Here is a 57,671-nt window from a genome sequence, read left to right as displayed (position 1 = left end):
GGAACCCACCGGGGTAGAGCAGCAGATGGCCGGCCAGTGCGACGCCTTCCAAGCCGACACCCAGCCCGATGCCCAGCCCGGTCCCGCAGATCTCGCGCGCCCAGGCGCCGGTGCGCTCCGACACGATGCTCACAGCCACGACCTCCCCGCGGGTCGGATCCGGGAAGCGTCCGGCGTGGACGGGCGAGCAGGCTCGAGTCCCACGACGCGACGCGGCGGCGACCGTGCCGCACCAACCTCGTGCGGCGCCGGAGTCGCGGCCGAACGTGTGTCGAGGGCGCGCCGAGCGGGCGGCAGCACAGCGGTGGCTGCGTGACGGCTTGCGGCTCCCCGCTGCGCCTCGATGCCCCCGCCACCCTGATGGCCGCCTTGGTGGTGGATCACAGGCGGCTGACGACGGGTGGGCGTCGCCGAGGTGGGGTATGGCTCCAACGCGCAGTGAACTCGTCGATGAACGATGGATCAGGACGAACGGTGGATCATTGTGATTCTCCCCTCGCTCGGGTCTGCGAAACGGCGTCCGGCCCCGGCCGGGGATAACGTTCCGACACCGGATGCCGACACCGGATGGCAACGTCGGTCAACGCAGCAACTGCAAGGACGCAGGAGGCAAAGATGGGCGTGTCCGGCCCTATCCGCGTGGTGGTGGCGAAGCCCGGTCTCGACGGTCACGACCGTGGCGCCAAGGTGATCGCCCGTGCGTTGCGCGACGCCGGCATGGAGGTGATCTACACCGGGCTGCACCAGACCCCGGAGCAGATCGTCGACACCGCGATCCAGGAGGACGCGGACGGGATCGGCCTGTCGATCCTCTCCGGCGCGCACATGACGCTCTGCGCCAAGATCGTTGAGCTGCTCCGCGAGCGCGACGCAGCCGACATCGTGGTCTTCGGCGGCGGCATCATCCCTGACGCCGACATCCCGCAGCTCAAGGAGCTCGGCGTGGCCGAGATCTTCACCCCCGGCACGCCGACGCGCGACGTGGTGAGCTGGGTCGAGAGCAACCTGCGTGCGGGCGCCGCGGCCTGATCCTCGGGCGGCGGACCGTCCGGCTCCGGGCGCGGAAGGTCACCCGTCGAACCTGAAGGTCAGCCGGCGAGCTTGACGCCGCCCGGTTCGCGGCTGTCCGGTTCGCGGCTGCCCAGTTCGGTGAGCATCGCATTGCGGGTGCGCAACGTGCCGGCGAGCCGGGTGAAGACCTCCGCCCACGCTGCTGAACCGGTCGCGGCCAGCTCGTCGACGCGAGCGGCCGCGGCGACCGGCAACGAGCGCTCGGCGACGCCGAGCACGCCGCTGTGGCTCCACGGGTAGGCGCCGCCGTTCGCGGCCTCGGCGAGTGCGTCCAGCACCGTCGTGGACAGCAGCTCCGGCCACGGACCCGGGCAGGTGACCAGCAGCTGGAACGCGTCGGCCAACCCCTGTACGGACAGGAAACCCGCCGTCCACTCCGCCCGCTCGTCGGGCGGCAGTACGGCGACCAGGCGGGCCGGCGTGCCCGTTGCCCCATGGGCGGCGTGGACGGTGAGCAGCGCGCTCGCCCATGCGGCGTCGTGCTGGCGGACCGCGGCCCGGGCCCAGGCGTCGAACAGCTCGCGGGCCCACTCCGGGGTGGGCGAGAGCGCCAGGACCTCCTCCGGCGGGCCGATCAGCTCGGTCCAGAGACGGAGCGGGGTCGCCGCGACGATCTCGCCGAGCCAGAATGCCTGGTCACCACGGCCGGTCGGCGAACCGGCGGCTATGCCGTCTCGCTGCATCGCGGCATCGCAGCCGGTGGGCGGCTCGACGACCAGGTCCTGGCCCTGCAGGAAGACCGCCTGCCGCGCGCGCTGGGCCATCCGCCCGGCCAGAGCGGACCCAGGCAGCGTGGAGAGCAGCTCGGCCGCCGTCGCCCGGACGTTCTTGGCGCGGTCTGCGAGAGCGGCCTCCAGAAAGGCCTCGTCGTCCGGACCGAGGCCCTCCTGCAGTGCGTCCAGGAAGAGCAGCCGGTCCTCCGCACGTTCGCTGCGCCACGTCGTCCGGAGCAACGCCAGCCCGGCCGCGGGATCGCGCCTCCGGAGTCGGGTCAGGTAGGTGACACGCTCGGCGAAGAGACCCTCCTGCCAAAGGGACTGACTGTTTGTCGGATCGACTGTCGTGTCGTTGACCTCGGGGCCCTCCACGGGCACGCGCAGCACGAAGCGCCACTCGGGGTTGAGCCCGGCCAGCCAGCGCCCGACGGGACCGGCGACGGCAACGGCGTCCGGGCGGATTTCGCTCCGCTGGCGTGCGGTGTCGAGCAGTTGTGGGAGCAGTGACGAAGGCGGCGCGTAGCCGCGCAGCCGGGTGGCGGCGAGCCACTGCGGCAGCAGTTCCCCGGCTGAGCCGTCCGCCAGCAGGGACGCGAGTCGTCGTGCGGCGGCCGGAGGCAGCGGCGTGCGGGTGTCCGGTGGCGCGGCGGCCGGTATCTCGGGTGCGGGCGCCGGACGCAGACCGGCCCGGCGTGCCACGGTGAGCGCGGCGGCACGGTCGAGCAGGTCGGGCCGACTGCGGCGGTTGGTGCCGAGGAGGGCGTCCTCGACGAGGTCGGACCAGGCGGTTGCGGGAGGTGCAGGCGTCGTGGGCGTCACGTGAGGCCTTTCTGCCGGGGCGGGGTGCGGGGCAGCCGATGAACGTAGGTGAATTGCCCGCGCTCACAGCAGAAGGGATCCCTCGTCGGTCCAGGCGGTGACCGCATCGAAGCCGCGGCAGCCGCACTCGCCGAAAAGGGTGACTGGACGGCCCTGGGACGCGGCGACGAGCCGCCAGAGCGAGCCGGAGCGCAGCGGTATCGCGCCCGTGCCGTCGACCAGGCTCCAGCCCGTCTCCGTGGGCACCGGGACGACGTCCGAGACGACGACCGGCCAGCAGGTCAGCCACGGGTCGTCACCGAGCGCCGCCGCGTAGGTGTCCAGCGCGGCATCGACGGTCACGCCGGAGGGCCGCGGCGCGGCGGCGGGAGCGGCGTGGCGGGCGCCGAGGGCGGCGCGCAGCGGGCGGGCAGCCGGGTGGAAGGCCAGCTCGGCGTCGAGTGCCAGGCCGGTCGGGAGCGCCAACTCCGGCGCCACGCCTGGGCGGCCGAAGGAGAGCAGCAGCGCGGTGTGGCCCGACTCCTCACCCCGGAGCCAGAGCCGGCGCGTGGTGAGGCGCTCGTCGGCGCTGTCGCGGGAGCCGAGGACCAGCCACCGGTCGCGGACCAGCGGGCCGCGCAGTACCTCGGCGCTGTCGACGGTGAAGCCGACGCGGGAACGGACTGTCGCCGCCAGGGGTTCGGGCAACTCGCCGACCCGCTGGTAGCCCGAGGCCAGCAGGTGCAGCAGGCCGTACTCCTCCAGCAGGCGGGAGGGCCAGTCCGGTCCGGATGCCGGCAGCGCGCCCAACTCCCGTGCACGGGTGGCCAGGCCGGGGGCCTGGGCATCGACCATGCGCGCTGCGACGCCCTCCCAGAAGCGGTAGCCCTGGCCGGGCGCCTCGGCGAGCCCGGTGCCGAGCTGGTCCGTGAGGCGGGCCTGGAGCTCGGCCGTACCGACGGCAACGCGTGCCTCACGCCCGGCCCGGCGGGCGACCGCCGCGGTGTCGTCCTTTGGCGCGGACGCGGTGGCGCGCTCCGTAGCGCGCTCGGCCCGCTGCTGACGGGAGGTCAGCCAGGAGGCGGCCCACTCCGATGCTTCGGCGTCGGACAGGGCGTCGCCGGACCAGAGCAGCAACAGCGCCAGCGCGTGTTTGCAAGGGAACTTCCGGCTCGGGCAGGAGCAGTGGTAGGCGGGGCCGTCCAACGCGACCACCGTTTGGTAGGGCCGCGACCCGCTGCCCTTGCAAGCGCCCCACACGGCGGCGGCGGACGCGCCCGTGTCGGACCAGGGCTCCGCTTTGGCGAGCTTGGCGGCGGCCTTGGCCGAGGGGGCGTCAGGGGAGAGGGAGAGAACGTGATCGGTAGTCCAGCGATCGTTCATGTCCGTGACGTTAGAGCCCACCACTGACACATCGGGCTGCTGCGTAAGGCGTCGTTCACTCGTTCGGGGCGGTGGCCCGACGAATTGTCAGACCCACCGTGCAGAGTGGTTCTCGCAGGCGACGACCGGGCCGTGAATGCCCTGTCGACCTGCCGACTCTGCGTTTTCGACTGTGCTGCCGACCGTGTTTCTGACTGCGTTTCCGACCGCGTTCCGGCGGTCCGCCGACGATGCCCTGGTGCCTTCCTCCCTGAGGAGACCTATGTCCACGTCCACCACACCCTCCGTCCCCGTGCCCGACCCCGTGTCCGACCCTGTGCTCGACACCCCGGCCGAGGCTCCGGCCGTGCTCCGGCCGCATGCCGAGACGGCGTACGCGGCCGAGCTCGCGGCGCTCGCCGCCGCGGACGACCGGCCGCGTCCGGCGCGCTGGCGGCTCTCGCCCTGGGCGGTGGCCACCTACCTGCTCGGCGGCACGCTGCCGGACGGCACGGTGATCACGCCGAAGTACGTCGGTCCACGTCGGATCGTCGAGGTCGCGGTGACCACCCTCGCCACCGACCGGGCGCTGCTGCTGCTCGGTGTGCCGGGCACGGCCAAGACGTGGGTGTCCGAGCATCTGGCCGCCGCGGTCAGCGGAGACTCCACGCTGTTGGTCCAGGGCACCGCGGGCACGCCGGAGGAGGCGATCCGCTACGGCTGGAACTACGCCCGGCTGCTCGCGGAGGGCCCCAGCCGGGAGGCCCTGGTCCCGAGTCCGGTGCTGCGCGCCATGGCGGAGGGCATGACGGCCCGGGTCGAGGAGCTCACCCGCATCCCGGCCGACGTGCAGGACACGTTGATCACCATCCTCTCCGAGAAGACGCTGCCGATCCCCGAGCTGGGCGACGAGGTGCAGGCCGTCCGCGGCTTCAACCTGATCGCCACCGCCAACGACCGCGACCGCGGCGTCAACGAGCTGTCCTCCGCCCTGCGACGGCGCTTCAACACGGTGGTGCTGCCGTTGCCCGCCTCGTTCGACGACGAGGTGGACATCGTCGCCCGCCGCGTCACCGAGCTCGGCCGCTCGCTCGAACTCCCGGAGACGCCGACCGCGTTGGCCGAGATCCAGCGCGTGGTCACGGTCTTCAGGGAGCTGCGCGACGGCGTCACCGCCGACGGGCGGACCAAGCTCAAGTCCCCCTCCGGCACGCTCTCCACGGCCGAGGCCATATCCGTGGTCACCAACGGGCTCGCGCTGGCGGCGCACTTCGGTGACGGTCAACTGCGCGCGGGGGACGTGGCCGCGGGCATCCTCGGCGCGGTGGTCCGCGATCCGGCGACGGATCAGCTGATCTGGCAGGAGTACCTGGAGTCCGTCGTGCGAGAGCGCGCGGACTGGAAGGACTTCTACCGCAGCTGCCGCGACGCGGTTGCGCGCTGAGGAGGCGGCGTTGACGGAGACCGCCCTGTTGGGCATCCGCCATCACGGTCCCGGCTCGGCACGGGCCGTGGGCGCGGCGCTGGCCCAGTTCCGGCCGGACGTGGTGCTGATCGAGGGGCCGCCCGAGGCCGACGCGTTGTTGCCGCTGGCCGCAAGCAAGGAGATGACGCCGCCGGTCGCGCTGCTCGCGCACGTCGTGGACCAGCCGTCGCGGGCGGCGTTCTGGCCGTTCGCCGCGTTCTCGCCAGAGTGGGTCGCGCTGCGGCACGCCCTCGACGGCGGAATCCCGGTGCGCTTCGTCGACCTGCCGGCGGCGCACACCTTCGCCCTCGCCACCAGCGACGACGAGGACGAGAAGGATGAGAAGAACGCGAAGGACGAGAAGGCTGAGCGGGCCGAGAACGGCGATCCGGTCGAGACGTCCGTGGCGACGCTGCTCCTGGACCCGATCGCCGAACTCGCGCGCGCTGCCGGGCAGGAGGATGCCGAGCGCTGGTGGGACGACGTCGTCGAGCACACCCACCCGGCACGCATGGCCTCGTCCGGGGGCGCAGACGGAAGCACTGACGGAAGCATCGACGTGAGCGCTGACGGGAACGCCGACGCGCCGCCCGTCGACGCCCTGGCGCCGTTCCGCGCTCTCGCCGAGGCGATGGGGGAGCTGCGGGCCGGGGTTCCGGTCACGCCCGGGGACGCGCGCCGCGAGGCGCACATGCGCAAGCAGATCCGGGTCGCGGCCAAGGCCGGGCACCAGCGGATAGCCGTCGTCTGCGGCGCCTGGCACGTGCCCGCGCTCGAGCCCAAGGCGTCGACGGCCGCCGCCGACAACGCGCTGCTGCGCGGCCTGCCCAAGGTCAAGGTCGAGCTGACCTGGGTGCCGTGGACGCATCGTCGGCTCTCGCAGGCCACCGGCTACGGGGCGGGGATCGCCTCCCCGGGCTGGTACCAGCACCTGTTCGAGGCGAACGGCCAGCGGGTCGTGGAGCGTTGGCTGACCAAGGTCGCGGTGCTGCTGCGCGAGGAGGACCACGCCGTCTCCTCGGCGCACGTGATCGAGGCGGTGCGGCTGGCGGAGACCTTGGCCGTCGTCCGCGGTCGGCCGCTGGCCGGGCTGGCGGAGACGGTCGACGCGGTCCGCGCGGTGCTGTGCGACGGCTCGGACGTGCCGCTGCGGTTGATCGAGGACCGGCTGGTCGTCGGCGACGCGCTCGGCGAGGTGCCGGAGGGAGCACCAGCCGTGCCGCTGCAGCGGGACCTGACCCGGCTTCAGCGCGAGCTCCGGCTCAAACCCGAGGCCCGGGTCCGGTCCCTCGACCTGGATCTGCGGCGTGAGTTGGACGCGGCACGCAGTCGGCTGCTTCACCGGCTGACGCTGCTCGGCATCGACTGGGCGGTCCCCGCCCGTTCCCAGACCCGCTCCACCGGGACCTTCCGGGAGAGTTGGGAGCTGGCCTGGGAGCCGGAGTTGGCGGTCAAGGTCGCCGAGGCGGGCGTGTGGGGCACGACCGTCGAGGCGGCTGCCTCGGCGCGTGCCTCGGCGCAGGCGGTGGAGGCCGGTCGGCTCGGGGAGGTGACCGCGCTGGCGGAGCGCTGCCTGCTCGCCGCGCTGCCGGAGGCCCTTCCGGTGGTGCTGCGCTGCCTGGCGGACCGTGCGGCGCTCGACACCGACGTGGACCATCTTGCCGACGCCCTCCCGGCGCTGGTGCGCTCCCTGCGCTACGGCGACGTCCGGTCCACCGGAGCCGGGCTGCTGAGCGAGCTGGCGACCTCCCTGGCCGTGCGCATCTGCGTGGGGCTGCCCGCCGCGGCCACGTCGCTCGAGCCGGTGGCGGCAGCCGCGCTGGCCGACCGGATCACGGCCACCCACAGCGCGATCGGCCTGCTTGCGACGACGCTCTCGGAGACGGAACCCGCCGCCGAGCTGACCGAGCTGACCGAGTTGACTGAGCAGACCCAGGAGGCCGAGCCGACCGCGTCCACCGCGCCCACCGCGCGGCGTCAGCCAACAACACCGGACGTGTCGGAGCAGTGGGTCGCCTGCCTGCGCGGCCTGGTGCGGCGTGAGCTCGCCGCCGGAGTCGTTCGTGGCCGGGCCACCCGACTGCTGCTGGACGACGGCCGGTTGGCGGAGGACGAGACGGCCCGGCTGCTCGGGCTGGTGCTGACGCCTGGGGTCCCGCCCGCCGAGGGTGCGGCGTGGGTCGACGGCTTCCTCGCCGGCGGCGGGATGTTGCTGGTGCACGACCAGCGCCTGCTCGCGCTGCTCGACGCCTGGATCGCCGCGATCCCGGAGGACGTGTTCCCGGACGTGCTTCCGCTGCTGCGCCGCACCTTTGCCCGGCTGGAGGCCGGTGTCCGACGCAGCGTCGGCGAGCGGGTGCGTGACGGCATGTCAGGGCGCGACCGCCCGATGGACGCGCCGCTCGGCTTCGCGGTCGGGTTCGACGCCGAGCGGGCCGCGCCCGCTCTGGCCACGGTCCAGTTGATTCTGGGGACGGGGACGGGAGAGACGAAGTGACGCGGCAACAGACGACACATGACGCTCGGGGCACCGGCGATCACGGCGCTCACGAGGAGCACGGCGCTCACGAGGAGCACGGCGCTCACGAGGAGCACGGCGCTCACGAGGAGCACGACGATCACGACGAGCACGACGATCACGACGAGCGACTGCGTCGTTGGCGGCTGGCCCTCGGCGGGGACGCGGACGGGACCGGGCGGGCGCTCGCCGGGCGGGACGCCGCGATGGACCGGACCCTCGCGGCGCTCTACCAGCAGCGGCCCGAGGGCTCCGGGTCGGGCACGCGCAGCGCCGGGCTGGGCGGCTCCGCCCCGCAGGTGGCGCGCTGGCTGGGCGACATCCGCAGCTACTTCCCGACCAGCGTGGTCCAGCTGATGCAGCAGGACGCCATCGAACGCCTGGGCCTGGCCCGGTTGTTGATGGAGCCGGAGATGCTGGAGGCGGTCGAACCGGACGTGCACCTGGTCGCCACACTGATCTCGCTCGGCAAGGCGCTGCCGGAGACCACGCGGGAGACCGCCCGCGCGGTGGTCCGCAAGGTCGTCGCGGACCTCGAACGCCGGATCGCCACGCGCACCCGCTCGGTGGTCGGCGGCGCGCTGGACCGCAGCGCCCGCACCCACCGGCCACGCCACCACGACATCGACTGGAACCGCACCATCCGGGCCAACCTCGCCAACTACCTGCCGGAGCAGCGCACCGTCGTGCCCGAGCGTCTGGTCGGCTATGCGCGGGCGCAGCGGGCGGTGAAGAAGGACGTCATCCTCTGCATCGACCAGTCCGGATCGATGGCCGCCTCGGTGGTCCACTCGTCCGTCTTCGGCGCCGTGCTGGCGTCGATGCACTCGCTCAGCACCCGGCTGGTCGTCTTCGACACCTCCGTCGTCGACCTGACCGAGGAACTGGCCGACCCGGTGGACGTGCTCTTCGGCGTCCGCCTGGGCGGCGGCACGGACATCAACCGGGCGCTGGCCTACTGCCAGTCGAAGATCACCCGGCCCGCCGACACCGTGGTGGTCCTGATCAGCGACCTGTACGAGGGCGGCATCCGGACGGAGATGCTGAAGCGGGTGGCGGCGATGAAGGCCGCCGGGGTGCAGTTCATCGCGCTGCTGGCGCTCAGCGACGAGGGCGCGCCCGCCTACGACCGCGAGCACGCCGGAGCCCTGGCCGCACTCGGTGCACCGGCGTTCGCCTGCACGCCGGACCTCTTTCCGGAGGTCATGGCGGCGGCACTGCAGAAGCAGCCGCTGCCGATACCCGCCGAGTGAGCGGAAGCGGGGCTTTCACCCACATGGCTCAGCGCGGCAGAGGAAGTGCCGCCCAGACCGTCTTGCCGACCGTCTCTCCGCTCGCGCCGGGGCGGGGGACGGCGCCCCAGGCGGTGCTGAAGGTGTCGATCAGCAGCATGCCGCGTCCGGCCTCGTCGTCCTCGCCCGCGCGGGCGACCCGGGGGACGTCGCGCAGGTCCTCGTCGTCCACCTCGACGAAGAGCATCCCCCGGGCGCTCCACAGCCGGCAGTGCAGGCGTTCGCTGCTGGTGTGCCGGACGGCGTTGCCCACCAGCTCGGACATGCACAGCTCGGTGTCGGCCAGCGTGTCCGGAGCGAGTCGCCACATGGCGGCGGTGATCCGCACGAAGAACCGGGCCCGGGCGACCGACGCGGCGACGGCGGCGAAGGTGGCTGCTGCCTGGCGGTCCATGGGCCAGCTGGAACGGGCCGCGCCGAGCTCGGACGCGTGGGCTCTGTGTCCTGGACCGTCGTCGCAGCCCTCACCGCCGCCCTCGTCGCAGCCGCTGTCGAGGCCTCCGTCGCGGCTGTCTCCGCCGTCGGGGAGCGCACCCTCGGAGAGCGCACCGTCGGAGAGTGCACCGGCGGAAAGCGCGTCTGCGGCCGCGCCGGGACTGTGAGTGCTGTGCATCGGGCGTCCGCTTCTCGGGCACTTCGGACACGGGTGGCGGGAGTTCACCACGCTCTGTGATGTATCCGTTATACCTGCCGGGTTCCCGGCGCAAGGGTCCTTCCATGGATGTCCACCGAACGGCCGGAGTGAATCAGAAGCGCACACCCTGAAGGACGCCGAGCCGACGTCGGACCGGACGCCGGAACAGACGCCGGACCGACGCCGAATCGGACGCCGCGCGGAGCCGCGCCGGCGGGCAGGACCGAACAGCGGAGTCGCGCGCCGCGCCGCCCGTACCCCCGTTGTGATGGTTATCACCGGTCTGTGGAGCCTCCCAGGTGAACCCCGCACCCCGGACGGCGATAACCTGCGAGACGGACATGCCGCGTGCCACGCCGCCGTGTGCTCCCCGTAGCGAAGGCGCTGACGCCAGGACCCCTGCCAGGGCCCCCGCGCCCCCGCCCGACATCGGTCGTGTGCGGCACGCTGGGAAGACAAGCAGTCGCGATCACAAGGACGGACGCGCGTGGACCTGTTCGAATACCAGGCGAGGGACCTCTTCGCCAAGCACGGTGTACCGGTGCTGGACGGTGAAGTCATCGAGACCCCGGAGGCCGCTGCTGCGGTCGCCGAGCGCCTGGGCGGCCGCGCGGTCGTCAAGGCTCAGGTGAAGGTCGGTGGCCGTGGTAAGGCCGGCGGCGTCAAGCTCGCCGCCGACCCGGCGGACGCCGTGGAGAAGGCCAAGGCCATCCTCGGGATGGACATCAAGGGCCACACCGTCCACAAGGTGATGCTCGCCCAGACGGCGGACATCAAGGAGGAGTACTACGTCTCCTTCCTCCTCGACCGGACCAACCGGACCTTCCTGGCCATGGCCTCCGTCCAGGGCGGCGTGGAGATCGAGGTCGTCGCCGAGGAGAACCCCGAGGCGCTGGCCAAGGTCGCCGTCGACGCTGTCGAGGGTTGCACCCCGGCCAAGGCCGCCGAGATCGTCGCCGCGGCCAAGTTCCCGGCCGAGATCGCCGACCAGGTCGCCGAGGTCCTGCAGAAGCTGTGGACCGTCTTCATCGCCGAGGACGCCCTGCTGGTCGAGGTCAACCCGCTGGTCAAGACCGGCGAGGGCAAGATCATCGCGCTTGACGGCAAGGTCTCCCTGGACGAGAACGCCGGCTTCCGCCAGCCGGAGCACGAGGCGCTGGAGGACAAGGCCGCCGCCAACCCGCTCGAGGCGAAGGCCAAGGAGAAGGGCCTCAACTACGTCAAGCTCGAGGGCGAGGTCGGCATCATCGGCAACGGCGCGGGTCTCGTCATGAGCACCCTGGACGTCGTCGCCTACGCCGGTGAGAACCACGGCGGCGTCAAGCCCGCCAACTTCCTCGACATCGGCGGTGGCGCCTCCGCCGAGGTCATGGCGAACGGCCTGGAGATCATCCTGGGCGACCCGGACGTCAAGTCCGTCTTCGTCAACGTCTTCGGTGGCATCACCGCGTGCGACGCGGTCGCCAACGGCATCGTCCAGGCTCTGGAGCTGCTCTCCAGCAAGGGCGAGGCCGTCACCAAGCCGCTGGTCGTCCGCCTGGACGGCAACAACGCCGAGCTGGGTCGCAAGATCCTGACCGACGCGAACCACCCGCTCGTGCAGCAGGTGGACACCATGGACGGCGCGGCCGACAAGGCCGCTGAGCTCGCGGCTGCGAAGTAAGGGCTGGGGAACCGAGAATGGCTATCTTCCTCACCAAGGACAGCAAGGTCATCGTCCAGGGCATGACCGGCTCCGAGGGCATGAAGCACACCCGCCGCATGCTCGCCTCGGGTACCGACATCGTCGGCGGCGTGAACCCGCGCAAGGCCGGCACCACCGTTGACGTCGACGGCACCGAGGTGCCCGTCTTCGGCACCGTCAAGGAGGCCATCGCGGCCACCGGCGCCAACGTCTCCGTGATCTTCGTTCCGCCGGCGTTCACCAAGGCCGCGGTCATCGAGGCCATCGACGCCGAGATCCCGCTGGCCGTCGTGATCACCGAGGGCGTGCCGGTCCACGACACCGCCAACTTCTGGGCGTACAACAACCAGAAGGGCAACAAGACCCGCATCATCGGCCCGAACTGCCCCGGTCTGATCAGCCCCGGACTGTCCAACGCGGGCATCATCCCGGCCGACATCACCAAGGTCGGCCGCATCGGTCTGGTGTCCAAGTCCGGCACCCTGACGTACCAGATGATGTACGAGCTGTCCGACATCGGCTTCTCTTCGGCCGTCGGCATCGGTGGCGACCCGGTCATCGGCACCACCCACATCGACGCCCTTCAGGCGTTCCAGGACGACCCCGACACCGACATCATCGTGATGATCGGTGAGATCGGTGGCGACGCCGAGGAGCGCGCGGCCGCGTACATCAAGGAGCACATCACCAAGCCGGTCGTCGGCTACGTGGCGGGCTTCACCGCGCCCGAGGGCAAGACCATGGGCCACGCCGGCGCCATCGTCTCCGGCTCCTCCGGCACGGCCCAGGCGAAGAAGGAGGCCCTCGAGGCCGCCGGTGTCAAGGTCGGCAAGACGCCGTCCGAGACCGCCCGCCTGGCCCGCGAGCTGATCGGCTGAGACGGTTGACCGCCTGACCGCCTGACTGCCTGACGCACGCAACGCGCACGCGAAGCCGCCCTGCCGGAGATCCCTCCGGCAGGGCGGCTTCGCGTTGTCAGCCGTCAGTTGTCAGTGGTCAGTGGTGGGATTTCTTGGTGGAGGAGGACTTCTTCTGGTGGCCGCCGTGGCCGGAGTGCCCTGAATGACCGGGGCGGTCACAGGGAAGGGAGAAGATCCGGCAGAGAGCCGGCGTGCTGTTCTGGTCGGCGCTCGTCCCTGTGCTCGTCCCGGCGCCCGTCGTCGGCTGGGCGGTCGGGCTGGACTGCGTGGTCGGGCCGGCCTGCTTCCCCTTGGAGTTGGCGGCGTCGGCTGCCTGCTGCTTCTTCTGCTTGGCCAGGGCGGCCTCGTAGCGGGCGCGTTCGGCCCAGTCGACGGGGATCGACGGCAGCCTCTGGTGCGGCAGGTGCTTCGGCTGCGCCTGGGCCGGGGAGTAGAGGGCGAGTTGGGTGGCGTTCGGGTTGGGGTGGACGATGATCGGCCGCTCCGCCGGGTGCATCGGAGTGCCCCACAACAGCGAGGCCGCCAAGCCGCCCGCCGTCGCCAACGTCAGCACGCCGGACGCCAGGGTGAGGCCGTGGTCGTGGAGCCGGGCCCGGGTGCGGGTGACACCGGGTGCGGTCAGCGGTTCCATACCCGCACAGCCGCGTTCGGCGGTCCTGCGCAGCCGCGCGCCCAGGCGACGGCCGAAGCCGCTCTGCTCCGGGTCCGACCCCACCACGCCCGGCACGGCCTCCGCGAGCGCGCGGCGGCCCCGCGCCACGCGGCCGAAGGTGACCGGGGTGCTGCCCTCGACCTCGGCGGCGGTCTGCGCCCAGTCGAGCCCTATCACGTCGTGCAGGACCAGGGCCCGTCGCTGCGGGCGGGGCAGCCGCATCAGGGCCTTCATCAGCGCCTTGTCGGAGCCGGCCTGCTCCGGGTCCGCCTGCGCGGCCGCTTTCGGGTCCGCCTTGGGAGCGGCAGCCGGGGTGAGATGACGGTGCGGCAGGCGCAGCAGGTGCTGCATGCGCGGGCCGCCGCGGTGCCACGGCGACAGGGCCAGCTCGAAGGCCGCGGCGCGCACCCAGCCCTCCGGCGAACTGTCCAGGCTGACGATGCGCCAGTCCGTCCAGGCCTGCTGGAAGGCACGCCGGACGCAGTGCGCGGCGCGGTGCTGACTGCCGGTCAGCAGGTAGGTCTGCTGCACCAGGCGCGGCCCGGCGTCGCGGTAGAGGGCGTCGAACGTCTCGGCCGTGGGCATTGGCGTGGCCATGGGCGGGGGAGCGGGTGGCGACGTGGGTGGTGATGTGGGGGCGCTCGGCGCGGCGAGCGGCGACTTGTTCCCGTTGACCTTGCCGTTGACGGTGCCGTTGGCCTTCCCATGGCCGTTGACCTGCGGCCCTGATCCGGAGTCGACACTGCGGGTCGCGGCGGGCGGAGCGTGACCGACGGAGCCGTGCCGTCCCGGTGCACCCGGCGCAGGGGCCAGCGAGGAGAGGGTCGGTGCGGACGGCTGCTGCACAGCCGCGTTTTGTGGGGTTGTCACAAGGCTTGGGGGAGGGGGCGGCTGAGGCCGGGTCTCCGACTTCTGCTGCGCTCCGGATGCCTTCGGTGGAGCCTTTGCAGGTGCTTTGGCAGGCGCTTCGGCGGGCAGGGAGGCGGCAGCTGACGGAGCGTCGGCTCCGACCTCGGTCATCTTGTCCGGGGCCTGAGCTTTGTGCCCTGCCGCCCCTGCTGCCCCTGCCGCGGAGCGGCGGGCAGCCTGGGCCTGCTTCTTGGTGCGGCGGCGCGGTGCGGGCGCGGTCATGCGGGCACCTCGAGGATCGCTGTGGCCGGGGTGAGGCTCAGTCGCATATATGAATTGTTGGAGCAAAGAGTGACAACTGCATGTTTTGTGACAGATCGGGCGTGTCTCGGTCCCACGCTGAACCATGGCGAATTTCGACCGACCCGCTCTTCTCGCCGGCGCCGCAGCGGCCGTCGCCGGATGGGGACTGGTCGCGGTGCCCGTGTTCCTGCTGTGGGTGGTCACCCCGTACGCCGACGACAGTCTGCTTGCCGTGCCACGCCTGGCCGGAGGGCTGTGGCTGCTCGGGCACGGCGGCCCGCTCCGCTGGGAGGACCCGGTCGGGTCGGCGACGTTGGGGGTCGCGCCGCTGGCCGTCACCGCCCTGGCCGTCGTGCTCGTCCACCGCGCGGCCGCCCGTACCGGACGGATCGGCAGCGTTGTCGCCGGGTACGCGGCCGTCGGACTCCTTGTCGCCCTGCTGGGGCTCGCCGGAGCGTTGCAGAGTGAGCCGCTGCCGGACCTGCTGTGGGTGGTGCTGACGGCCCTGCCCGCCGCGATGACGGGTGCGCGGCGCCGGACCGGGGAGTGGGGGATCGCCGCAGCCTGGGCCGCGCTGCGGGCCCGAGGGCAGTGGCTCGGTATCTGGCCGGTGGTCGCACCCGAGGGCCGGTTCGCTGCCACGCAAGCCCGGATCGGTGCGCTCGCGCCCTACCGGGACCGCGTGCTGCGGGCGGGCACGGCCGGGGCGCTGGCCCTGCTGGGGAGCGGCGCGCTGGTGCTGACCGTGGCGCTGCTGGTGCACCTGAGCGCCGTCGGCGGGCTCGCCGCGCAGCTCGCGCCGGACGTGCCCGGACGGGTCGGGCTGCTGCTGCTCTGCATCGTGCTGCTGCCGAACGCCGCCGTTTGGGGGGCGTCCTGGGCACTGGGACCGGGATTCACCCTCTCGGCGCATGCTGCGGCCACCGGCACGCAGGCGCTGCCGCCGATCGCCTTCCCGCTGCTGGCGATCGTCCCCGGGCCGGGACGCTCGGTGCTCGGGTTGATCGCGTTGCTGACGCCCCTCGTCGCCGGAGCGGTGGTCGGCTGGGCGCTCGGCCGCGACTCCGCGGGTGCGCCTGCGAACTCATCGGGCGACCAGGCCGATGAGGCCTACGAGTCCGATGACGCCGACAAGTCCGACGAGGCCGACGAGACGGCCACGACAGCCGGGACGGGCCGATGGGCGCTCGCGATGACGGTGCTCTGCGCGTCGGCCTGTACCGCCGGGATCGCGGCGGCCGTGGCGCTGTGGGCCGGGGGAGCGCTGGGAGACGTCGCGCTCGCGCATGTCGGGCCGCCGGTCGGGTGGACCGCCCTTGCGGCGTTCGGCTGGACCGCGGGTGCCGGCCTGCCCGCGGCGTTCCTGCACCGTTGGTGGTCGGGCCGCGCGGAACGCGCGGCGGTACGTGCGACCGAGCGAGCCGCGCAGTCCGAGACCGGTACCGGAACCGACCTCGGGACGGAATCGAAGGACCTCGTCGCCGACCTCGTTCCCGAGGGCTGGGCCGCCTCCGGGACGGGCGAGCCGAGTCTGGCTCGCCGGTTCTGGATCAGCCGCCGTTCAGCTGGACGAGCCAGGCCGGAGGCCGGGGCGTGACCGAGGTCGCGCACTGGCTGTAGGACTGCTTGGTCGGCGCGTTCGCCTCGCAGTCGTAGTAGCTCTTGTAGTACAGCTGCACGCCGAAGACCACGGCGACCAGCGCCAGGCTGACCGCACCGGCGATCAGGCCGCCGATCGCGGCCGGGGCCTGCGGCTTGACCGGCGCCATCGGGTAGTAGCCGGAGTGGCCGACGCCCTGCCCCGCCCAGCCCGGCTGGGACGGCTGGGACGACTGGGACGGCTGCTGCGGAGCCTGCGGCGGCAGGGCGTTGCCCGCGCCGGGGGACTGGAAGATGTTCGGCGTGGTGGCGGCGCTCTGCGGCGTCTTCGCGGTGCCGCGCAGTGCGCTGACGCCCCAGTACACCGCCAGCGCGCCGAGCAGCAGCGTCAGGTACGGCACGCCGAGGATCAGGAACAGGAAGCCCCACATGCCGCTGAGCAGCGCGTAACGCGCGCGGCGCTGGACCGGGTCGGACGGGTCGAACCGGGGCGGCTGCTGCGGGTAGAAGCGTGGCAGCGGCGGTTGCTGGCCCTGGTAGCCGGGGCTCCACGGGTGCGGCGGCGGGACCTGCGCCCGCCCACGCGTCGGCGGCTGGTCCTGCGGCGGCTGGCCCTGGCCATGACCTTGGCCCTGGCCGGGCCGTCCCTGCGGCGGCTGCGCGTGTCCCGGCTGGGCCTGGGGACGGGCGTCCTCCGGCGGCGCACCCTTGTCGCCCTGCGAACCGGCACCTGTGCCGGCACCGTCGCTGGAGGCGTGTGCGTGCCCGGTGGCTGCGGGAGCGGGGAGACGCGGCTGCCAAGGACGGTCGGGCGTGCCCTCGGGCGGCGGCGCGAACGGGTCGCGCGCCTGCTCGCCGGTCGGTTTGGTGTCGCCGGTGTGGCCCATCGTCTTCGCCGCAACTCCTGCTCGCACGGTCTCCCTGTCGGAAGACACCCTCTCACTACCGGAGCATCCGTGGCGTGCGACCCCAGGATGATCCACGCCGGTGATCGTCGGCCGGGGTTCAGGCGCGCGTACAGCTGCCGGTATCGTTGCTGACGGATGGCGCGCCCAGGAGGTTCCCGTCCGGTTCGCGGGAAAGCCGCGGACACCGTTCGGCGGACGCGGATGCCGGTCACGAGATGACACCCCGCGACTGCCACCCGATGAGCTCGACGCACGCCTCGTGAACCGTGCACGACGAACCGTGTACGACTCCGGCGGCGTCAGCCCGACCTGAAGGACCGAGCAGTGGCTCTTGCGCCCGGCAGTGCACCGCTGGACTTCGCCGCACCCGCGGCGCCCGCCCGGCTTGTCGTCCTCGTCTCCGGTTCGGGTACCAATCTGCAGGCGCTGATCGACGCCGCCGCCGACCCGGCCTTCGGCGCCGTCATCGTCGCCGTGGGCGCGGACCGCGACGGCATCGCCGGTCTGGAGCGCGCCGAGAAGGCGGGCATTCCCACGTTCGTGCACCGGGTGAAGGACTACCCCGAGCGCACCGACTGGGACGAGGCGCTGACCGGGGCCACCGCCTTGCACACCCCGGACCTGGTCGTCTCCGCAGGCTTCATGAAGATCCTCGGGGGCGCGTTCATGACCCGCTTCGCGGGCCGCATCGTCAACACCCATCCCGCCCTGCTCCCCTCCTTCCCCGGCGCGCACGGCGTGCGTGAAGCGCTGGCGTACGGGGTCAAGGTCACCGGCTGCACCGTGCACCTGGTGGACGAGGGCGTGGACACCGGACCGATCATCGCCCAGGGCGTGGTCGAGGTCGCCGACTCGGACTACCTGGACGAGGGCGAGGCGCTCCACGAGCGCATCAAGGACGTCGAGCGGAAACTGCTCGTCGACGCGGTGGGACGGCTGGCCCGACTGGGCCACCGGATCGACGGACGCCGGGTGCTGATCCCGGTGCCCTCGGCCGGAGCCGCCGAATAACCACACGCGGGCACCACACCACATAAACCGCGCCGGCGGGGTGGTCATCTCGCCGGGGCATTGCAGAAGGATTCGGTAATGAGCTCAGGCAGCAACCAGCCGCAGCCCACCTCCGAGAACGTTCGTCCCATCCGTCGGGCGCTCGTCAGCGTCTACGACAAGACCGGCCTGGAAGAGCTGGCCCAGGGCCTGCACGCGGCCGGAGTCGAGCTGGTCTCCACCGGCTCGACCGCGGCGAAGATCTCCGGCGCGGGCGTGCCGGTCACCCCGGTCGAGGAACTGACCGGCTTCCCCGAGTGCCTCGACGGTCGCGTCAAGACCCTGCACCCGCGCGTCCACGCCGGCATCCTGGCCGACCTGCGCCTCGCGTCGCACCGCGCGCAGTTGGAGGAGCTGGGCGTCGCGCCGTTCGACCTGGTCATCGTGAACCTCTACCCGTTCGAGGCAACCGTCGCGTCGGGGGCCACCCCGGACGAGTGCGTCGAGCAGATCGACATCGGCGGCCCGTCGATGGTCCGCGCCGCCGCCAAGAACCACCCGTCGGTGGCCGTGGTCACCTCGCCCGCCCGCTACGCGGACGTGCTGAAGGCCGTCGCCGGAGGCGGTTTCGACCTGGCCACCCGCAAGCGTCTGGCCGGTGAGGCCTTCGCGCACACCGCCGCCTACGACGTGGCGGTGGCCTCCTGGTTCGCCGACGGCTACGCCCCGGCCGACGAGGAGCGCTTCCCGAAGTTCCTCGGCGCGACCTGGCAGCGCGAGAATGTGCTGCGCTACGGCGAGAACCCGCACCAGGCCGCCGCGCTCTACGTGGACGGCAGCGGAAAGGGCATCGCCGCCGCCGAGCAGCTGCACGGCAAGGAGATGTCGTACAACAACTACGCCGACACGGACGCCGCGATCCGTGCCGCGTTCGACCACACCGAGCCGTGCGTGGCGATCATCAAGCACGCCAACCCGTGCGGCATCGCCGTCGGCGCGGACGTCGTCGAGGCCCACGCCAAGGCGCACGCCTGCGACCCGGTCTCGGCGTTCGGCGGCGTCATCGCCGTCAACCGCCCGGTGACGGTGGCGCTGGCGGAGCAGATCGCGCCGATCTTCACCGAGGTCGTCTTCGCCCCGGACTTCGAGCCGGGCGCGGTCGAGGTGCTGGCGCGGAAGAAGAACATCCGCGTGCTGCGCGGTACCCCCGCGCTGCCGACCGTGGAGACCCGCGCGGTGACCGGTGGCGTGCTGCTGCAGCAGGCCGACCGGATCGACGCGGCCGGTGACGACCCGTCGACCTGGACCCTCGCCTGCGGCGAGGCCCTCTCCGAGGCGGAACTGGCCGAGCTGGCCTTCGCCTGGCGGGCCTGCCGGGCCGTCAAGTCCAACGCGATCCTGCTGGCCAAGGACGGCGCCTCGGTCGGCGTCGGCATGGGCCAGGTCAACCGCGTCGACTCGGCGAAGCTCGCGGTCACCCGCGCCGGCGAGCGGGCCGAGGGTTCCTTCGCCGCGTCGGACGCCTTCTTCCCGTTCCCGGACGGACTGGAGGTGCTGATCGAGGCCGGCGTCAAGGCCGTGGTCCAGCCCGGTGGTTCGGTCCGCGACGACCTGGTGGCCGAGGCCGCCAAGAAGGCCGGGATCACCATGTACCTTTCGGGTACGCGGCACTTCTTCCACTGAGCACGGCTGATGCCGTAACGGCGGCATGACGAAGGCCCGCGGCTCCTCCTCGGAGCTGCGGGCCTTCACCCGTTGCAACAGCCGTGTCAGTTGCTGGTGATGACGACGGTGTTCATGACCTTGTCGGCGAAGGTCTGCGACTTGGCGTCCCAGATCGGCCACAGGAAGCCGAGGTAGCACGCCAGGCCGTCGAGGAAGTGCGCGAGCTTGCGGACGAAGGCGGCGCCGAAGCCGACGACCTGGCCGTCGGACTCGCGGACTAGACGGATCTTCAGGAGCTTCTTGCCGGGCGTCTGGCCGGTGGTGCCTTCCTGGTGGCACAGCCACAGCGTCGCGCCCAGGCCGATGACGAAGGCCAGCAGGTAGAAGACGACGGCCAGGCCGGCGGAGCCGCCGCTGGTGGTGCCGGGGGTGTACGCGCCGGTGGTCGGGTCGACGGTGCCCGGGGTGTACGAGGTGGCGAAAGCCACCCCGGCGATGATGTAGAGGATGAACGGCACCAGACCGGCGATAAGGCCGTCGATGAAGTAAGCACCCACGCGCTGGCCCCAGTTGGCGTACTGGCCCTGCGGCGCGTAGCCCGCGTACGGGTCGGTGCCGTAGCCCTGGTAGCCCGCCTGCGGCTGCTGCTGGTAGCCGTACGCCTGCTGCTGGCCGTACGCGTCCGCCTGCGGCTGCTGCTGCTGCGGGAAGCCGTAGGCCTGCTGCTGTTGCTGCTGCGGCGCCTGCTGCTGCGGGTACCCATAGCCCGGCTGCTGCGGCTGCTGCGGCTGCTGCGGCTGCTGGCCGTAAGGGTTCTGCTGCTGCTGGCCGTAAGGGTTGTTCGGGTCGGGCGGGTAACTCATGCTCATGCCTCCGGGCAGGGAGTGGTGATGACGGTGAAACACGAAGAACGAAGAACAGTCGGCGAGATTATCGGAGTCCGGTGACACTCAGGAGGGCAGAAAGCCGTACCGGTGCAACTGCCAGAGCCAGGAGACCCCCAGCGCGGAGAAGATGACGATGTTTTTCTTCCGCGCGGGCAGACGCCACCACCATGCTCCACCGCCGAGTGGCGCGAAGAGCAGGCCCAGGCCGATCAGCACGGTGACCGGATTGGCCGCCACTGCCGCCACCGGATGCCCGGCGCCCAATTCCATGAACACCGTGGTGCTGCCGCAGACCGGGCACGGTATGCCGGTGAACCGGCGGAACGGGCAGAGCACGCCGGGGTCGTGCGTCGCGTGGACCTCCGCGGCCGCCACTGCCAGGACGCCTGCGCCGCTGCCTCGCAGCAGCACGCGCACCGGGCCGCCCCAGCGGCTCGCGGTGATCCTGGACCAGCGGGTCTTCCACGCGGCGCGCAGACCCCGAGCCATGTCCGTACCCGTACCCGTGCCCGTATCGGGCCGGTTGACGTCCTGGTGGCTGATCCCCTGAAACGTGACGGGCTGATGACCGATCTCATGAACGCTCATCAGACGGTCACCGCAAGGCGCTCGACATACTCATCTCATCCCCCGAATTCGTGTCGCCGTCGTTCCGTACCGGACCATCGTTGCGATCCGCCCGTCCGCTGTCCACCTCGAAAGCGGACGGGCACGGAGTTGTGGCAGATTTGCAACCGGACCAGCACGGTCCGTGTGCTACTGGGAGACGCCATTCCAGTCCTGCGTACAACAACGGGAGCACCGGCGTGCACACCGGCTTCGGCGATCCTGGAGAATGTCCTCATGACCGCCCAGATTCTCGATGGCAAGGCCACCGCCGCAGCGATCAAGTCCGAGCTCGTCACCAGGGTCGAGGCGCTGAAGGCCCAGGGGATCACCCCCGGCCTCGGCACCGTCCTGGTCGGCGACGACCCCGGCAGCCACTCCTACGTCCGTGGCAAGCACCGCGACTGCGCGCAGGTCGGCATCGCCTCCATCCAGCGCGAGCTCCCCGCCGACGCGACCCAGGAGCAGGTCGAGGACGTCGTCCGCGAGCTGAACGCCAACCCGGAGTGCACCGGCTACATCGTCCAGCTCCCGCTCCCCAAGCACCTGGACGAGAAGCGGGTACTGGAGCTGATCGACCCGGACAAGGACGCCGACGGCCTGCACCCGATGAGCCTGGGCCGCCTGGTGCTCGGCATCGACGGCCCGCTGCCCTGCACCCCGTACGGCATCGTCGAGCTGCTGCGCCGGCACAAGATCGAGATCAACGGCGCGGACGTCTGCGTCGTCGGCCGCGGCATCACGGTCGGGCGCTCGATCGGTCTGCTGCTCACCCGAAAGAGCGAGAACGCGACGGTGACCCTCTGCCACACCGGCACCCGTGATCTCGCCGACCACCTGCGCCGGGCCGACATCATCGTCGCCGCGGCGGGCGTGGCTCACCTGATCAAGCCCGAGGACGTCCGTCCCGGCGCGACCGTCCTCGACGTCGGCGTCAGCCGTGTCGACGGCGTCTACACCGGTGACGTCGCCCCGAAGGTCGCCGAGGTGGCCGGCTGGATCTCCCCGAACCCGGGTGGTGTCGGGCCGATGACGCGGGCGATGCTTCTCCAGAACGTGGTCGAGGCGGCCGAGCGGCGAGCCCGAGGCGCAGTGGAGGGTGGGGATCGGGCGTGAGGAACGAGCGGCCGGTACCCGCCCGGAGCGGAGGCGAGGGCAAGTGCGAGCAACAAGCGGAAGCGCGGCGGGCGGAAGCGCGCCGGGCTCGGGCCGCGCAGGCGTGAGTGACATGGCCGCCGCCGAGCACAAGCACAAGGCGCCGCGCAGGCCGCCGGTGAAGACCACCGGGACGTTCCGTCCCGAGGGCGGCTCCGCTGCGGCCGGGAACGACAAGCCGGTGCCGGTGCGGCAGTGGCCGATCGTGGTGGTGCTGGCGGTCGTCGGCGTCGGCCTGCTGGTCACCGCGCTGGACGCGTGGCGGGCGGGCATCGTCACGGTCGGCGTCGGGATGCTGGTCGGGGCGGTGCTGCGGGCTGTGCTGCCGGAGGTCGGGATGCTGGCGGTGCGCAGCCGGTTCACCGACATCGTGGTGATGGGTCTGATGGGCGTGCTCATCATCGTGCTGGCCCTGGCCGCGCAACCCGATCCCGTGATCAACCTGCCGCTGATGCACACCCTGGGCGATTTCGTGCACAGCACGAGTGGTGACTGACGGCGCGTTCCACGGTTTCCCGCGAACCCGGTAATGCCGCTTTGACCTGGGGTGATGCCGGTCCGGCATGGGCGCTGCGGAAACGTGACGAAGGACTCCCGAGGGCGTGGTGACGCCGCGCCCTCCGTCCGGTCGGGTTGCGATAGCCTGACGCTGGTTCTCTCGATGTCGAGAGACGCGTCGGCGACTGCTGGAGAAGGTAGAAATGACCCGCACCCCCGTCAATGTCACCGTGACCGGCGCGGCCGGCCAGATCGGCTACGCGCTGCTCTTCCGTATCGCCTCCGGCCACCTGCTGGGCGCGGACGTGCCGGTCAAGCTGCGCCTGCTGGAGATCCCGCAGGGTGTCAAGGCCGCCGAGGGCACCGCGATGGAGCTCGACGACTGCGCCTTCCCGCTGCTCAAGGGCATCGACATCTTCGACGACCCGAACGCCGCCTTCGCCGGCGCCAACGTGGGCCTGCTGGTCGGCGCCCGTCCGCGCACCGCGGGCATGGAGCGCGGGGACCTGCTCTCGGCCAACGGCGGCATCTTCGGCCCGCAGGGCAAGGCCATCAACGACAACGCCGCGGACGACATCCGCATCCTGGTTGTCGGCAACCCGGCCAACACCAACGCCCTGATCGCCCAGAACCACGCTCCGGACGTCCCGGCCGACCGCTTCACCGCGATGACCCGCCTGGACCACAACCGCGCTGTGGCGCAGCTGTCCAAGAAGCTCGGCGTGGGCGTCGACGACGTCAAGCGGCTGACCATCTGGGGCAACCACTCCGCCACCCAGTACCCGGACATCTTCCACGCCGAGGTGGGTGGCAAGAACGCCGCCGAGGCAGTCTCCGACGAGAAGTGGCTGGCCGACGAGTTCATCCCGACCGTCGCCAAGCGTGGCGCCGCCATCATCGACGCCCGTGGCGCCTCCTCCGCCGCCTCGGCCGCCAACGCCGCCATTGACCACGTCTTCACGTGGACCAACGGCACCGCCGAGGGCGACTGGACCTCCGCCGGCGTCATCTCCGACGGCTCCTACGGCGTGCCGGAGGGCATCATCTCCTCCTTCCCGGTCACCGCGAAGAACGGCAAGTTCGAGATCGTCCAGGGCCTGGACATCAACGAGTTCTCCCGCGCCCGCATCGACGCCTCCGTCAAGGAGCTCGTCGAGGAGCGCGACGCGGTCAAGCAGCTCGGCCTCATCTGAGCGCCGCGTTCTCCGCTGTCTCACTGAGCGGCCCGGTCGCCTCGTCGACCGGGCCGTCCGGCTATCCTGAGCGCGCCGCGACTGGCGCACGGGGAGGGAACCCCGAGGGAGCGGCACAGCGCACCACCGCCGGACTGCCGTACGCCTGGGCAGCCGGGTCGGACTCCGCCACGATGGCCGTGACGGAGCAACGGACCCGGAGGACGCCCTGTGTCCCATCTCGCCGCCACCGATCCCGAGATCGCCGCACTCGTCGTCGCCGAGGAGCAACTCCAGGCGGACACACTGCGGTTGATCCCCAGTGAGAACTACGTCTCGCACGCGGTGCTGGAGGCGACCGGCACCGTTCTGCAGAACAAGTACTCCGAGGGCTACCCCGGCAAGCGCTACTACGAGGGCCAGCAAAACATCGACCAGGTCGAGACCCTGGCGATCGAGCGGGCCAAGGCGCTGTTCGCCATGGACCACGCCAACGTCCAGCCGTACTCGGGCTCGCCCGCCAACCTCGCCGTCTACCTGGCCTTTCTGAAGCCCGGCGACACCGTGATGGGCATGGCGCTGCCGATGGGCGGTCACCTCACCCATGGCTGGGGCGTCTCGGCCACCGGGACCTGGTTCCGCGGCGTGCAGTACGGCGTGGAGCGCGAGACCGGCCGGGTCGACCTGGACAAGGTGCGGGATCTGGCGCTCGCCGAGCGGCCCAAGGTGATCTTCTGCGGCGGCACCGCCGTGCCGCGGACCATCGACTTCGCGGGGTACGCCGAGATCGCCCGCGAGGTGGGCGCGGTCCTGGTCGCGGACGTCGCGCACATCGCCGGACTGATCGCGGGCGGCGTGCACCCCTCGCCGACCGGGCACGCCGACGTCGTCTCCACCACCACCCACAAGACCCTGCGCGGTCCGCGCGGCGCGATGCTGCTCTCCACCGAGGAGCACGCCAAGGCGATCGACCGTGCGGTCTTCCCCGGTCTGCAGGGCGGCCCGCACAACCACACCACCGCGGCGATCGCGGTCGCGCTCAAGGAGGCCTCGGGCGCTGAGTTCCGCGCCTACGCCCACCAGGTCGTCGCCAACGCGCAGGCGCTGGGCGAGCAGTTGGCCGCGCGCGGCTTCGACCTGGTCTCGGGCGGCACCGACAACCACCTGCTGCTGATCGACCTCAGCGGCAAGGACGTCCCCGGCAAGGTCGCCGCCAAGGCGCTGGACCGGGCGGGCATCGTGGTGAACTACAACACCGTCCCCTACGACACCCGCAAGCCCTTCGACCCCTCCGGCATCCGGATCGGTACCCCGGCGCTGACCTCGCGCGGCATCCCGGCGTCCGAGATGGGCACGGTCGCCGAGTGGATCGACCGCGTCGTCGCGGCGGCGAAGACCGGGGACGAGGAGACCGTCGCCAAGGTCCGCGCCGAGGTCAAGGCGCTGATGGACGCCTACCCCGCGCCCGGGCTGCCCGTCCGGTAACCGGAACGGTAACCGGACGGGCAGGGTCCCTAGACTGGCCCGGTGAGCGAGACGTTGCGCGACGCCGGGCTGGTCCTTCTCTTCATCGTGATCGGCGGCATCTTCAATGTCGCGGAGATCTCGCTGATCTCCCTGCGGGAGGGCCAGATCCGCGCGCTGGCCGAGCGCGGCACCCGGCGGGCCACCCGGGCGGCGCATCTGGCCGCGGACCCGAACCGGTTCCTGGCCTCGGTGCAGGTCGGTGTGACCTGCATGGGCTTCCTGTCGGCGGCGTTCGGCGCGGACACGCTGGCCAAGAAGCTGTCGCCGATCTTCGTCGGCTGGGGCGTGAGCCAGGGCCTCGCCGACACCCTCGCCCTGGTCGGCCTGACCCTGGTGATCTCCTACGTCTCCCTGGTCCTCGGCGAGCTCACGCCCAAGCGGATCGGCCTGCAGCGCTCCGAGTCGATCGTGCTGATGGCCGCGCCGCTGGTCGAGTCCATCTCGCGGGTGCTGCGGCCGGTCATCTGGCTGCTGTCGGCGTCGACCAACCTGATGGTCCGGCTGCTCGGCGGCGACCCGAGCGCCGGACGCAACGCGATGAGCTCCGAGGAGCTGCGCGGGCTGGTGGCCGCCAACACCGAACTCGGCATCGACGAGCGGCAGCTGATCGGCGAGGTCTTCGCGGCGGGGGAGCGGCAGCTGCGCGAGGTGATGGTGCCGCGCACCGAGGTCACCTTCCTCGACGCCTCGCAGGAGCTCGCCGCGGTCCGCGAGGAGGTGCGGGACTACCCGCACAGTCGCTACCCGGTGGTGGACGGCTCCTACGATCTGGTCGTGGGCTTCGTCCACGTCCGCGACCTGTACGGGGCGGACGCGGTCGGCACGGTCCGCGACATCGCCCGGCCGGTGAAGCTGCTGCCCGCGACCAAGCGGGTGCTGCCGTCGATGTCGGAGATGCGGCACGAGGGCCACCACCTGGCCATCGTCGTCGACGAGTACGGCGGCACGGCAGGGATCGTCACGCTGGAGGATCTGGTCGAGGAGGTCATCGGCGAGATCCGCGACGAGTACGACTCGCAGGAGCTGTCCACCACACGGCGGTTGGCGAGCGGGTCGATCGAGGTGGACGGGCTGCTCAACCTGCCGGACTTCGAGGAGGAGACCGGGGTCGAGCTGCCGGAGGGCCCGTACGAGACCGTGGCCGGGTACGTGGTCGCGGAGCTGGGCCGGTTGCCGCTGGTCGGCGACCGGATCACCACCGCGGACGGCTACCAGCTCGAGGTGGCCCGCCTGGACGGCCGCCGCGTGGACCGGGTCCGCGTCACCGCGCCGCCGGAGCAGTCCCCGCCCGAGCAGCCCCCGTCGGATCAGGGGACCCCGGAGTAGTCGCCACGCAGTGGTCGACCCCGGAGCGGTCTCCACCGCAGTGACCGGCGTCGGTGCTGTGAACCGGGCTCAGCCCACCGAAGCGAGCTCGGCCCGGACCTCGGCGGCCCGGTCCGGGTCGCCGAGGGTGTCGAACAGCTCGGCGGAGAGCCGCAGTTGGGCGGCGGCCTCGGGGACCTTGCCGAGCGCGGCGAGTGCCCGGCCCAGTTGCCGTCGGGCCTCGGCCTGACGCAGTCGGGCGCCGAGCTGCAGATAGATGTCGAGCGCCTGCTCCAGCAGGTCGACGGCGGAGGCGTGGTCGCCGACCGCGTCCCGCACCAGGGCCAGGTCGTTGAGCGCGATGGCCTGACCGTGGGGCTGGTCGAGCCGGTGGAAGATCGTAAGACCCTGCCGCAGATGACCGTCGGCGGCGTCGTGGTCCCCGGCGAGCAGGCAGAGCCGACCGAGTTCGTTGAGCGCGTTGCCCTCGCCCATCGGGCTCCCGGCCTGCCGGTAGAGCGCGAGGGCCTGTTCGGTCAGTCGCATCGCCGTGGGCCGGCCCTCGGCCTCGCGGTGGGCCAGGCCGCCCTCGAAGGTGGCGTTGGCCTGGCCCAGCGTGTCGCCGCCCTGCCGGAACAGCGTGAGCGCCTCGGCGCAGAGCGCGGCCGACGCGGTCAGGTCGCCCTGCTGACGGCGGGCGCGCGCCAGACCGTAGAGCGCGCTGGCCACGCCGGTCGGCGCGTCTAGCTCGCGGTAGAGGGCGAGCGCCGCCTCGTGGTGCGCGCTCGCGGCGGTGTAGTCGGCGGCCATGTGCTCGATCCGGCCCAGCTCCCACCGCGCGGTGGCCCGGCCGAGCCGGTCGCCCACCTGCTGATAGACCGTCAGCGCCTGCTCCAGCTCGCGCCGGGCGCCGGAGACCTCGCCGGAGGTGAGCAGCACCCGGGCCAGGTCCACCAGCGCGTTGGCCTCGGCCAGACCGTCGCCGTCGCCCCGGGCCAGCTCGGCGGCGTTCCGGTGCAGAACGGCGGCCTGCGCCCACGGGCCCTCGGTGTGCAGGAAGGCGGCCATGGCGGCCGTCAGCGCCACCGCCCGTGCGGGCCTGCCGTGTTCGGCGGCGTGGGTGGCGCAGGCGACCAGGTTGTCGCGCTCCCGGCGCATCCAGGCGAGGGCGCTGGTGCGGTCGTCGGGCTGCGGTGCGGTGGGCCCGTCGTCGATCGTGGAGGCCGGGTCGCCCGGACGTGGGGTCCGGGCCAGCAGCCGGTCGGCGGCGCGCGCCGCGTCCAGGTAGTGCGCGGTCAGCTGCCCGACGGCCTCCTGCTGCACGGCGAGCGGCTCGGTGGCGCCGAGCGTGCGGGCGAAGAGCCGGACCAGGTCGTGGAAGCGGTAGCGGCCGGGAGCCGGTTCGAGCAGCAGGTTGTGGTCGAGCAGCGATGCCAGCAGCCGTGCGGCGGTGCGTCTGTCCTCGGCGATCAGCCGGGCGGCGGCGACCGCGTCGATCTCGGTGCCGGGGATCAGTCCCAGTCTGCGGAAGAGCCGCTGCTCGGGCTCGGGGAGTGCGGCGTAGGAGAGCTCGAAGACCGCGGCCGTGCTGCGGTCCTCGTCGGCCAGATGGTCGAAGCGCGCCTGCTCGTCGCGGAGTTGACGGGTGAGGTCGGCGACGGTCAGCGACCGCTCGTGCCGCAGCCGCGCGGCGGCGATCCGGACCGCCAGCGGGAGATGGCCGCAGAGGGCGACCAGTTCGGCCGCCGCCTCTTGCGAATCCGCAGCCTCCGCCGCCTCTGGCCCGGCGTCGGCCGGGATGCGGTCCTCGCCCGCGATCCGACGGAGCAGGACGACCGCCTCGGCGGTGGTCAGCGTGCCCAGGGTGATCAGGTGGGCGTCGTCGAGACCGCTCAGCCGTCTTCGGCTGGTCACCAGCACCAGGCAGCCGCCGGCGCCCGGCAGCAGCGGCTGGACCTGGGCGGTGCTCTCCGCGTTGTCGAGCAGGATCAGCGTGCGCCTGCCCGCGAGCCGGTCCCGGTAGAGGGCGGCGCGCCGGTCGAGCTCGTCCGGTATCTGCGGGGCAGGCACCCCAAGGGAGTTGAGTAGCCATTCGAGCGCGTCCCCGGGCGCCATCGGGTCCACACCCTTGGTGTGGCCGTGCAGGTCGAGGAAGAACTGCCCGTCGGGGAACCGGTCGCGCAGCCGGTGTGCGGCGTGGACGGCGAGGGCGGACTTGCCGATGCCGCCCATCCCGTCGATCGCCGAGATCACGACGGTGGCCGGGTCGGCGGTGTCGATGTCCGAGGAGGGGAGGTCGAGAAGCTGTGCGAGCTCCTCCGAGCGGCCGGTGAACGTCCGGGTGTCGGCCGGGAGTTGGTGACGCGGCCCGCTTCGTGGGGCGGAGGGCGACGACGAGGTCCGAGGTGCCCGAACCGTCTGCGGCCCGGTCAGCGCGCTCAGCGCGGTCGGTGTGGTCGGCCCGGTCGGCGCAACAGGTGGGGCGAGGTCGGCGGCGCCGGCCAGGATGCGCTGCTGCAGGTCCCGCGCCGCGGCCGAGGGCTCCACGCCCAGCTCGTCGACGAGCGTGCGGCGCAGCCGGTGGAACACCTCCAGTGCCTCCGCCCGGCGGTCGGCCCGGTAGAGGGCCAGCATCAGCCGGCTGTGGAACGCCTCGCGCAGCGGATGGTCGGCGACCAGCGTGCGGAGTTCGGCGACGAGTTCCTGGTGACGACCGAGCCGCAGGTCGGCGTCGAGGCGGCTCTCCAGGGCCAGCAGCCGGGTCTCCTCCAGGTGGTGGACCTGCGCGCCGATCTCCGGTGTCGGCGGCAGCCCGGCGAACGGCGCACCGCCCCACAGTGTCACCGCGCCGGAGAGCAACTGGGCGGCGCGCGCCCAGTCCTCGTCGCGCAGCGCCTGACGGCCCTGTCGGCAGCGGTCGGTGAACTCCTGCACGTCGAGTTCGCCGTCACCGACGTCGACCAGGTAGCCGCCGCCGACGGTACGGATCCGCGCCCCCGCCTCCGGCCCGAGCCGGCGACGCAGCCGCAGCACGTGGTTGCGGAGCGAGGCGATGGCGGTCGCGGGCCGGTCCTCGCCCCAGACGACGGTCGCCAACTGCTCCCTGCTGGTGCTGTTGTTGGCGTTGAGCAACAACGCGGTCAGCACGGTGCAGGGGATGCCGGGCTCCAGGACCAGCGGCCCGGCGCCCGGGGAGTCGTCGCTCACGCTCACACGTCCGAGGATGGTGAAGCGCACGCGTGTCTCCCGGCCGATCGTCTGTCGCCCTCCAGGAGCGTGTTATCGGGATGTTAGCCCGGTGAGACCGGCCCCAGCGACGATGATCGTGGCTGAAGCCGGGGTGAGTGCCTCCGGTTCCCGTCGCCGGTCTCCGCTCCGAGCGGTCCCGCGCCTTTCCGGGCGCGGCCCAGGGCCGTTCGAGGCCGACGGGGGAACCGGGAGCACGCCCGTCGGGCGGCCCACAGCGCGCAGGAGGACCGCATCGGAGGGGCGGTCCTCCTCGTCGTGCTCTCCCCGCACGGCCCCGCCCCGCACGGCCCCTCCCCGCACAGGCCAGCCCCGCCCCGCCCCACACGGGTCAGGCCCGGACCGCGCGGTGGCGGCGCGACAACTGCCGCAGCCGCAGCTTCAGCACCCGGCCGGGACGGATCACCGCCACCCAGACCACCAACTCGCCGCGCGGACCCGGCATGGGCGTCACCCGGTAGAGACGTCCGCCGTGCCAGACCCGGCGCTGGCCCAGCCCGGCCTCCGGCGTGAGCGCCGCGGTCACCTCCCGACCGGCAAGGCTCGACTCGACGCGCAGGGCGACGCGTTGGTGCGGCAGCAGCGAGGTCAGCGGGATCACCGTCTCGTCGTCCGTCGCCACCCGCGCGGTCTCGTCACCCGCCCGGACCTGGCCGCCCCGGCTGCCCCGGCCACCGCGGCCACCGCCGCGCCGACCACCCTGCCCGTCCCGACCCTGGCCGCGGACCCACGTCACCGGAGCGCTGGTCAGCTGGGGCAACGGCCGTGAGGTCCGGACCCGCAGGCCCTGCGGCGACCAGGACACGCTCGCCGACATCGGCTCCGGCAGGCCGCCGGTCTCCGTCTCGTGCCGGACCAGGTCCGTCAGTTCGCCCACCAGCCCGTGTTGCAGGCAGTGCAGCCGGAGCCGCTGCGCCTCGCTGCACCGGGCGCGGATCGGATCGGTCAGGTGGGCGCGGACCAGCTCCGCGGCCGACGCGACCAGTGCCTCCTGCTCGGGGCGGGCCAGCGCCAGGAAGTCCGCCCGGAACAGGTTGACCAGATCGCCGCGCAGATGCCGGTCGTTGACCTCGTCCCGGATCGCGCCCGGCGCGGCGAACCGGACGGTGACCTCGATCCCCGCCGCGATCCCGCGCAGCCGGTCGGCGGGCCGGGACCGGTAGGTGATGTTGCTCCGGTCGTCCCTGGCCACCAGGTGGTAGTAGTCGTAGTCGGCCAGGACCGAGATCCGCCGGGCGCGGAAGAACGCCTCCAGCACGAACGGGCCGTCGCTGTACGCGGGCAGGTCCTCGCGGAACCGCATGCCGTGGCGGTGGACGAGCTCGGTGCGGAACAGCTTGGACGGGGTCAGCGTCCAGGCCAGGTCGCCGCCGGGGAACCGCACGTCGTCGTCGGTCTCGCGGCAGGCGAACGCGGGGACCCAGCGGCCGTTCACCCCGGCCACCCTGCCGACGACGACGTCCGAACCACAGCGCTCCGCGGTCAGCGTCATCCGGCGCAGGGCCTCCGGGCCCAGCCGGTCGTCCGAGTCGAGGAAGAAGAGATGGCGTCCGCGTGCCCGGCGCAGCCCCTCGTTCCTGGCCCGGCCGGGACCGCCGCGCTGTTCGAGCGGCACCACCCGGACCACCTCGGGCCAGGACGCCGCGAGCCGGTGCAGCTCCTCGCGGCTGCCGTCGGTGGAGGCGTCGTCCACGGCCAGCACCTCCAACTCGCCGGGGTCCAGCGTCTGCTCCCGGAGCGAGTCGAACCACGGCTCCAGATAGGGGCGTGTGTCGTGGACGGGTGTGATCACCGTCACCAAGGGAGTGGTCACGTCCTCGCTCCTCCCGGGCTCCGCTACTGGTCCGCGCGGTGAACAACGCTGCGGTCGGCCGGAGGTGGCGGTTGTTCGAAGGAACGGCGGCCCGCGCGCGTCCTCGGGGCGCGCGAAAGAACCTGTGCGCACCTGAGAGAATGTGGCCATGGCCATCGACCGTCCTCGCGTGCTCTCGGGCATCCAGCCCACGTCCGGCTCGTTCCACCTCGGCAACTACCTCGGCGCGGTGCGCCAGTGGGTGGACCTGCAGGAGACGCACGACGCGTTCTACATGGTGGTCGACCTCCACGCGATCACCGTGCCGCAGGACCCGGCGGTGCTGAGGGAGAACACCCGCGTCTCGGTCGCGCAGCTGCTCGGCGTCGGGCTCGACCCGGAGCGGTGCACGCTCTTCGTGCAGTCGCACGTGCCCGAGCACGCGCAGCTGGCCTGGGTGATGAACTGCCTCACCGGCTTCGGCGAGGCGTCGCGGATGACCCAGTTCAAGGACAAGTCCGCCAAGCAGGGCTCCGAGGGCACCACGGTCGGCCTCTTCACCTACCCGATCCTGCAGGTCGCCGACATCCTGCTGTACCAGGCCGACCAGGTCCCGGTCGGCGAGGACCAGCGTCAGCACGTCGAGCTGACCCGTGACCTGGCCGAGCGCTTCAACAGCCGCTACGGGAAGACGTTCACGGTGCCGAAGGCCTACATCCCCAAGGAGACGGCCAAGATCTTCGACCTGCAGGACCCGTCGGCGAAGATGAGCAAGTCGGCCTCCTCGCCCAAGGGCCTGATCAGCCTGTTGGACGACATCAAGGGCAGCGCCAAGAAGTTCAAGAGCGCGGTCACCGACACCGACACGGTCATCGCCTTCGACGAGAAGCAGAAGCCGGGCGTCTCCAACCTGCTCTCCATCTACTCGGCCATCAGTGGCCGTTCGATCCCGGAGCTGGTCGAGCACTTCGAGGGCAAGATGTACGGCGCGCTCAAGACCGAGCTGGCCGACTACTACTCCGAGTGGGTCGCCCCGATCCAGGAGCGCACCCGCGGCTACCTGGACGACCCGGCCGAGCTGGACCGGGTGCTGGCGCGCGGCGCGGAGAAGGCCCGTGCGGTCGCCTCCCCGACCCTGGCCGAGACGTACGACCGGATCGGCTTCCTGCGTCCGGCGCAGAGCTGAGCGGCCGGATGGGCGACAGTCACCACATACCCGAGGGCATCCCCGGGGACTTCTCCGAGGGCATCCCCGAGGGCGTGCTCATCGGGGTCTCGCTGGCTGTGCCCGAGCCGTACGCGTCGCTGGTCCAGAACGCGCGCACGGGTTACGGCGATCGGCGCGCGGCCGGGATCCCGACGCACATCACGCTGCTGCCGCCCACGTCCGTGCCCACAGGCGCGCTCGACGCGATCGACGGGCACCTGGTGCGGGCGGCGGAGCAGCACCGGCCGTTCCGGGTCCGGCTGCACGGGACGGAGACCTTCCGGCCGGTCTCGCAGGTGGTCTACGTCCGACTGGACGAGGGCATCGCGGAGTGCCGGGCGCTGGAGGCGTCGGTGCGTTCCGGGCCGCTGGCCCGGGAGTTGGGGTTCCCCTACCACCCGCACGTGACCGTGGCCCACGATCTGCCGCCTGCCGAGCTGGACCGGGCCCAGGCCGAACTGCGGGGATTCGACGCGGAGTTCACGGTGGACGGGTTCAGCCTCTACCGCTTCGGTGCGGACGAGGTCTGGCGACCCGTCCGCACCTTCGCGTTCACGACGGCGGCGCGCGCTACGCGTTGAGCGCTGCCCGCGAATCGGCCTGCGACTCCGCAGCGGGCAGCGTCTGCTGCTCCTGCGGTGCGTCCTCACGCTTGAGCCGGCTGAACGCCAGCGGCAGCGCCAGCACGCCGATGAAGAACGGCGTGGCCATGTAGCGGAACAGCGGGCCGGGCGTGGCGATGAAGACGTTCAGCTGCATGCCTGCGCAGACCGCCCCGATCGCCAGCACCTCGCGTCGCCAGACCTTGCGGGTCAGCCGGGCCAGGATCAGGTACGCGATCCAGCACCAGGTGGCGCCGTTCCACAGGATCCAGTTCAACTCGGGCGTCTTGCCCAGGTTGTACCACCAGTTGAGCGCCTTGTGCAGGCTCGTCGACAGCGGCCGGACGTGCATCGAGCCGTAGTACGGGCTCTGGTAGAGCTCCGGGTGGGCGTACATGAACGTGTAGCCGTTGGGCGAGGACTGGATGCCCATGATGAAGGTGCGGTCCTGCGCCGGGTTGATCGCCCAGGCAGGGGTGCCGCGGCAGATCGTGGCGTCGATGAAGTCGTCCGGCGCCTTCTGCAGGGACTTGACGAACAGGCTCATCAGCTGCGAGTTGTGCGCCGCTGCCGCCGTCTTGTTCAGGCCGCTGGTCAGCGCGTCGGTGCCGTAGCAGTCGGCGCCGGCCTTCTTCCAGTGGCTCAGCGGGGCGAGTTCGCTCAGCAGCGCCTTGTCCGCCGCGTTGAAGCTCTGCGGCGACTTCGAGTACGCGTAGGCGATGTCCGCGTAGATGAAGGTGTTGCCCGCGTAGTCCGTCGGCTGGGTCACGCCGAGCGCCGGGTAGACGCCCTTGTCCAGCACTACGAAGATCATGATCGGGATCAGCGTGGCGATGGCGATCCGACGCCACAGCCACGGCATGCAGAGCACGAAGACGGCACCGGAGAGGAAGACCGCGAGGAAGCCGTTGTTCCGGGACAGGCAGGAGAGCGTGAAACCGGCGCCCATCAGCAGCCAGTCGCGGCGCTGGCCCCAGACCGGGGTGGTCCGGTGCGCCTTGTCCTTGCGCAGCGCCCGCGGCACCCGCAGCGCGTCCCCGACGATGTGGGTGATCGCGGCGAAGGCGAGCACGCCCCCGATGACGTAGGGGACGTCCTTCCAGATGTAGACCACGAAGTCGCCGCTGGACGGCAGCGCCACCAACAGCACCACCGAGGCCACGATCCAGCCGGTGCGGATCCTGAACTTGCGCAGCCCCGCCGCCAGGTAGCCGATGGACAGCGCGGCGCCCACGATCTGACCGAAGGTCAGCAGCGCGTAGTCACCGGTGATCTTCAGCGACAGCCAGACACAGGAGATGTAGAAGATCGAGTGGTCGTCGATCCAGTGCCCGGTCGTCGACTCCCAGGTGTAGTTGAAGCTGTCGTACGTCATCAGCCCCGGGTAGAACGCCGCCCACCACAGCAGGTAGCCGACGAAGACCAGGACGGCGATCCCGACCGGCATGCGCAGCCTGGGCGGTATCCGGTCGACGAGCGCGTCGTAGCGCGCACGCACCGAGGCGAGGGCCCCGAGGCTCCCGGCGGCCTGCGGGCCGGTCGAGCGCTCCCGGACGGGCGACAGGGTCATGGGGGATTCCTCAGTCATTCGCGGCGTCAGTCGCGGGGTCGTCGCGCCGGAGCCGGGAGAAGGCGAGCGGAAGGAGCAGCACGCCCAGGACCGTCGGGCCGGCCATGTAGCGGTAGAGCGGGGCCGGCGTCGCGGCGAGCACCGTCAGCTGCAGGCCCGCCATGACGGCTGCCGCGGCCAGCACCTCCCTGCGCCACACCCGGCGGGTCAGCCGGACCACGATGGCGTAGCAGATGTAGCACCAGACCGCGCCACCCCAGAGGATCCACTGCAGCTGCGGCGCGCGGGACACCGCGAACCACCAGGAGCCCAGGTGGTTGAGCGTCTTCGACAGCGGAGCGGCGTGGAACGCGCTCTTGAACGGGCTCGTCTTCAGGTCCGGGTGCGAGATCAGCGCGGACTTGTACGGGCCGGTGTAGTTGACCGGCGCCATGAAGATGCCGTGCGAGTCGGGGAAGACCGCCCAGGCGTTGTGCGAGCGGCAGAACTGCGCGTCGGCGACGTACTGCGGGGCCTTCTTCAGCACGGTGGTGAAGGCGGACATCAGCTCGGTCTGGTTGGCCGCCGCGGCGGTCATGTCGAACGGTCCGTCTATCGTCAGCGGGTCGGTGTCGTAGCACTGCGCGCCGGCCGACTTCCAGTGCTCCAGCGGCGACACCGCGGCCATGGCCTGCAGCTGCGCCTGGCTGAACATCGACGGGTCCTTGCTGTACCCGTAGGCGACGTCGGCGTAGAAGAAGGTGTAGGCCGAGTTGTTGGTCTGCGCCTGCACCCCGACCACCGGGTAGACCACGCTGGTGAGGAAGAAGTAGAAGATCACCGGGATCACGGTCAGCGGCACGATCCGACGCCACAGCCACGGCAGGCAGGCCACCAGCACGACGGCGACGAGCACCACCGTCAGGAAGCCGTTGTTGCGGGCCAGGACCAGCAGCAGCATGCCGCCGCCGAAGGCCAGCCAGTCACGGCGCTGGCCGATGGCCCCGCCGAAGCCCAGCCAGTCCTCGCGTCGGCCGATCAGTCCGCGGCCCAAGCCGCGACGCGCCTCGCGCGGCAGCTTCAGCGCGTCGCCGACCACGTGCAGCACGGCCGCCGCGGCGAGCATCGCGCCCAGGACGAAGGGGACGTCCTTCCACACGAAGATGAAGAAGTCACCGGTCGGCGGCAGGATGCCGCAGAGCGCGACCGCGCCCAGGATCCAGCGCCTGCGGATGGAGAACTTCCGCAGCCCGGCGGCGAGGTAGCCGGTGATCGCGGCCTGCGCCACGATCTGCCCGAAGGTCAGCAGTGCGTACGTGCCGGTCAGCTGGAGCGACAGCCAGACGGAGCCGATGTACGGGATCGAGTGGTCGTTTATCCAGTGACCGGTCGTCGACTCCCACGTGTACGTGTAGCTGTCGAAGCTCATCAGCCCCGGGTAGAACGCCGCCCACCAGACCAGGGAGATGAGGAAAGCGAGCCCGGCCGCGGCCAGCGGGAACCGCATCCGCGGGGGGATGCGCGCAACCCACGGTCGGATCCGGTCGGTCAGCCCCCCGACCCCCGGGGGGGGGGGGGGGGCCGCGCGGGGGGGGGGGGGGGGGGGGGGGGGGGGGGGCCGGGGCGCCCCCCCCCCCCCCCGGGGGGGGGGGCCCCCCCCCCCCGGGGGGCGGCCGGGCCCCCCCCCCCCCCCCCCCGCGCGGGGGGGCCGCCCCCCCCCGGGGGAGGGGAGGGACGGGTCGAGGTCGAGCCCACTGCCATCAAAGCTCCAGCATCCGGTCGACCACGCGCTTGGCGGCGTGGCCGTCGTCGAGGTCGCAGTACGTCTTGCGGAAGGCCTCGTAGGCGGGGGCACTGTCGGCCACCACCTGGTCGAGGTTGCGCAGCGCGGAGACTACCTCGGCGGAGGTGCCCAGCAGCGGGCCGGGTGCCTGCTCGTCGAAGTCGAAGTAGAAGCCCCGCAGGGTGTCCCGGTAGTGCTCCAGGTCATAGGTGAAGAACAGGATCGGCCGACCGGTCACCGCGTAGTCGAACATGACCGAGGAGTAGTCCGTGACCAGCACGTCGGCGATCAGGTACAGCTCGGCGATGTCCGGGTAGCTGCCGACGTCCCAGAGGAAGCCGTCGCCCGTGCCCTGGATCGCGTCCACCACGTGGGCGTGCGGGCGGACCAGCAGGACGTGGTCCTCGCCCAGCTCACGCCGCATCAGCTCCAGGTCGAGGTGCAGGTCGAGCTGGTGGCCGCCGGCGTGACGCATCTTGTCCTCGCGCCAGGTCGGCGCGTACAGCACGACCTTCTTGCCCTCGGGCAGGCCCAGGTGCTCGCGCACCCGCCGGGCCAGCACCTCGCGGTCCTCGGCCAGCAGCACGTCGTTGCGCGGGTAGCCGGACTCCAGCGTCTCGCCCGTGAAGCGGAAGGCCCGCTCCTGGAGCGGGGTGCTGAACCGGTTGGGCGACAGCAGCAGGCGCCACTGCTTGGCCTCGCGCTCCAGCGCCTCCAGGTAGTCGGTGTCGGCGAACCAGTCGTTGTCGAAGTCGAACCCGATCCGCTTGAGCGCCGTGCCGTGCCAGGTCTGCACGATGGTCTGGCCCGGACGCTTGGTGATCCACCGCGGGAAGTGGGTGTTGCCGACGATGTAGCGGCTGCGCGCGTACGCCTCGTACCACTCCTCGCTGTCCAGGATCACCGCCCGGGTGCCGGGCGGGGTGGCAGCGCGGTGGTCGCGGACGACCCACAGGTGCTCCAGGTCGTCGCGGCGGCGCAGCAGCTCCTGGTGGATGTACTTGGGGGAGTCGGAGTAGTCCTTGCCCTCGAAGACGTCGTAGAGGACCTGCGGCAGCACGGGCTTGTTCAGCGCCGCCGGGTAGACCTCGTCGCGCATCCGGCGGATGTGGTAGTTGCCGCGCTCCGCGAGCGGGACGGCCTCCTCCACGTCCAGCAGGGCCGCGTCGTACCAGCGGCGGCGCAGGCTGACGGTCCGGCCGCGGGCCTCGACCGAGACCGGCAGGGACGCGAAGGCGGAGGCGGCCAGGCGGGCCTTGACCTCGACCACGCCGACCGAGCCGAGCGCGTGCTCGTCGGCCGGGTTGTCCGGCAGCACCCGGACGGAGAGGCCCCACTGTCCGGAGAGCAGCGGCACATCGCCGTTCCAGCCCGGGTTGGGCAGCGCGGGCAGCGTCGCGTAGACGCGGCCGTCGACCGCCTCGGCCGGGTAGACCTGGGCCTGGGCGTGGTAGTTGTGGCGCAGCACCAGCTCCAGGGCGTGGCGGCCCTCCAGCGGGAAGGTGCCCTCCAGCGCGAAGGCCTGCTCGGCCGGGAGCGCGGTCACCTTCTCGAAGACCGGCTGCAGCGGCTGCTCGACGATCTGCAGGTAGCCGCGCGGCGACCGCTTGAAGCAGAGCACCTGCGGACCCTCGTCGGCCGTCGACGCGACCGGGTACTGCACCGCGGCCTTGGCCTCACGGTCGTCTATCACCAGCTGGAGGATGCTGTCGTCCTCCAGCACCAGCTCGCTGCCCCAGCGGTCCTGGGCCTGCTGGGCCACGCTCGGACGCAGCCGCAGCAGCTCCTTGCGGGCGGAGGCCATCAGCGCGTGGTCGACGGAGGCGGTGAACGAGGTCCAGCCCCGGGCGGTGGCGCCGAGGATGATCGGGCACTCCAGCTCGGCCGTCGCGCCGTCCTCCTGGTGGACCAGCCGCAGCGCGCGCACCTTGCCCGCCTTGGCGGCGGAGATCCGGCCGCTGAGCTCGAAGGCGTCGCCGACCGAGGACGCCGAGCCGACGAGCGCGTCCACGGTCTCGATCCGGAGGTAGAGGTGGTCGTCGCGCATCTCCGGGAGTACCCGGACGTTGTCGGCGACCCAGCGCGGCGCCGGGTTGGCGCCGGAGTCGTACGGGCCCGCCTTGATCCGGCTGCGGCGCGGACGGCCGGGGCCGAAGACGCCGACGGTGACCCGCCAGATGCCGTCGACCCACTGGCCCTTGTGCTTGAGCCGGTCCGGGTCGAAGGAGAGCTCGAAGCCCGCGTGGTCGCAGTGGCGCAGCGGCTGGTCGTAGGCCTTGGCGGTGACGTCGAGGTCCTTGACCGTCTTGGCCGGGAGCGCCATGGTGCGTCGGCTGCCGTTCTCACGGAGCATCAGCATCTTGACCGAGTCGTACGCGTGCATGGCGCCGACGTGCTTGGGGTAGGCGTAGCCCTTGATGAAGAGCCGCCCGTCCTCGGTCCAGTCCGCGCGCCGCAGCCCGGTGCGGACCACCAGCTCCGAGTCCAGGCGCAGCACCGAATCCGGCACGTCGGCCAGGAAGGAGTAGTGGGCCTGGTGACGCACGTTGCCGCGCACCGGGATGGTCCACGGGTGCTCGCGGTCGAACTCGAGCAGCGCCAGCAGGTCGTCCATCCGGCGCTTGACCGTGAGGTAGTACTTGAGCCGCATCGGCTGCGGCAGCGCGTTCATCGCGTCCGGGCCGAGCTGGTCGATCATCTTGCCGACGTGGTCGAGGAAGGCCGTCCGGTAGACGTCGTCGCCCTCGGTCAGGGCGCGGAAGAACAGCGGGATCTCCTCGACCAGGGCGTTCTGGTCGTAGTCCGCCAGGAACTGCTTGAAGCGCGGCCCGTTCTGCTTCTTCAGGAACTCGCGGACCATGCCGATGGAGCGGACCCGGTCGATCAGGCCCTTCGGGTCGGTCCGGTTCTGGGTGATCGAGCGGGCGCCGACCTCGCGCTCACGCCAGTGGTAGATCGGCTCGGCGAGGACGTCGACCTTCTCGGCCAGGTAGTGCAGCGGGATGGAGACCGGGGCGTCCTCGTAGAGGATGCCCGGGTACTGCATGGTGTGCTTGTCCCAGAACGACCGGCGGTAGACCTTGTTCCACGCGGTGCGGTCGGTGGTCAGCGGCTGGAACTCGCTGATGTGCGTCGCCAGCCGGGTCTTCGCGAAGGGCTTGCGGTGGACCGGCGACTGCACGTGGCCGACGGAGCGGAACCGCAGCACGTTGCCCGCGACGAAGTCGGAGCCGGTGCGGTCCAGCGTCTCCAGCATCAGCTCGTACGCGGTCGGCGGGAGCGTGTCGTCGCTGTCGACGAAGCACAGGAACTCGCTGTCCGGCGCGATGTGCTCCATGCCGGTGTTGCGGGCCGGACCGAGGCCGCCGTTGGCCTTCTGGACCAGGCGGAAGCGGCTGTCCCTGGCCTCCCACTCGCGCGCGATCTCGGCGCTGTTGTCGGTGGACCCGTCGTCCACCATGACGACTTCGAGGTCGCTCATCGTCTGCGCGGCAAGAGATGCCAGGCACTCGTCCAGGTAGAGCTGGACGTTGTAGATCGGGACGACCACGGAGAGGCGGGGGGCCATGGAGGTGCTCGAGCCTTTCTTTGCTGGCACGGCGCCCGCCGGTGGAGGGGCGGGGCTTACCGCACGTAGGAACGAGCCCTAGCGTATCCGGAGCCGGACTCGAACAGGATGCCGTGCCGTCGCGCGCCGTCAAGCCGGGTAAGAACGGCGTGATGGGTTCGCGAACCCGCGGTGGAGCCCGTGTGGCGACGGCCCGGTGAAACGGCCCACGATCACGGGAAGGCCGCTCTCGGAGGGGCCTGTATCGTACCGGCATGCCTCGGATCAGCATCATCGTGCCCGCCTACCAGGTCCAGGCGTACCTGGGTGAGTGCCTGGAGTCGGTGCTCGGCCAGTCGTTCACCGACTTCGAGGTGATCGCGGTCGACGACTGCTCGCCCGACGGCAGCGGTGAGATTCTCGACGGATTCGCACGGGCTGACGACCGGGTACGCGTGGTTCACCTGGACGAGAACGTCGGCCTCGGGCGTGCTCGGAACGCGGGCATGGAGCTGGCCACCGGCGAGTACCTCTTCTTCCTGGACAGCGACGACACGCTGACCCCCGGCGCGCTCCAGGCCGTCGCCGACCGGCTCGACGCCACCGGCGACCCGGACGTGCTGATCTTCGACTACGCCCGCACCTACTGGGACGGCCGGGTCGTCCGCAGCCGTGACGCACATCTCTTCGCCCCGGCCGAGGGCCGCCCGGACGTCTTCACCGTCGCGGAGCGCGAGGAGGTCCTCGGGCTGCTGATGGTGGTCTGGAACAAGGTGTACCGGCGCGACTTCGTCGCCAAGCACGGGTTCACCTACCCGCCCGGCTACTACGAGGACACCCCCTGGACCTACCCGACCCTGCTGGCCGCGCAGTCCGTGGCCATGCTGGACAAGGTCGTGGTCCACTACCGGCAGCGCCGACAGGGCGGCAACATCCTGGCCACGGTCAGCCGCAAGCACTTCGACATCTTCGACCAGTACGACCGGGTCTTCGCCTTCGTCGACGCCCACCCCGAGCTGGACCACTGGCGCCCGCTGCTGCACCGGCGGATGGCCGACCACCTGCGCACCATCGGCAACCACCCGGACCGGGTGCCCCCGGCCGCCCGCAAGGAGTTCTTCGAGCGCGCCGCCGAGGCCGAGCGCCGCCACCGCCCGGCCGGCAGTGCCGCGATCGAGCTGCACGGCAGCTGGAAGGCGGGCCCGCTGGGCCAGGTCGCCCGGAAGGCGAAGCAGGCCGTCAAGGCCGCCCAGCCCGAGCTGCGCCGCGCCGTCGCCGGTCCGGTGCTCGGTGGCTACCAGCGGATCCAGCGGCAGTTGCCGATCGAGGACGAGCTGGCGGTCTTCGCCAGCTACTGGGGCCGCGTCCCGGCCTGCAACCCGGCCGCCATCCACGCCAAGCTCCGCGAGCTCGCCCCCGGGCTGCGCACCGTCTGGGTGGTCGAGGCCAAGCGGCGGTCCGACGTGCCCAAGGGCATCAGCGTGGTCTCGCCCGGCTCGCGCACCTACCGCGAGGCGATCTCCCGGGCCCGGTACTTCGTCAACAACGTCAACTTCCCCGATGGCGCGCCCAAGCGCCCCGGCACCGTGCAGCTGCAGACGCACCACGGCACGCCGGTCAAGCGGATGGGCCTGGACCTGCAGGACTACCCGGCCGCCGGGCACGCGATCGACTTCGGGAAGCTGCTCCAGCGGGTCGACCGCTGGGACTACAGCCTGAGCTCCAACCGCTTCTCCACGCTGATCTGGGAGCGGGTCTACCCCTCCTCCTTCCGCAGCCTGGAGTACGGCTACCCGCGCAACGACGTCTACTACTCGGCCGGCGCCGAGGAGGTCCGCGCGGCCCGTGCCGAGCTGGGCATCCCCGAGGGCGCCACCGCCCTCCTCTACGCCCCCACGCTGCGCGACTACCGCGCCTCCTACCGCCCGCAGCTCGACCTGGCCCGGCTCGCCTCCCGTCTCGGCGACGGCTACGTGCTGCTCAACCGCGCGCACTACCTCTACGACGAGGAGCCCACCGCCGGTGTCGACGGCGGCGCGCGGGTGATCGACGTCTCCGCGCACCCTTCCGTCGAGCGGCTGGCGCTGGCCGCGGACGCCCTGGTCACGGACTACTCGTCGGTCATGTTCGACTACGCCAACCTGGACCGGCCGATCGTCGTCCTCGCCGACGACTGGGAGGTCTACCAGCAGACCCGCGGCGTCTACCTCGACCTGCTCTCCGGCAGGCCGGGCGAGACCCCGGGCGCGGTGGCCACCAGCGAGGACGAGCTCGTCGACGTCTTCCGCTCCGGCGCCTGGAACGGTCCGGAGGCGGCCGCGCTGCGCACCGCCTTCCGCGAGCGGTTCTGCGAGTTCGACGACGGCAACGCGGCCGAACGCGTCGTCCGCACCGTCTTCCTGGGCGAGACCACCCCGCTCCCGGTCGTCCCCCTCGCCGACCGCACCCCGGCCCCGAGTCCGGAGCAGGCGGGGGCCTGAGGAGGTCCGCTCACCCGTTCGGGGGCGGCGACACGGGCAGGTCCTGCGCGCTGACGGTGGTTCGGCTTAGCGTCGCTGGCATGGAAGCCACACTCACGGGGTGGGGCCGCACCGCGCCCACGACCGCCCGGCTCTGCGCGCCGAGCACCGTTGCCGACGCGGTCGCCGCCGTCGCCGCCCTGCGCGACGCGGGCGGCTCTGCCGGACGAGGCGTGCTGGCGCGCGGCCTGGGCCGCAGCTACGGCGACGCGGCGCAGAACGCCGGAGGCACGGTCCTCGACATGACCGCGCTGTCGGCGGTCCGCACGCTGGACCTGGAGCGCGGGCAGGTCAGCTGCGAGGCGGGCGTCAGCCTGGACAAGCTGATGCGGCTGCTGCTGCCCTTCGGCTGGTTCGTCCCCGTCACGCCCGGCACCCGGTACGTCACCGTGGGCGGGGCGATCGGCGCGGACATCCACGGCAAGAACCACCACGTCAGCGGCGCTTTCAGCCGCCACATCACGCGGTTCTCGCTGCTCACCGCCGACGGCGCGGTACGCGAGGTGGTCCCCGGCGACGAGCTCTTCGACGCCACCGCCGGAGGCATGGGCCTGACCGGCGTGATCCTGGACGCGACCGTCCAGCTGCTGCCCGTCGGCACCTCGTTGATGTCCGTCGACACCGAACGGGCGGCCGACCTCGACGATCTGATGGACCGTCTGACCACGACCGACCACCGCTACCGCTACTCGGTCGCCTGGATCGACCTGGTCGCCCGTGGCGCGGCCACCGGCCGGGCGGTGCTCACCCGCGGCGACCACGCCACGCCCGACCAGCTGAGCCCGCGTCAGCTGGCCGACCCGCTCGCCTTCCGCCCGCGCAGCCTCCCCGCCGCGCCGCGCGGCATCCCGGGCGGGCTGCTGCGCACCGGGTCCGTCGGCCTCTTCAACGAACTCTGGTTCCGCAAGGCTCCGCGCGAGCGGCGCGGTCAGCTTCAGCGGATCGGCGCCTTCTTCCATCCGCTGGACGGCGTCCCCGACTGGAACCGCGTCTACGGCCCGGCCGGGTTCCTGCAGTACCAGTTCGTCGTCCCCTACGGGCAGGAGGAGGTGCTGCGCGGCATCGTCACGCAGCTCAGCCGGCACGGCTGCCCGTCCTTCCTCGCCGTGCTCAAGCGGTTCGGCGAGGGCGGGTCCGGCTGGCTCTCCTTCCCGATGCCCGGCTGGACGCTCGCGCTCGACCTGCCCGCCACCGTCCCCGGCCTCGGCCCGCTGCTGGACCGGCTGGACGAGCAGGTGCTCGCCGCGGGCGGCCGGGTCTACCTGGCCAAGGACTCCCGGATGCGCCCCGGCACGCTGCACGGCATGTACCCGCGGCTCGACGCGTTCCGCGAGCTGCGCCGACGGATCGACCCGCGCGGCGTCTTCACCTCCGACCTCGCCCGCCGCCTCCAGCTCTAGGAGAAGAGACGATGATGAACGCCCTCGGTGACCCGCAGTCCCTGCTGCTGCTCGGCGGCTCCTCCGAGATCGGCCTGGCCACCGCGCGCCGTATGGTGCGCTCCCGGGTCCGTACGGTCCACCTGGCCGGACGCCCCTCGCCCGCACTCGACGCGGCGGCCGACGAACTGCGCGCCCTCGGCGCGGAGGTGGCCGTCCACCACTTCGACGCCGCCGCACCAGAGACCCACGAGACGGTCCTCGGCAAGATCTTCGCCGAGGGCGACATCGACGTCGTGCTGATGGCCTTCGGCGTCCTCGGTGACCAGCAGCGGGACGAGCAGGAGCCCATGGCCGCCGTCTCCGTCGCGCAGGTCAACTACGTCGGCGCGGTCAGCTCCGGGCTGGTCTGCGCCCAGGCGCTGCGCCGTCAGGGCCACGGCGCGCTGGTCGTGCTCTCCTCGGTCGCGGGGGAGCGGGCGCGCCGCTCCAACTTCCTCTACGGCTCCGCCAAGGCGGGCCTGGACGCCTTCGCCCAGGGCCTGGGCGACTCGCTCCGGGGCAGCGGCGCGCGGGTGATGGTGGTCCGCCCCGGCTTCGTCCGCACCCGGATGACCGAGGGCCTCAAGGAGGCCCCGCTCGCCACCACAGCCGACGGGGTCGCCGAGGCCATCGACACCGGGCTCCGCCGCGCCGCCGAGACGGTCTGGGTCCCCGGCGCCCTCCGCTACGTCATGTCCGGCCTGCGCCACCTGCCCCGACCCGTCTTCCGCAGGCTGCCGCTCTAGCGGTACGTGTGTCGCTTGGCCCAGGCGGGTGAGGCCCACGCTAGGTTCGACCGGTGGATTTCCTGACCCGCCTGCCCGTCCTCGGCCCGCTCGCGGCCCGGGTGCTGCGGACGCGCGCCTACCGCGTCTTCGAGCACTTCAACGACGTCGGCTCGAACCGGATGGCGGGCGCGGTCACCTTCTTCGCCTTCCTGGCCCTCTTCCCGCTGCTGACGGTGGCTCTGGCGATCGCCGCGACCGTGCTGACCGACAGCAGGGTCAACCAGCTCCAGCAGAAGATCGCCGAGCAGATCCCCGGCCTGTCCAAGCAGATCAACCTGCACGACATCGCCGCCAACGCGACGACGGTGGGGGTGATCAGCGGCGCCATCCTGCTCGTCTCCGGCCTGGGCTGGGTCGACACCACCCGCGCGTGCATCCGTCAGTCCTGGTGGCTCCCGCCGGAGCCCGGCAACGCGGTGGTCCGCAAGCTGTGGGACGTCGTGGTCCTGTTCGGCCTGGGTCTCGTCGGCGCGGTCTCGCTGGGCGCGTCCTCGTCGGCCCTTGCCCTGACCGGACAGGTGGCCAGGGGCCTCGGCGTGGCCGAGTCCTCGGCGGGCCGGGCCGGCCTCTCGGTCGCCGCGTTCCTGATCGCGGTGGCGGCGGACGTCCTGGTCTTCGCCTACCTGCTGGTCGGCCTGCCCCGTATCCCCGCTCCGCGGCGGCGGACGGTCCTGCAGGCCGCGCTGCTGGGCGCGGTGGGTTTCGAGATCCTCAAGCAGGCCATGGCGGCGTACCTGAGCGGAGTCGCGACGAAGAGCGTGTACGGCGCGTTCGGGACGCCGATCGCCCTCCTGCTCTGGATCAACTTCATCTGCCGCTGGCTCTTCTACTGCGTCGCCTGGACGGCGACGGCGGACCCCCGCGCGGCGCGAGCGCGTGCGCGTGCCCGGGCGGAAGGAATCCTTGCTGACGCGGACCATGAGGAAGAAGGGTGAGTTGCACTATTCAGGGGCGGCGGAGCCGTAGATCAGCACCGCCCCGCGCCCCTGAGTGCGACCCCACTGAATCAAAGGCTTGCGCGCCTGCGTGCCCGCCTGCGGCGGGCGAAGAGGAGGACGCCGCCCACCGCCACGGCGACCGCCGCCGCGCCCGCCTCGGCGTACGACGCGCTGGTGTCCGCCGTGCCCGCAGCATTCGCGGACGCCGCCCACGCCGGGGTCGCCGACGGTTTGGTTGCGCGCTTCGCCGCCGTCTCCTGGGCCGGAGGGGCGACCGCATCGAGGGTGCCGATGGGGTGCGCGCCGTGCGCCACCGCGCTGAAGCCCCAGTCGAGGAGCTCGCGGGCCTCCTTGTAGACCTCGTTGCGCTCCGGGTTCTGCGGGTTCATCACGGTGACCAGCACCGTGTGCCCGTCGTGCCGTGCGGCCTCGATCACGGTGTTGCCCGCGTTGGTGGTGTAGCCGTTCTTGACCCCGACCAGGCCGGGATACTGCTGGCCGACGCCGTCGAAGCCCGTCAGCAGCCGGTTGGTGTTGTCGATCTCGAAGGGCTTGCCCTTCGTGGTCGGCCCACCCGGGAACTCGGCCGACGCCGTGCCGCAGTCCTTCGCGAAGACCGGGTTCTTCAGGCCGTTCAGCGCGAACAGCGTCAGGTCGTACGCCGAGGAGACCTGGCCGGGCATGTCGTAGCCGTCGGGGCTGATCACATGCGTGTCGTGGGCGCCCAGCGCCACCGCCTTGGCCTGCATCTGCTCGACCGTCGTGGCGACGCCGCCGTTCATCGCGGCCAGCACGTGGACCGCGTCGTTGCCGGAGCGGAGGAAGACGCCGAGCCACAGGTCGGAGACCCGGTAGGTCTGACCCGGCATCACCCCGACCTCGCTGCTGCCCTCGCCCATGCCGTCGAAGTCGGACTCGACGACCCTGTGCTCCGCGCCCTGCGGGATCTTCGGCAGCACGGTGTCCGCGAACAGGGTCTTCAGCGTGCTGGCGGGCGGCAGCGGCCAGTGCGGGTTCTGGGCGGCGAGGACGTCGTCCGCATCGCCGTCAGAGACCATCCAGGAGAGCGCCGAGAGCCCGGACGGCAGGGCAGGCGCGCCCGCTCCCGTCTGTGGGCCGGGACGGCTGAGCTGTTCGCCGCCGACCGCCGACATCTGCGCGGGCGGTCTGCGCACGGGGGAGTCGGCGAGGCCGGGCGCGCGCCCGGCGGCCGTCATCGTCATCGTCACGGCGGTCATGACCGTCAATGCGGCAATGCCGGAGAGGGGCTTCCTCAGCGCGTGATCACGTAGCTGCACGGCCCGACCGTACCCAATCCGTCGCAACGTTTGTCATTAAAGCTCACAGGACCCCTCGTCCGGACGCGTCCGTTGCTCCGGACATACTGAAGTCATGAGACTCAGTCGACGTGCTTCCTGGTTCCTGACCGCTTTCGGGGTGTGGTCGATCTGGATCTGGGTCACCTTCTTCAAGAACCTGTGGGCCGACGGCGAGGGGCTCGCCTTCGTCCACGGCGACCACTCGCGGCCGACCGCCTACTTCTGGATCCACGCGGCGCTGGCGCTCAGCTCGCTCATCCTGGGCGTCGTGGTCGGCAGCATCGGCGTGCGCAGCCTCCGCGGCATGCGCCGCGCCGTGAGCCAGGCCACCGAGGAGCAGCCCGAGCGGGCCACGGAGCCCGTTGCCTGACACGTCGTCACCGAGGTTCAACGAGTCCGGACCGGTGAAGAAACGCAGAGAGGCCCGGCCCCCGAAGGGGCCGGGCCTCTTGACGCCGGCTACGCCGTCAAGCGAGAAGCTCAGTAGCGACGCGTGATCAGTGCGCGCTTCACTTCCTGGATCGCCTTGGTGACCTCGATGCCACGCGGGCAGGCGTCGGTGCAGTTGAAGGTGGTGCGGCAGCGCCACACGCCCTCACGGTCGTTCAGGATCTCCAGCCGCTGCTCCGCGCCCTCGTCACGCGAGTCGAAGATGAAGCGGTGGGCGTTCACGATCGCGGCCGGACCGAAGTACTGGCCGTCGTTCCAGAACACCGGGCAGGAGGACGTGCAGGCGGCGCAGAGGATGCACTTGGTGGTGTCCTCGAAGCGCTGGACGTCCTCCTCCGACTGGATCCGCTCGCGCGTCGGCGCGTTGCCCTTGGTGATCAGGAAGGGCATCACGTCGCGGTACGCCTGGAAGAACGGGTCCATGTCCACGACCAGGTCCTTGAGGACCGTCATGCCCTTGATGGGCTCGATCGTGATCGGCTTGTCCGGGTTGACGTCCTTGATGAGGGTCTTGCAGGCAAGACGGTTCTTGCCGTTGATCCGCATCGCGTCGGAGCCGCAGACGCCGTGGGCGCAGGAGCGACGGTAGGTGAGCGTGCCGTCCTGCTCCCACTTGACCTTGTTGATCGCGTCGAGGACGCGCTCCTTCGGGTCCACCGTGAGCTGGTAGTCGACCCACACCGCGTCCGGGTGCTCCTCCGGGTTGAACCGGCGGATCCGGAGCGTGATGGTGATCAGCTCGATCTTGCCCGACTCGGCCGCGTCCAGTGCGGCGGAGTGCGGGTTCGCGTCAGTGATGGTGGGGGTGCTCATCAGTACTTACGCTCCATCGGCTGGTAGCGGGTGACCACGACCGGCTTGTAGTCCAGGCGGACGCTGGTCTCACCCTTCTCGTCGACCTCGCGGTACGCCATGGTGTGCTGCATGAACTTGACGTCGTCGCGCTTCGGGAAGTCCTCGCGGTAGTGACCGCCGCGGGACTCCTGGCGGGCCAGCGCGGAGACCGCGGTGACCTCGGCCAGGTCGAGGAGGTTGCCCAGCTCGACGGCCTCCAGCAGGTCGGTGTTGTACCGCTGGCCCTTGTCCATCACCGAGATGTTCTTGTAACGCTCCTTCAGCTCGGCGATGTCGGCCACCGCCTGCTTCAGGGTCGCCTCGGTGCGGTACACGGACACGTTGGTGTCCATCGACTGCTGCAGCGCCTCGCGGATGTCGCCGACGCGCTCGCTGCCCGTCGCGGTGCGGATGCCCTCCAGCAGCTCGACCACCTTGGCGGCCGGGTTCTCCGGCAGCTCGACGTAGTCGGCGGTCTGGGAGTACTCCGCGGCGGCGATGCCCGCGCGGCGGCCGAAGACGTTGATGTCGAGCAGCGAGTTCGTGCCCAGGCGGTTGGCGCCGTGGACGGACACGCAGGCGACCTCACCGGCGGCGTACAGACCCGGGACGACGGTCTCGTTGTCCAGCAGGACCTCGGAGTCGTTGTTGGTCGGGATGCCGCCCATGGCGTAGTGCGCGGTCGGCTGGATCGGGATCGGGTCCGTGTAGGGCTCGATGCCGAGGTACGTGCGCGCGAACTCGGTGATGTCCGGCAGCTTGGCGTCCAGCTGCTCCGGCGGCAGGTGGGTCAGGTCCAGGTAGACGTGGTCACCGTCGAGGCCGCAACCACGACCGGCCCGGATCTCCGAGTAGATGGCGCGGGAGACGACGTCACGGGACGCCAGGTCCTTCATGACCGGCGCGTAGCGCTCCATGAAGCGCTCGCCGTCCTTGTTGCGCAGGATGCCGCCCTCGCCGCGGGCGCCCTCGGTGAGCAGGATGCCCATCCGCCAGATGCCCGTCGGGTGGAACTGGAAGAACTCCATGTCCTCCAGCGGCAGGCCACGACGGTACGCGGCGGCCTGGCCGTCACCGGTCAGGGTGTGCGCGTTCGAGGTGACCTTGAAGAACTTGCCGTTGCCGCCGGAGGCGAAGATGACCGACTTCGCCTGGAAGACGTGCACCTCGCCGGTGGCCAGCTCGTACGCGACCACACCGGCGGTGCGCTTGACGCCGTCCACCTCGGTGAGCAGCAGGTCCAGGACGTAGAACTCGTTGAAGAACTCCACGCCCTCCTTGACGCAGTTCTGGTACAGCGTCTGGAGGATCATGTGGCCGGTGCGGTCCGCGGCGTAGCAGGAGCGGCGCACCGCGGCCTCGCCGTGGTTGCGGGTGTGGCCGCCGAAGCGGCGCTGGTCGATCTTGCCCTCCGGCGTGCGGTTGAAGGGCAGGCCCATCTTCTCCAGGTCGAGGACGGCGTCGATCGCCTCCTTGGCCAGGATCTCGGCGGCGTCCTGGTCGACCAGGTAGTCACCGCCCTTGACGGTGTCGAAGGTGTGCCACTCCCAGTTGTCGTCCTCGACGTTGGCGAGGGCGGCGGCCATGCCGCCCTGGGCCGCGCCGGTGTGGGAGCGGGTCGGGTAGAGCTTGGTGAGCACCGCGGTGCGGCTGCGCTTGGTCGACTCGACCGCGGCGCGCATCCCGGCGCCGCCGGCGCCGACGATGACGGTGTCGTACTGGTGAATCTGCATGTCAGTTAGCTGCCTCGTCCGTCCGCGTCAGCTGATGTTCGGGTCGAAGGTGAAGATCACCAGGGTGCCCAGCAGCACGGTGAACACCGTGGCGGCCACCAGCAGGACCTTCAGCCAGAAGCGGGTGGTGTCGCGCTCGGCGTAGTCGTTGATGACCGTGCGCATGCCGTTGGCGCCGTGGAGCATGGCGAGCCAGAGCATGAGCAGGTCCCAGCCCTGCCAGAACGGCGAGGCCCAGCGACCGGCGACGAAGGCGAAGCTGATCTTGGAGACACCGCCGTCCAGCACCAGCTGGATGATCAGGTGACCGAGGATCAGGAAGACCAGCACGACACCCGAGAGGCGCATGAACAGCCACGCCAGCATCTCGAAGTTGGTGCGGCTGCGACGGCCCGCCGTGGTCCTGGTGCGCTTGCGCGGCGGCTCGATCAGGAACGCGCTCGGGTCGGCCGGAGCGCCGTTCTCGGTCAGCTCGACGCTGCCGATGGAGTCGGTTGCCATCTCTGCCTCACCCGAACCAGTTCTTCAGGGTCTCCTGCAGGATCGGGTAGAACGCACCCGCCATCAGCAGGACCCAGACGGTCACGACGGTCCACAGCATCTGGGCCTGGTACTTCGGCCCCTTGGCCCAGAAGTCCACCGCGATGACCCGGAGGCCGTTCAGCGCGTGGAAGAGGATGGCGGCGGTGAGGCCGTACTCCATCAGGTTGACGGGCCACGTCTTGTACGTCGCGATCACGCTGTTGTAGGCCTGCGGCGAAACACGGACCAGGGCGGTGTCGAGGACGTGGGCGAACAGGAAGAAGAAAATGAGGACGCCGGTGACTCGATGAGCCACCCACGACCACATGCCTTCCCGGCCGCGGTACAGCGTTCCAGCCGGCACGGAAGAACCCTCCGGGAGCGGGGCGGGGGTCGCCCGGCATCTCGGCATCTACGTCGGTGTCGGTCGGCCCGGCCGGATACGGTCCACCGGCCGCGGCCATCGTAGCCAGAGCGGAGTGCCGGGGGCCTGTTGGGGGGCCTGTGCCGGGGACGGATCCACTCCGTTGATCGTTCGGATGATCGACCAACGGGGCGGATCGGAGGGTTTTGGTCCGGGTTTCCGGGGATTTTCCCGGGCTTGGGGGGCAGGTTGGTCGGCCGTCAGTTCGAGACAGAACGTGCTGGTGTGGTTGATCTCACCCCCGTCGTCTCACGTTGTCGCCGAGGCGTGAGACGCCACGAGATGCGTGAGTCGACTTTGTGAGATCCGACGAAGCTCCTCGGCGGTGGTGGAGCGCTCCTCGTCCGGGTCGTTGGACAGCCGCGCGCGGATGCTGGCGAGGACGGTGCCCAACATCTCGTCCGGTGGGCAGTCGTCCAGGCACACCACGAAGACATGCCCGAACCGCGCCTCGTACGCGGCGTGCGCGGCGCGCAGAGCGGTCCGTGCGGCGTTGCTCCCCGGCGCGCGCATGCCCAGCAGGGGCTGCGGCATGCAGCTCTCGTCGGCGAGCGCCTCCGTCAGGTCCCGGTGCGACATGTCGTAGGACGCCTCGCTGGCCGCGGCGAGCAGCGAGCCCACATCCGGGTACGGGCGGTGCGCGGCGATCCTTATCGCCCAACGCCGGCTGCCGCAGCAGGCCAGCAGGGCTTCTTCGGCTGCGCCGGGGCTCGCCACATTGAGCCGTTGCAGTCCTGCGGCGTGCGCGTCCGGCAAATCCGGCGTGGCCGGCGGTTGGATCGGCGACCTGGCCAGCGGGTCCTCCTCGGAGGGTGCGGGTTGGCGGTGCGGTGGTCGGTGCCCAGAGGCTAGGGCCTGCCACCGACGACATCGGCACTCGATAAGACGTCGGGGCCGCTGGCGCACGGGCGTCCGACACCAGGATTCACTCGCACGGGGTATTAAGTCGAGACCTCTACGGCCGAATTATGAGACGGCGTCAGCTGAATGAACGAACAGTCGGGCACCTGTGCACTTCTGGGGGGCGCGGGGCTGTGCTTGATCAACTGCGTGCGCCAGACACCACCGTGGGCGGATGGCCCTGTTCGCGCGGCCTGCCACGTGGGTGGGTGGCCTGTCGCGCAGTTGATCAAGCACAGCCCGCGCCCCTGAATAGTGCAACTTCCCCGTGCGTTGTCTGAACTACTGCCGGTGGACCTTGTGCTGGGCCGCCTGGGCGCGGGGGCGAACGACCAGGAGGTCCACGTTCACGTGGGCGGGGCGGGTGACCGCCCAGACGATGGTGTCCGCGACGTCGGCCGCGCTGAGCGGGTCCGGGACGCCCGCGTACACCGCCGCCGCCTTCGACGCGTCGCCGCGGAAGCGGGTGAGCGCGAACTCGTCGGTCTGGACCATGCCCGGCGCGATCTCGATGACGCGGATCGGCTCGCCGAGCAGCTCCAGCCGCAGCGTCGCCGCGATGGCGTGTGCGCCCGCCTTCGCCGCGACGTAGCCCGCGCCGCCCTCGTACGGGGCGAACGCGGCGGTGGAGGAGAGGACGAGGACCGTGCCGTCGCCGGAGGCGCGCAGCGCCGGGAGCAGCGCCTGGGTCACGTGGAGGACACCGAGGACGTTGACGTCGAACATGGTCTGCCAGTCCGCCGGGTCCGCGTCGGCGACGGGCTCCGCGCCGATCGCCCCGCCCGCGTTGTTGACCAGGACGTCGACCCGGTCCAGCGACGCCGCGAACGCGGTCACCGCCGCGCGGTCGGTCACGTCGAGCGTGTGCACACTCGCCGCCGTGCCGATCTCCTTGGCCAGCGCCTCCAGTCGGTCCGCGCGGCGGGCGACCAGAGCCACCCGGTACCCCGTAGCGGCCAGGCCACGGGCCGTCGCGGCGCCGATCCCACTGCTCGCGCCGGTCACCACGGCGACCTTCTGCACTGTCATCTCTGCTGTTCCTCCAAGCGAGTTCCGGCTGCTGTGAGCAAGCTCCCAGAGGATGCGCCTATTCCCTGCACAGGCGCATCATTACCGTACGTAGCGAAGCGGACGGTAACCGCTGCCAACGCCCCAGGTCCACTGCCGCCACGACCCTGGAGGACTCCTCATGGCCCGCCTGTCCGAGTCCGGACTGCCCATCGAACCCGTCTACGGGCCGGCCGCCCTCACGGGCTGGGATCCCGTCACCGAGCTGGGCGAGCCCGGACAGTACCCGTTCACCCGCGGGGTCTATCCGACCATGTACACGGGCAAGCCGTGGACCATGCGGCAGTACGCCGGCTTCGGCACCGCCGCCGAGTCCAACGCCCGCTACAAGCAACTGATCGCCAACGGCACCACGGGCCTGTCGGTCGCCTTCGACCTGCCGACGCAGATGGGCTACGACTCGGACGCCACCGTCGCCCACGGCGAGGTCGGCAAGGTCGGCGTGGCCGTCGACAGCGTCGAGGACATGGGCGTCCTCTTCGACGGCATCCCGCTGGGCGAGGTCTCCACGTCGATGACCATCAACGCGCCCGCTTCACTGCTGCTGCTCCTCTACCAACTCGTGGGCGAGTCCCAGGGCGTCCCGTCGGGGAGGCTGACCGGGACCGTCCAGAACGACGTGCTGAAGGAGTACATCGCGCGCGGGACGTACATCTTCCCGCCGAAGCCGTCACTGCGTCTGATCGCGGACGTCTTCCAGTACTGCCGTGCGGAGATCCCGCGCTGGAACACCATCTCCATCTCCGGCTACCACATGGCCGAGGCCGGGGCCACACCCGCGCAGGAGATCGCCTTCACGCTGGCCGACGGCATCGAGTACGTCCGCACCGCGATCGCGGCCGGCATGGACGTGGACGACTTCGCGCCGCGGCTCTCCTTCTTCTTCGTCTCACGCACCACCCTGCTGGAGGAGGTGGCCAAGTTCCGTGCCGCCCGCCGGATCTGGGCGCGCGTCATGAAGGAGGAGTTCCACGCCAAGAACCCCAAGTCGATGATGCTGCGCTTCCACACCCAGACCGCGGGCGTGCAGCTGACGGCCCAACAGCCCGAGGTCAACCTGGTCCGCGTCTCGATCCAGGCGCTGGCGGCGGTGCTGGGCGGCACGCAGTCGCTGCACACCAACAGCTTCGACGAGGCCATCGCGCTGCCGACGGAGAAGTCCGCGCGCCTGGCGCTGCGCACGCAGCAGGTGCTGGCGTACGAGAGCGACGTGACCGCGACCGTCGACCCGTTCGCGGGCTCCTACGTGGTCGAGCAGCTGACCGACGAGGTCGAGACGGCGGCGCTGGAGCTGATGGCCAAGGTCGAGGAGATGGGCGGCGCGGTCGCCGGTATCGAGCGCGGCTACCAGAAGAACGAGATCGAGCGCAGCGCGTACCGGATCGCCCTGGAGACGGACGCGGGCGAGCGGACCGTGGTCGGCGTCAACCGCTTCCAGCTGGACGAGGAGGAGCCCTACGAGCCGCTCCGCGTCGACCCGGCGATCGAGGCGCGGCAGGCAGAGCGCCTGGCCAAGCTCCGCGCGGACCGCGACAGCGCGGCCGTCGACCACGCGCTCTCCGCGCTGCGCCGCGCGGCGGGGTCGGAGGGGGAGAACGTGCTGTACCCGATGAAGGAGGCGCTGGCCGCGCGGGCAACTGTCGGCGAGACCTGCGACGCGCTGCGGGACGTCTGGGGGACGTACATCCCCGTGGACAGCTTCTGAGCAGGTGCACCAGCAGGGCCCCGCGACCCTGGGGTCACTGCAACTGACTCTCGTGCCTCTCGCGCGGCTTGCTCGTTGATCTCTTCAACGAAGTAGTGCGGAGGCGCGCGTGAGCGAGGATTCCTACCCGGTTCGGGCAGAACCATGCGCCGAGCGGGCGACAACTTTCTCGTCCGGCGGTATGAATTTCGGTGATCCCCTGCCACAACTGTCCCAGGGCCGTAGCCTTGTGGGGGTGAACGAGTCCACTGAGCTGCGGTCCCGCGTGCAGGCCCTGCAACCCGAGCTGATCGCCTTCCGGCGCGACCTGCACATGCACCCCGAGTTGGGTCGCCACGAGTTCCGGACCACGGCGCTGATCAAGGAGCGGCTGGAGCAGGCCGGTCTCGCGCCGCGCGTGCTTCCGGGCGGTACGGGTCTGCTCTGCGACATCGTGCCCGAGGGTGCCCCCGGTGACCGCGGCATTCTCGGTTTCCGCGCCGACATCGACGCGCTGCCGATCGACGACGCCAAGCCCGCGAGCGTGCCCTACCGTTCGACGGTTGCCGGGCGGGCCCACGCCTGTGGTCACGACCTGCACACCAGTATCGTGCTCGGCACCGGCATCCTCCTCGCCGAGGCCGCGCGCAGTGGCGCGCTCGCGCGGCCGGTGCGGCTGATCTTCCAGCCGGCCGAGGAGGTCATGCCGGGCGGTGCCCTGGACGTCGTCAAGTGCGGCGGGGCGGAGGGGCTGGAGCGCATCTTCGCCGTGCACTGCGACCCCAAGGTCGAGGTCGGCAAGGTCGGCCTGAAGGTCGGCGCGATCACCTCGGCCTGCGACCGGCTGGTCGTCAGCCTGGACGGGCCCGGCGGTCACACCGCGCGTCCGCACCTCACCACGGATCTGGTCACCGCGGTCGCCCGGACGGCCGCGGAGCTGCCGGCCGCGCTGGCCCGGCGGATGGACGTGCGCTGGGGCGTCAGCCTGGTCTGGGGTCGGATCGCCTCCGGCTCGGCCGCCAACGTCATTCCGCAGCACGCGGAGCTGGAGGGCACCGTCCGCTGCCTGGAGCTGGCCGGTTGGCGCGAGGCGCCGGGTGCGATCGACGAGCTGGTCGGGCAGATCGCGGAGACCCACCGGGCGAAGTGGGTCCTCGACTACCACCGCGGCGTCCCGCCGGTGGTGAACGAGGAGGAGTCGATCGCCATGATCGAGTCCGTCATGGCCGCGCGTTTCGGCAAGGAGAGCATCGAGGGCACCGAGCAGAGCCTCGGCGGCGAGGACTTCTCCTGGTACCTCCAGCAGGTGCCGGGCGCGCTGGCCCGCCTCGGCGTCCGCTCGCCCGACGAGCAGGGCACCCGCGATCTCCACCAGGGCACCTTCGACGCGGACGAGCGCGCCATCGGTGTCGGCACCGAGCTGTTCGCGTCACTGGCGCTGAGCTGAGCTCCGGTCAGACGCGCGTCACCTGCTCTGTAGTTGCTCCGTACGTGCTCCGGTGTTGCTCCGTTCGAGCGACATCGGAGCAGATTCATCCAGTTGGATCGGCCTGTTCAGCTGTGCCCGGATGGCAGAAATGCGACGATCTGATAACGGCGATGCAGCCGTGACACAAACGTGTTCTACGCGCGTTAACGTCGCATCCAATCCGCGCCGACCAGGTGCGCGTCGACCAAGGAGACCCATGCTCCCGGTTGCCAGGGACGCTGCGGTGAACGAGCAATGCCGCTCCCTGCCCCCGGGCTCTGCGATGTCGGCTCCTATCTGGAGGAATTGATGAACAAGCCCGTTCGGCTGGCGGCGATCGCGGCTCTTGTCGCACTGACCGCATCGGCGTGTGGTTCCAAGCCCGTCTCCACCTCGGGCTCCACCTCTTCCGCGAACGCTGGCGGGAGCTACAAGGCCTGTATGGTCACCGACACCGGCGGCCTGGACGACCACTCGTTCAACCAGGAGTCGTGGGCCGGCATGCAGGATGCCGCCAAGGCCAACTCGAACATCACCGTTCAGAACGCCACCTCGGCGACGGAGAACGACTACGCCAGCAACATCGCCGGCTTCGTCTCCGCCCAGTGCAAGCTGATCGTCACGGTCGGCTTCGCCATGAACGACGCCACGGTCAAGTCCGCCAAGACCAACCCGAGCCAGCACTACGCGATCGTCGACAACACCTCGACCGCGCCGCAGGTCAAGGGCCTGGAGTTCAACACCGCGCAGGGCGCCTTCCTCGGCGGCTACTTCGCGGCCGGCATGACCAAGACCGGCAAGGTCGCCACCTTCGGCGGCGCCAACTACCCGACCGTCACCGTCTACATGGACGGTTTCTGGGAGGGCGTCCAGTACTACAACCAGAAGCACGGCACCCACGTCCAGGTCCTCGGCTGGGACGAGACCACGCAGTCGGGCACCTTCGACCCGACCCAGTCCTTCACCGACCAGGCCGGCGGCAAGCAGATCGCCGCGACCTTCGCCTCCGAGGGCGCCGACATCATCTTCCCGGTCGCCGGCGGCACCGGCATCGGCGCGCTGGCCCAGGCCCAGGCCTCCGGCGGCAAGCTGAACGCCATCTGGGTCGACGACGACGGCTTCTACTCCAACGCCCAGTACGCCCCGGTCATCATGACCTCGGTGACCAAGGGCATCGCCTCCGCCGTGAGCACCGCGGTGCAGGAGTCCGCCAGCGGCCAGTTCTCCGCGACGCCGTACATCGGCACGCTGGCCAACAACGGCACCGGCCTGGCCCCGTACCACGACTTCGCGTCGAAGGT

At 71.3% G+C, this 57,671-nt stretch carries 44 protein-coding genes (2 of these 44 cut by a window edge); 24 read left to right on the top strand and 20 right to left on the bottom strand.

Annotation, left to right across the window (positions count from 1 at the left end; translation table 11 throughout):
- Positions 1 to 133: the start of an esterase/lipase family protein gene (locus ABH928_RS27030; RefSeq protein WP_370071036.1), read on the bottom strand. 797 nt of this gene lie to the left of the window's left edge; the window shows 133 of its 930 coding nt (coding positions 1-133); its start codon is at positions 131 to 133; the stop codon falls past the left edge of the window.
- 482 nt (positions 134 to 615) lie between these two features.
- On the opposite strand from ABH928_RS27030, the gene ABH928_RS27025 reads away from it, so the two are divergent.
- Complete coding sequence (locus ABH928_RS27025; RefSeq protein ID WP_370071034.1) at positions 616 to 1,029, top strand: cobalamin B12-binding domain-containing protein; 414 nt, start codon at positions 616 to 618, stop codon at positions 1,027 to 1,029.
- Positions 1,030 to 1,088: 59 nt separating this feature from the next.
- Here the strand turns inward: ABH928_RS27025 and ABH928_RS27020 are convergent, their stop codons facing one another.
- Together ABH928_RS27020 and ABH928_RS27015 are read right to left on the bottom strand one after the other, a co-directional pair.
- Positions 1,089 to 2,606, bottom strand: coding sequence for a DUF5691 domain-containing protein (locus ABH928_RS27020; protein ID WP_370071032.1), 1,518 nt, complete (start codon positions 2,604 to 2,606; stop codon positions 1,089 to 1,091).
- A 63-nt stretch (positions 2,607 to 2,669) separates the two neighbouring features.
- The gene (locus tag ABH928_RS27015; RefSeq protein ID WP_370071030.1) at positions 2,670 to 3,968 is read right to left on the bottom strand and encodes an SWIM zinc finger family protein; all 1,299 of its coding nucleotides are present in this window, start codon (positions 3,966 to 3,968) and stop codon (positions 2,670 to 2,672) included.
- A 262-nt stretch (positions 3,969 to 4,230) separates the two neighbouring features.
- Between ABH928_RS27015 and ABH928_RS27010 the strand changes: the two genes are divergently transcribed.
- From ABH928_RS27010 to ABH928_RS27000, 3 genes are all read left to right on the top strand, one after another.
- Positions 4,231 to 5,391, top strand: a complete 1,161-nt coding sequence (locus ABH928_RS27010; protein WP_370071028.1) for an AAA family ATPase — start codon at positions 4,231 to 4,233, stop codon at positions 5,389 to 5,391.
- 10 nt (positions 5,392 to 5,401) lie between these two features.
- On the top strand, positions 5,402 to 7,909 hold the full coding sequence (locus tag ABH928_RS27005) for a DUF5682 family protein (RefSeq protein WP_370071026.1): 2,508 nt from the start codon (positions 5,402 to 5,404) through the stop codon (positions 7,907 to 7,909).
- A 152-nt stretch (positions 7,910 to 8,061) separates the two neighbouring features.
- A complete protein-coding gene (locus tag ABH928_RS27000) occupies positions 8,062 to 9,183 on the top strand; it encodes a VWA domain-containing protein (RefSeq protein ID WP_370071059.1) in 1,122 nt (373 codons plus the stop codon).
- A gap of 28 nt (positions 9,184 to 9,211) precedes the next feature.
- Here ABH928_RS27000 and ABH928_RS26995 read toward each other — a convergent pair whose 3' ends face one another.
- A complete protein-coding gene (locus ABH928_RS26995) occupies positions 9,212 to 9,835 on the bottom strand; it encodes an ATP-binding protein (protein WP_370071024.1) in 624 nt (207 codons plus the stop codon).
- Positions 9,836 to 10,343: 508 nt separating this feature from the next.
- Here ABH928_RS26995 and sucC point away from each other — a divergent pair.
- Both sucC and sucD read left to right on the top strand, forming a co-directional pair.
- The gene (gene sucC / locus ABH928_RS26990) at positions 10,344 to 11,519 is read left to right on the top strand and encodes an ADP-forming succinate--CoA ligase subunit beta (RefSeq protein WP_370071022.1); all 1,176 of its coding nucleotides are present in this window, start codon (positions 10,344 to 10,346) and stop codon (positions 11,517 to 11,519) included.
- A gap of 17 nt (positions 11,520 to 11,536) precedes the next feature.
- Positions 11,537 to 12,418: a succinate--CoA ligase subunit alpha gene (gene sucD / locus ABH928_RS26985; RefSeq protein WP_370071020.1), complete on the top strand. Its 882-nt coding sequence runs from the start codon at positions 11,537 to 11,539 to the stop codon at positions 12,416 to 12,418.
- A 118-nt stretch (positions 12,419 to 12,536) separates the two neighbouring features.
- Here the strand turns inward: sucD and ABH928_RS26980 are convergent, their stop codons facing one another.
- A complete protein-coding gene (locus tag ABH928_RS26980; RefSeq protein WP_370071018.1) occupies positions 12,537 to 13,958 on the bottom strand; it encodes a hypothetical protein in 1,422 nt (473 codons plus the stop codon).
- Between the two features lie 409 nt (positions 13,959 to 14,367).
- Between ABH928_RS26980 and ABH928_RS26975 the strand changes: the two genes are divergently transcribed.
- On the top strand, positions 14,368 to 15,861 hold the full coding sequence (locus ABH928_RS26975; protein ID WP_370071016.1) for a DUF6350 family protein: 1,494 nt from the start codon (positions 14,368 to 14,370) through the stop codon (positions 15,859 to 15,861).
- Here ABH928_RS26975 and ABH928_RS26970 read toward each other — a convergent pair.
- Positions 15,815 to 16,777, bottom strand: a complete 963-nt coding sequence (locus ABH928_RS26970; protein WP_370071014.1) for a hypothetical protein — start codon at positions 16,775 to 16,777, stop codon at positions 15,815 to 15,817. The two genes, ABH928_RS26975 and ABH928_RS26970, sit on opposite strands and share 47 nt — an antisense overlap.
- A gap of 318 nt (positions 16,778 to 17,095) precedes the next feature.
- Here ABH928_RS26970 and purN point away from each other — a divergent pair, with 318 nt between their 5' ends.
- Complete coding sequence (gene purN, locus ABH928_RS26965; RefSeq protein ID WP_370071012.1) at positions 17,096 to 17,782, top strand: phosphoribosylglycinamide formyltransferase; 687 nt, start codon at positions 17,096 to 17,098, stop codon at positions 17,780 to 17,782.
- 78 nt (positions 17,783 to 17,860) lie between these two features.
- On the top strand, positions 17,861 to 19,444 hold the full coding sequence (gene purH / locus ABH928_RS26960) for a bifunctional phosphoribosylaminoimidazolecarboxamide formyltransferase/IMP cyclohydrolase (protein WP_370071010.1): 1,584 nt from the start codon (positions 17,861 to 17,863) through the stop codon (positions 19,442 to 19,444).
- Between the two features lie 86 nt (positions 19,445 to 19,530).
- On the opposite strand, the gene ABH928_RS26955 is transcribed toward purH, so the two are convergent.
- A complete protein-coding gene (locus tag ABH928_RS26955; protein WP_370071008.1) occupies positions 19,531 to 20,289 on the bottom strand; it encodes an RDD family protein in 759 nt (252 codons plus the stop codon).
- 87 nt (positions 20,290 to 20,376) lie between these two features.
- Complete coding sequence (locus ABH928_RS26950) at positions 20,377 to 20,901, bottom strand: DUF2752 domain-containing protein (protein WP_370071006.1); 525 nt, start codon at positions 20,899 to 20,901, stop codon at positions 20,377 to 20,379.
- Between the two features lie 255 nt (positions 20,902 to 21,156).
- Here ABH928_RS26950 and ABH928_RS26945 point away from each other — a divergent pair, with 255 nt between their 5' ends.
- The 5 genes from ABH928_RS26945 to ABH928_RS26925 all read left to right on the top strand — a co-directional run bounded on the left by ABH928_RS26945 (position 21,157) and on the right by ABH928_RS26925 (position 26,597).
- Positions 21,157 to 22,035 (top strand): bifunctional methylenetetrahydrofolate dehydrogenase/methenyltetrahydrofolate cyclohydrolase, encoded by an 879-nt coding sequence (locus ABH928_RS26945; RefSeq protein ID WP_370071004.1) that lies wholly within the window; start codon positions 21,157 to 21,159, stop codon positions 22,033 to 22,035.
- Between the two features lie 112 nt (positions 22,036 to 22,147).
- On the top strand, positions 22,148 to 22,570 hold the full coding sequence (locus ABH928_RS26940; protein ID WP_370071002.1) for a DUF3017 domain-containing protein: 423 nt from the start codon (positions 22,148 to 22,150) through the stop codon (positions 22,568 to 22,570).
- A 205-nt stretch (positions 22,571 to 22,775) separates the two neighbouring features.
- Complete coding sequence (locus tag ABH928_RS26935; RefSeq protein WP_370071000.1) at positions 22,776 to 23,765, top strand: malate dehydrogenase; 990 nt, start codon at positions 22,776 to 22,778, stop codon at positions 23,763 to 23,765.
- A gap of 210 nt (positions 23,766 to 23,975) precedes the next feature.
- Entirely contained in the window at positions 23,976 to 25,229 is a 1,254-nt protein-coding gene (gene glyA / locus ABH928_RS26930) for a serine hydroxymethyltransferase (RefSeq protein ID WP_370070998.1), read from the top strand.
- Positions 25,230 to 25,271: 42 nt separating this feature from the next.
- Entirely contained in the window at positions 25,272 to 26,597 is a 1,326-nt protein-coding gene (locus ABH928_RS26925) for a hemolysin family protein (protein WP_370070996.1), read from the top strand.
- 69 nt (positions 26,598 to 26,666) lie between these two features.
- Here the strand turns inward: ABH928_RS26925 and ABH928_RS26920 are convergent, their stop codons facing one another.
- Both ABH928_RS26920 and ABH928_RS26915 read right to left on the bottom strand, forming a co-directional pair.
- Positions 26,667 to 29,789 carry a BTAD domain-containing putative transcriptional regulator gene (locus tag ABH928_RS26920; protein ID WP_370070994.1) on the bottom strand — a complete coding sequence of 1,041 codons (3,123 nt, stop codon included), beginning with the start codon at positions 29,787 to 29,789 and terminating at the stop codon, positions 26,667 to 26,669.
- Positions 29,790 to 30,153: 364 nt separating this feature from the next.
- The gene (locus tag ABH928_RS26915; protein WP_370070992.1) at positions 30,154 to 31,635 is read right to left on the bottom strand and encodes a glycosyltransferase family 2 protein; all 1,482 of its coding nucleotides are present in this window, start codon (positions 31,633 to 31,635) and stop codon (positions 30,154 to 30,156) included.
- Positions 31,636 to 31,777: 142 nt separating this feature from the next.
- Between ABH928_RS26915 and trpS the strand changes: the two genes are divergently transcribed.
- Together trpS and ABH928_RS26905 are read left to right on the top strand one after the other, a co-directional pair.
- A complete protein-coding gene (gene trpS / locus ABH928_RS26910) occupies positions 31,778 to 32,800 on the top strand; it encodes a tryptophan--tRNA ligase (RefSeq protein WP_370070990.1) in 1,023 nt (340 codons plus the stop codon).
- An 8-nt stretch (positions 32,801 to 32,808) separates the two neighbouring features.
- Complete coding sequence (locus ABH928_RS26905; protein ID WP_370070988.1) at positions 32,809 to 33,402, top strand: 2'-5' RNA ligase family protein; 594 nt, start codon at positions 32,809 to 32,811, stop codon at positions 33,400 to 33,402.
- Here the strand turns inward: ABH928_RS26905 and ABH928_RS26900 are convergent.
- The 3 genes from ABH928_RS26900 to ABH928_RS26890 all read right to left on the bottom strand — a co-directional run bounded on the left by ABH928_RS26900 (position 33,392) and on the right by ABH928_RS26890 (position 40,323).
- Positions 33,392 to 34,993 carry a hypothetical protein gene (locus tag ABH928_RS26900; RefSeq protein ID WP_370070986.1) on the bottom strand — a complete coding sequence of 534 codons (1,602 nt, stop codon included), beginning with the start codon at positions 34,991 to 34,993 and terminating at the stop codon, positions 33,392 to 33,394. The genes ABH928_RS26905 and ABH928_RS26900 overlap by 11 nt on opposite strands.
- Positions 34,994 to 35,003: 10 nt before the next feature.
- Complete coding sequence (locus tag ABH928_RS26895; protein WP_370070984.1) at positions 35,004 to 36,479, bottom strand: hypothetical protein; 1,476 nt, start codon at positions 36,477 to 36,479, stop codon at positions 35,004 to 35,006.
- A 253-nt stretch (positions 36,480 to 36,732) separates the two neighbouring features.
- Complete coding sequence (locus ABH928_RS26890) at positions 36,733 to 40,323, bottom strand: CDP-glycerol glycerophosphotransferase family protein (RefSeq protein WP_370070982.1); 3,591 nt, start codon at positions 40,321 to 40,323, stop codon at positions 36,733 to 36,735.
- Between the two features lie 254 nt (positions 40,324 to 40,577).
- On the opposite strand from ABH928_RS26890, the gene ABH928_RS26885 reads away from it, so the two are divergent.
- The 4 genes from ABH928_RS26885 to ABH928_RS26870 all read left to right on the top strand — a co-directional run bounded on the left by ABH928_RS26885 (position 40,578) and on the right by ABH928_RS26870 (position 45,965).
- The gene (locus ABH928_RS26885) at positions 40,578 to 42,782 is read left to right on the top strand and encodes a CDP-glycerol glycerophosphotransferase family protein (RefSeq protein ID WP_370070980.1); all 2,205 of its coding nucleotides are present in this window, start codon (positions 40,578 to 40,580) and stop codon (positions 42,780 to 42,782) included.
- An 80-nt stretch (positions 42,783 to 42,862) separates the two neighbouring features.
- The gene (locus tag ABH928_RS26880) at positions 42,863 to 44,221 is read left to right on the top strand and encodes an FAD-binding protein (RefSeq protein WP_370070978.1); all 1,359 of its coding nucleotides are present in this window, start codon (positions 42,863 to 42,865) and stop codon (positions 44,219 to 44,221) included.
- An 11-nt stretch (positions 44,222 to 44,232) separates the two neighbouring features.
- On the top strand, positions 44,233 to 44,988 hold the full coding sequence (locus ABH928_RS26875) for a decaprenylphospho-beta-D-erythro-pentofuranosid-2-ulose 2-reductase (RefSeq protein WP_370070976.1): 756 nt from the start codon (positions 44,233 to 44,235) through the stop codon (positions 44,986 to 44,988).
- 53 nt (positions 44,989 to 45,041) lie between these two features.
- Positions 45,042 to 45,965 carry a YihY/virulence factor BrkB family protein gene (locus ABH928_RS26870; RefSeq protein WP_370070974.1) on the top strand — a complete coding sequence of 308 codons (924 nt, stop codon included), beginning with the start codon at positions 45,042 to 45,044 and terminating at the stop codon, positions 45,963 to 45,965.
- A gap of 71 nt (positions 45,966 to 46,036) precedes the next feature.
- On the opposite strand, the gene ABH928_RS26865 is transcribed toward ABH928_RS26870, so the two are convergent.
- The gene (locus ABH928_RS26865) at positions 46,037 to 47,266 is read right to left on the bottom strand and encodes a D-alanyl-D-alanine carboxypeptidase family protein (RefSeq protein WP_370070972.1); all 1,230 of its coding nucleotides are present in this window, start codon (positions 47,264 to 47,266) and stop codon (positions 46,037 to 46,039) included.
- Positions 47,267 to 47,360: 94 nt separating this feature from the next.
- On the opposite strand from ABH928_RS26865, the gene ABH928_RS26860 reads away from it, so the two are divergent.
- Complete coding sequence (locus ABH928_RS26860) at positions 47,361 to 47,657, top strand: SCO4848 family membrane protein (RefSeq protein WP_370070970.1); 297 nt, start codon at positions 47,361 to 47,363, stop codon at positions 47,655 to 47,657.
- A gap of 110 nt (positions 47,658 to 47,767) precedes the next feature.
- Here the strand turns inward: ABH928_RS26860 and ABH928_RS26855 are convergent, their stop codons facing one another.
- The 6 genes from ABH928_RS26855 to ABH928_RS26830 all read right to left on the bottom strand — a co-directional run bounded on the left by ABH928_RS26855 (position 47,768) and on the right by ABH928_RS26830 (position 53,179).
- Positions 47,768 to 48,550, bottom strand: a complete 783-nt coding sequence (locus ABH928_RS26855) for a succinate dehydrogenase iron-sulfur subunit (protein WP_370070968.1) — start codon at positions 48,548 to 48,550, stop codon at positions 47,768 to 47,770.
- The gene (gene sdhA, locus ABH928_RS26850; protein ID WP_370070966.1) at positions 48,550 to 50,304 is read right to left on the bottom strand and encodes a succinate dehydrogenase flavoprotein subunit; all 1,755 of its coding nucleotides are present in this window, start codon (positions 50,302 to 50,304) and stop codon (positions 48,550 to 48,552) included. Before sdhA ends, ABH928_RS26855 begins: the two co-directional genes overlap by 1 nt.
- 27 nt (positions 50,305 to 50,331) lie before the next feature.
- The gene (locus tag ABH928_RS26845; RefSeq protein ID WP_370070964.1) at positions 50,332 to 50,805 is read right to left on the bottom strand and encodes a succinate dehydrogenase hydrophobic membrane anchor subunit; all 474 of its coding nucleotides are present in this window, start codon (positions 50,803 to 50,805) and stop codon (positions 50,332 to 50,334) included.
- A gap of 7 nt (positions 50,806 to 50,812) precedes the next feature.
- Positions 50,813 to 51,190 carry a succinate dehydrogenase, cytochrome b556 subunit gene (sdhC, locus tag ABH928_RS26840; protein ID WP_370070962.1) on the bottom strand — a complete coding sequence of 126 codons (378 nt, stop codon included), beginning with the start codon at positions 51,188 to 51,190 and terminating at the stop codon, positions 50,813 to 50,815.
- Between the two features lie 309 nt (positions 51,191 to 51,499).
- Positions 51,500 to 52,030: a 2-oxo-4-hydroxy-4-carboxy-5-ureidoimidazoline decarboxylase gene (locus tag ABH928_RS26835; RefSeq protein WP_370071057.1), complete on the bottom strand. Its 531-nt coding sequence runs from the start codon at positions 52,028 to 52,030 to the stop codon at positions 51,500 to 51,502.
- 402 nt (positions 52,031 to 52,432) lie between these two features.
- Positions 52,433 to 53,179 carry an SDR family NAD(P)-dependent oxidoreductase gene (locus ABH928_RS26830; RefSeq protein ID WP_370070960.1) on the bottom strand — a complete coding sequence of 249 codons (747 nt, stop codon included), beginning with the start codon at positions 53,177 to 53,179 and terminating at the stop codon, positions 52,433 to 52,435.
- A 160-nt stretch (positions 53,180 to 53,339) separates the two neighbouring features.
- On the opposite strand from ABH928_RS26830, the gene ABH928_RS26825 reads away from it, so the two are divergent.
- The 3 genes from ABH928_RS26825 to ABH928_RS26815 all read left to right on the top strand — a co-directional run.
- Complete coding sequence (locus ABH928_RS26825; RefSeq protein WP_370070958.1) at positions 53,340 to 54,923, top strand: methylmalonyl-CoA mutase; 1,584 nt, start codon at positions 53,340 to 53,342, stop codon at positions 54,921 to 54,923.
- A 181-nt stretch (positions 54,924 to 55,104) separates the two neighbouring features.
- Positions 55,105 to 56,349, top strand: coding sequence for an amidohydrolase (locus ABH928_RS26820; protein ID WP_370070956.1), 1,245 nt, complete (start codon positions 55,105 to 55,107; stop codon positions 56,347 to 56,349).
- 330 nt (positions 56,350 to 56,679) lie between these two features.
- On the top strand, positions 56,680 to 57,671 hold the 5' portion of the coding sequence (locus tag ABH928_RS26815; protein WP_370070954.1) for a BMP family protein. It continues 94 nt past the right edge of the window; the window shows 992 of its 1,086 coding nt (coding positions 1-992); it begins with the start codon at positions 56,680 to 56,682; its stop codon lies beyond the right edge, outside the window.

The sequence above is a fragment of the Streptacidiphilus sp. MAP5-3 genome, from assembly GCF_041262505.1.
Taxonomy (GTDB): Bacteria; Actinomycetota; Actinomycetes; order Streptomycetales; family Streptomycetaceae; genus Streptacidiphilus.
Note: the sequence above shows the minus strand (reverse complement) of the source record. Positions and strands in the feature narration are given on the sequence as shown.

What these genes read in the sequence shown, in the direction of transcription:
- ABH928_RS26995 (WP_370071024.1), bottom strand. Translation starts at nt 9,835, where the DNA reads ATGCACAGCACTCACAGTCCCGGCGCGGCCGCAGACGCGCTTTCCGCC.
- sucD (WP_370071020.1), top strand. Translation starts at nt 11,537, where the DNA reads ATGGCTATCTTCCTCACCAAGGACAGCAAGGTCATCGTCCAGGGCATG.
- ABH928_RS26825 (WP_370070958.1), top strand. Translation starts at nt 53,340, where the DNA reads ATGGCCCGCCTGTCCGAGTCCGGACTGCCCATCGAACCCGTCTACGGG.
- ABH928_RS26830 (WP_370070960.1), bottom strand. Translation starts at nt 53,179, where the DNA reads ATGACAGTGCAGAAGGTCGCCGTGGTGACCGGCGCGAGCAGTGGGATC.
- ABH928_RS26975 (WP_370071016.1), top strand. Translation starts at nt 14,368, where the DNA reads ATGGCGAATTTCGACCGACCCGCTCTTCTCGCCGGCGCCGCAGCGGCC.
- ABH928_RS26845 (WP_370070964.1), bottom strand. Translation starts at nt 50,805, where the DNA reads ATGGCAACCGACTCCATCGGCAGCGTCGAGCTGACCGAGAACGGCGCT.
- ABH928_RS26875 (WP_370070976.1), top strand. Translation starts at nt 44,233, where the DNA reads ATGATGAACGCCCTCGGTGACCCGCAGTCCCTGCTGCTGCTCGGCGGC.
- ABH928_RS26955 (WP_370071008.1), bottom strand. Translation starts at nt 20,289, where the DNA reads ATGAGTTACCCGCCCGACCCGAACAACCCTTACGGCCAGCAGCAGCAG.
- ABH928_RS26935 (WP_370071000.1), top strand. Translation starts at nt 22,776, where the DNA reads ATGACCCGCACCCCCGTCAATGTCACCGTGACCGGCGCGGCCGGCCAG.
- ABH928_RS26885 (WP_370070980.1), top strand. Translation starts at nt 40,578, where the DNA reads ATGCCTCGGATCAGCATCATCGTGCCCGCCTACCAGGTCCAGGCGTAC.
- ABH928_RS27015 (WP_370071030.1), bottom strand. Translation starts at nt 3,968, where the DNA reads ATGAACGATCGCTGGACTACCGATCACGTTCTCTCCCTCTCCCCTGAC.
- ABH928_RS27010 (WP_370071028.1), top strand. Translation starts at nt 4,231, where the DNA reads ATGTCCACGTCCACCACACCCTCCGTCCCCGTGCCCGACCCCGTGTCC.
- ABH928_RS26940 (WP_370071002.1), top strand. Translation starts at nt 22,148, where the DNA reads ATGGCCGCCGCCGAGCACAAGCACAAGGCGCCGCGCAGGCCGCCGGTG.
- ABH928_RS26905 (WP_370070988.1), top strand. Translation starts at nt 32,809, where the DNA reads ATGGGCGACAGTCACCACATACCCGAGGGCATCCCCGGGGACTTCTCC.
- ABH928_RS26880 (WP_370070978.1), top strand. Translation starts at nt 42,863, where the DNA reads ATGGAAGCCACACTCACGGGGTGGGGCCGCACCGCGCCCACGACCGCC.
- ABH928_RS26860 (WP_370070970.1), top strand. Translation starts at nt 47,361, where the DNA reads ATGAGACTCAGTCGACGTGCTTCCTGGTTCCTGACCGCTTTCGGGGTG.
- ABH928_RS26890 (WP_370070982.1), bottom strand. Translation starts at nt 40,323, where the DNA reads ATGGCCCCCCGCCTCTCCGTGGTCGTCCCGATCTACAACGTCCAGCTC.
- ABH928_RS26945 (WP_370071004.1), top strand. Translation starts at nt 21,157, where the DNA reads ATGACCGCCCAGATTCTCGATGGCAAGGCCACCGCCGCAGCGATCAAG.
- ABH928_RS26855 (WP_370070968.1), bottom strand. Translation starts at nt 48,550, where the DNA reads ATGAGCACCCCCACCATCACTGACGCGAACCCGCACTCCGCCGCACTG.
- sdhA (WP_370070966.1), bottom strand. Translation starts at nt 50,304, where the DNA reads ATGCAGATTCACCAGTACGACACCGTCATCGTCGGCGCCGGCGGCGCC.
- ABH928_RS26900 (WP_370070986.1), bottom strand. Translation starts at nt 34,993, where the DNA reads ATGACCCTGTCGCCCGTCCGGGAGCGCTCGACCGGCCCGCAGGCCGCC.
- ABH928_RS27025 (WP_370071034.1), top strand. Translation starts at nt 616, where the DNA reads ATGGGCGTGTCCGGCCCTATCCGCGTGGTGGTGGCGAAGCCCGGTCTC.
- ABH928_RS26950 (WP_370071006.1), bottom strand. Translation starts at nt 20,901, where the DNA reads ATGAGCGTTCATGAGATCGGTCATCAGCCCGTCACGTTTCAGGGGATC.
- ABH928_RS26820 (WP_370070956.1), top strand. Translation starts at nt 55,105, where the DNA reads ATGAATTTCGGTGATCCCCTGCCACAACTGTCCCAGGGCCGTAGCCTT.
- ABH928_RS26895 (WP_370070984.1), bottom strand. Translation starts at nt 36,479, where the DNA reads ATGCGGTTCCCGCTGGCCGCGGCCGGGCTCGCTTTCCTCATCTCCCTG.
- purH (WP_370071010.1), top strand. Translation starts at nt 17,861, where the DNA reads ATGAGCTCAGGCAGCAACCAGCCGCAGCCCACCTCCGAGAACGTTCGT.